Source organism: Brevundimonas sp. (assembly GCF_013912065.1).
GTDB lineage: Bacteria > Pseudomonadota > Alphaproteobacteria > Caulobacterales > Caulobacteraceae > Brevundimonas.
In genome coordinates this window covers 54928-95726 of record NZ_JACESA010000014.1, presented here as the reverse complement: position 1 = coordinate 95726, position 40799 = coordinate 54928, and the positions used below count along the sequence as shown (strand labels likewise).

Genomic DNA, 40799 nt, shown 5'->3' with positions numbered 1-40799 from the left:
GGGGCGTGGGCCTTGATGCCCTCGCCGACGGCCTTCATGACCTTCAGATTGATGCCGATCAGGTCGTCGCGGCTCATGCCCGGCTTGCGCGGCACGCCGGCGGTGACGATGCAGACGTCGGCGCCCGCGATGTCGGCATAGTCGTTGGCGCCCTTCAGGGCCACGTCCGAGCCGAAGACGGCGGTGGCCTCGGCGATGTCCAGCGCCTTGCCCTGGGGGGTGCCTTCGGCGATGTCGAACAGGATCACGTCGCCCAGCGCTTCGCGGGCGGCCACGTGGGCCAGGGTGCCGCCGATCATGCCGGCGCCGATAAGGGCGATCTTCGCGCGAGCCATGGATGTCTCCGGTTATTGCGTGTGCGAAAGGGGATTAATCGTGCGGGCGGTCTAGACCCGCAAAGGCGGCGCTGCAAGGCTGGCTGACGCGCCTTGAGGAGCCCTGATGACCGACTTTCGTCCAGACCCCGCCTTCGCCGCCGGCTCGGTCGCCGCCGCCGAATGGCCGCTGTGCCATGTGCGGCTTCAGGACGACGCGCGCTTCCCGTGGCTGATCCTGATTCCGCGCGTCGAGGGGGCGGTGGAGCTGGCGGACCTGAGCGTCGAACAGCGGGCCGTTCTGATGGAGGAGACGGTGCGGGCGGGGGCTCTGGTGCGGCGGTTGGGCGTCGTCGAGAAGCTGAACATCGGGGCGATCGGCAATGTGACGGCCCAACTGCATGTGCATGTCGTGGGCCGCCGTCGCGTCGACGGCCTGTGGCCCGATCCGGTCTGGGGGCGTGGGCCGGCGGTTCCCTATGCGGCGGAGGAGCGTGCGCGGCTGCTGGCGGTGATCGCGGGGGCGTAGGGGCTTCCTGTAATCCCCACCATATGCCGTCATCCTCGCCCTTGTGGCGAGGATCCATACTCCCGGTGTGTCGAACAGAGCGCACCCTACGGACGCACCGGGCGTATGGATCCTAGGGACAAGCCCTAGGATGACGGTTCTAAAAGGGGGTTCTTTAACGGAGCGTCGGCCTTTCCTCGACCGAGCTTCTCCCTCAAATAATATCCAGCGGCGTCTCGCGCGTGGGCGGGGGGAAGGCCTCGTCGAGGCGTTCCAGGTCCTCGAGGTCGAACTGGATCTCCAGGGCGTCGGCGTTGGCCTCGACGTGTTCGACGGAGCTGGCCTTGGGGATGGCGATGACGCCGTCGTGGCGCAGGACGGCGGCCAGGGCGACCTGGGCCGGATCGGCGTCGTGGCGGTTGGCGATGTCGCGGATCAGCGGCTGTTCCAGCAACTCGCCGCGCCCCAGGGGCGAATAGGCCATCATCGGCATGTCGCGGGCCTGCATCCAGGGCAGCAGATCGAACTCCACACCGCGCGAGCCCAGATTATAGAGCAGCTGGTTGACGGCGCAGTCCTCGCCGCCCTCGATCTCCTCCAGCCGCCGCATGGCCCGCAGGTCGAGGTTGGACACGCCCCAGCGGGCGATCATCCCCTCGTCCACCAGCTCCTGGAAGGCGGCGATGGTCTCTTCCAGCGGAACCCGGCCTTCCCAGTGCAGCAGATAGAGGTCCAGCCGGTCGGTCCCCAGCCGTTCCAGCGACTTTTCGCAGGACAGCATCATCTTCATTTCCGAGGCGTTCTCGGGCCGGACCTTGGAGACCAGAAATATCTCGTCGCGCCGCCCGGCGATGACCTCGCCCACCAGCCGTTCGGAACGGCCGTCGCCGTAGAGCTCGGCCGTGTCGATCAGGGTCAGGCCCAGGTCGATTCCCCGCGCCAGAGCCTGCTGCTCCTCATCGCGCCAGGCGGGGTCGTCGCCCAATTCCCAGGTGCCTTGGCCCAGGGCGGGAACGGTCGTACCGTCTGCGAATGTGACGAGGCGGGTCATTTCCGTCCTGTTCTGTGAGCGGCGAAAGCCGCCGGAGAGGTTAGAATGCGCACCCGGCTTATCAAGACCGACGGCCTTGTCCAACAGGTGCTGGAGGCCGGGCATGAAGACCCGAACGCGCCCCTGGTCCTGTTGATCCACGGTTTTCCCGAACTGGGGCTCAGTTGGCGCGCCCAGGTCGAGGCCCTGTCGCAGGGGGGCTATCACGTCTTGGCCCCCGACATGCGAGGCTATGGCGGGACGGACAAGCCTCGGGGTGTCGAGGCCTATTCGATTCTGCACCTGGTCGGGGACATGGTCGATCTGGTCCGGGCGCTGGAGAAGCCGTCCTGTATTGTCGTCGGTCACGACTGGGGCGGGCCGGTCGCCTGGCACTGCGCCCTTCTGAGGCCCGATCTGTTCACCGCCGTGGCGGGCCTGTCGGTCCCGTTCCAGCCGCGTCGCCCCAAGGGGCCGCCGACCCAGGCCATGGCGGCGATCTCGGAACGGGCCGGACTGGGCGACCTCTATATCAACCGCTTCCAGGCGCCGGACGCCCATCTGGCGCTGGAGGCCGATCCGGTCACGACGCTGAGGAAGCTGTTCTGGGCCTTTGACGGCGCGACGCCGGCCGCGAAACGCTCGACCGGCTTCATGCCCAGGGGCGTCAGCCTGTTGGACAGCGTCGACGACGCGGCGACCCTGCCGCCCTGGATGAGCGAGGCGCATTTCGCCGAATATGTCGAGGCCTTTGCGGCCGGGGGTTTCGACGGGCCGTTGAACTGGTATCGGGCGCTTGACCTGAACTGGTCGCTGACGGCTTTCGCCCAGAACCAGCGCATCCTTCAACCGGCCCTGTTCATCGTCGGCGAGGACGACCCGGTGCGCCATTATGCTGGCGCGGCCGAGGCGGGGCTGAAGGACTGGGTTCCGAACCTGACCCGGTCAGTGGTCGTGCCCGGCGCGGGACACTGGATCCAGCAGGAACGGGCGGACACGGTGAATGACCTGCTGCTGGAGTTTCTCGCGCAAATTGCGAAGGCGCGTTAGGGCTAAAGGAAGGTTCGGCCCTTAGAGTAGGGCTCTCCCCAGCGAGTTCAGCTCGCCACCCCAAGCGTTCCGGAGACCGGGCGTCCGTGTTCAAGTCGTTGCTTTCAGATCGTCCCGGCACGGAGCCGCTTGCCGCCGCCTTCCGCGCTTGCCGCACCCATTTCGTCTGGGCTGCGGTGTTCAGCGCCCTGGTCAATCTGCTGTATCTGGCCCCCACACTATACATGCTGCAGGTCTATGACCGGGTCGTTCCGACCGGAGGTCTGACGACCCTGGGCCTGATCACGGCGGTCGCGGTCTTCGCACTGGCCTGTCTGGCGATCCTGGACTGGCTGCGGGGTCGGCTGCTGCTGCGCGCCGGACTGCGGCTGGATCGGATGCTGTCGAGCCGGATCCTGGCGCGCGTGGTCGATATCCAAGCCAGGTCAGTGGGCCAGGCGCCGGGCAGTCAGGCCTTGAGGGAGTTCGACAATGTGCGAACCGCCGTCTCCGGGCCGGGGGCCCTGGCCCTGTTCGACGCGCCGTGGACGCCGCTCTATCTCGGCTGCTGCTTTCTGCTGCACCCGGCGATCGGCCTTCTGACCCTGGTCGGCGGCCTGATCCTGTTCACCCTGGCGTGGCGCAACGAACGCGACAGCCGCCCTCGTCTGGCCAAGGCCATACAGTCCAACGCCGCTGCCTACGCCGCCCAGGAAAGCGTGGCGGGCCAGGCCGAGGTCGTCCGCGCCCTGGGCATGCGCGGCTCCAGCATCGCGCGCCAGATCGACCAGAGACGCGGCGCGGTGGCTCAACAGGCCGACGCCCAGCTGACCGGCGGCAAATATTCCGGGGCCATAAAGTTCGTGCGGCTTGTGCTGCAATCGGCGGCTCTGGGGCTGGCCGCCTATCTGGTCGTAAAGGGCGAGATGTCCGCCGGTTCGATCATCGCCGCCTCTGTGCTGTTGAGCCGGGCCGTGGCGCCGGTGGAGCTTCTGGTCGGGGCTTGGCCGGGACTGGTCCAGGCGCGCTCCAGCTGGAACACACTGGTTGAACTGTTCGCCAAGACCGCGGCCCAGGACCGGTCGCGCACAGCTCTTCCGCCGCCCGCCGGACGGCTGAGGCTGGAAGGTGTCACGGTGCGGCTGCCCGACACCGAAACCGCTCAACTGCGCCACGCCGTTCTGGGGCTGGAACCGGGTCAGACCCTCGGCGTCATCGGCGCCAGCGGATCGGGCAAGACCACACTGGCGCGGGTCATCGCCGGCGCCCTGGTCCCTACGGCGGGCGACGTCCGTCTGGACGGGGCCGAGTACGGCGCGCGCGACGGCGACGAACTGGCGCGTTTCATCGGCTATATGCCTCAGTCGCCAAGCCTTTTCGCCGGGTCGATCAAGGACAATATCTCGCGCTTCTCGTCCGCCACGGGTCTGGAAGCGGCCGAGGTCGACCGGACAGCCGTCGCCGCCGCCATCGCCGCGGGCGCACATGAGATGATCTTGCGGTTGCCGCACGGCTATGACACCGCGCTCGGCCCCTATGGCGCCGGCGTGTCGGCCGGGCAGGCGCAACGTATCGCCCTGGCGCGCGCGCTTTATGGCGACCCCTGCCTGCTGGTGCTGGACGAGCCGAACTCGAACCTAGACCAGGAAGGCGAGACGGCCCTGATGGCCGCCATACTGGGCGCCGCGACGCGGGGCGCGGCCGTGGTCGTGGTCGCCCACCGCGCCGGGGTTCTGGCGCGGGTCGATCGGCTGTTGGTGATGCGTGACGGAGCCGTGCAGCTGGAAGGGCCCAGGGAAGAAGTTCTGGCCCGGCTGAGAGAGGCGCCGCCCGCCATGGTCGCCGCGGGGAGAGCCTGACATGACCGATTTGAGCCTTGTCGCCGGTGAATCGGAGCAGCCGGATTCGCCGCGACGCGAACTGATCCTGGGCGGCGTGGTGATCGTGGCCTTCTTCGTGATCTTCCTGGGGTGGGCGGCCTTCGCGCCCCTGGACGCCGGCGCCTTCGCCCAGGGCCAGGTGACGGTGTCGGGCAATCGCCAGGCGGTCCAGCATCGCGATGGCGGCGTGGTCAGCGCGCTGAAGGTCGCGGAGGGGGACCGGGTCCGTCAGGGACAGGTTCTGGTCGAATTGAACGCCGGCGAGTTGCACGCCAGCGAGCGGGGCGCGGCCGGACAGGTTTTCGCCCTTCTGGCCCAACGATCGCGACTGATCGCCGAGCGCGACCGTCTTCCCGTCCTGCCCGTTCCGGCGGAGTTCACCGATCTGTCCGAGGCGGATCGGGCGTTGGCCGACGAGGCCATGCGCCTGCAGCGGTTGCAGTATTCGGCCCGGGGCGCCGGCCGTTCCACCGAAACTGGCGTGCTGAACCAGCGCGTTGGACAGCTGCGCGACCAGATGGACGGCTATGAACGTCAGATCGAGGCCAACGCCATCCAGCAACGTCTTATCGGAGAGGAACTGGAGGGTTTGAGATCGCTCGCCGCCCAGGGCTATGCGCCGCTGACGCGGGTCCGAGCGCTAGAACGCACCGCCGCCGCTCTCGAGGGCGAACAGGGCGCGCTGCGGGCTCAGGTGGCCAGCACGCGCGAGCAGATCGGGGAAACCCGGCTGCAGACCCTGGGCGTGTCCACCAGGCTGAACGAGGATGTCGCCGAACAATTGCGCCAGGTCGAGGTGCAGTTGAACGAGCTGCGACCAAAGATGATCGAACTGCGCGAGCAACTGGCGCGGGCCGAGATACGCAGCCCCGCGACGGGCCAGGTCGTGGGCCTGACCGTCTTTACTCAGGGCGGGGTGGTTCAGCCCGGACAGACCTTGATGGAAGTGGTGCCGGACCAGGCATCCCAGATCATCGTCGCCCAGGTCGATCCGGCGGATATCGACAATCTGCGGGTCGGCCTGGATACCGAGGTCAAATTCCCGGGCTTGCGGGAGCGGAATCCGCCGATCGTGCGCGGGATGGTCACGCGGATATCGGCTGACAGTTTCACCGACGAGGCGACCGGACGCAGTTATTTCCGCGCCGAGGTGGTCGTTTCACCCCAGCAACTGGAGAAGCTCGGGGCCGCCGCGCGCAGCATCCGCTCCGGCATGCCGGTGCAGGTGGTCATTCTCACGCGCAAAAGGACAGCCCTCGCCTATCTGTTCGAACCGATGGCGCAGAACCTATGGCGCTCCGGCGCTCAACAGTAGGGCTGGGCCGGGTTTAGACAGCCTGCTTCTAAGCCGCCGCCGCTTCGCTCAGCCGGATGCGGGCTTCGGCGACGATCTCGAGGCTGTGGATGCGGGCGGCGTTGTCGAAGGCCATGCCGGTGATCATCAGTTCGTCCACCCCGGTCAGGGCGATGAAGTCGGCGATCTGTTTCCGCACCGTCTCTGGTCCGCCGACGGCGGAGTAGAGCAGACGGCTGCGCGCGCCCTCGATCTGCTGCGGGGTCAGGACGGCGGTGATGTCGTCGACGGGCGGGGGCAGTTTGCCGGGCTTGCCGGTCGAAAGACGGGCGAAGCTCTGTTGCATCGAGGTAGACAGGCGCACGCCGTCCTCGTCGGTCTCGGCGGCGAAGACGTTGATCGCGGCCATGGCGTGGGGCTGGGCCATTCGGTCCGACGGGGTGAAGCTGCGGCGATAGAGGGCCAGGGCCTCCAGCAGAAGCTCGGGCGCGAAATGGCTGGCGAAGGCGTAGGGCAGGCCCAGCTGCCCGGCCAGTTGGGCGCTGAAAAGGCTGGAGCCCAGAAGCCAGATCGGCACCCGCAGGCCGGCGCCGGGAACGGCGCGGACGGGCTGGTTCTCTGAGGCCGGCTCGAACCACTGGATAAGTTCGACCACGTCGCGCGGGAACTGGTCGGCGCCCTCGAAATAGCGGCGCAGGGCGCGGGCGGTGGCGCCGTCCGTGCCGGGCGCCCGGCCCAGACCGAGATCGATCCGGCCGGGGAACAGGGTCTCCAGCGTTCCGAACTGTTCGGCGACGACCAGGGGGGCGTGGTTGGGCAGCATGACCCCGCCGGAGCCGACGCGGATACGCTCGGTTCCCGCCGCCACATGGCCGATGACGAGGGCGGTGGCCGCGCTGGCGATGCCCGGCATGTTGTGATGCTCGGCCAGCCAGAAGCGGTTGTAGCCCAGCCGGTCGGCGGCCTGGGCCAGGGCAAGGGTCTCGTCGAGGGCGCGGCGAGCGTCGCCGCCTTCGACGATGGGGGACAGGTCGAGCACTGAGAACGGGATCATTGCCGTTAGATCGGGGCTGCGGGCTCCGGTTCAAGGGGACGGGTCGGGAACCCGAGCGGGTCGGATGCTTTGACTCCGCGAACAGGAGACCTGGGCCATGACGGACGCCAATCCCGAACATATCCCGACGGAAGAAGGCCGCGAGGGCGAAGACGCGCGCGAGGCGGCCGACATGGGCGAAAAGCCCGATCTGGGCCACAGGGCCGACGCCTTGATCGAGGCGTTGGACGGGACCGATTCCGGCTCCGACACCCGCGCAGGGTCGCTGCGCGGCGGATCGGCCAGCGGATCGGACGACGACCCTGATTCGCAGGCGATCAACGCGAGGCTGGCCGAGGAGGGACGGGCCTGGGCCGATCCGGATTCGCCGTCGGACGCGGAACCGGACGCCGTGGGCTCGGGTCGTCGTTTCGGCGGCGCGGGCGGCGATCCGGCCGAAGGCGCGCGAGACGACTGAACACGCCTTGCCGCCGCCTCATCCATGCTCCACGGTGGAGCCTTGACCATGGGTTCAAGGGAAGAATCCCAGATGATACGCCGTCTGGCGGCTTCGGCCGCCTTAGTCTTATTCTGCCTTGCGGGTTGCGACGACCGGTCGAAGACCGAAGGGGCCCGAGCCGAGGTTCCCACCGCCACACCTCGCGAAAAGACCGCCGCGGCGATCGTGGAGGCCCCGCCTTCGGCGGAGGCGGCCTTGCCGTCTAAGGCTGAGATTCTCGCGGCGCCCGGCGCTCCTGTCTTCGCGACCCTTTATCCGGGCGCGGCGCTGGACGAGCCCGCGACGACCGCGACGGGTCCGGACGGAGAAGGCGGGCTGGTGACCTTCCACACCGACGCAACGCCCGACGAGGTGGTGGCCTTTTATCGTGCCCGCGCCGAAGAGGCCGGCCTGATCTCGGTCATGGGCATGAACCAGGGCGACGCTCGGGCCTACGGGGCGGCGGGCGGCTCGGACGGGGCGACCAATATCCAGGTGGTGGCGGCGCCCGGCGAAAACGACCAGACCTCGGTGCAACTGAGTTGGAGCGCGGGCCGGTGAGACCCGTCGCCGCCCCGCGTGCGGCGACGCTGCTGACGCCTCTAGCTCTGATTATGTCCGGGCTGGCGGCCTGCGCTCCGGCCGAACGACCCTCGGCCCAGCCGATCTTCATCGCCGCCGACTCCGGATATCTGCAGCCCGGCGCCCTGGCGCGCCTGGCCCAGGCCGCGCCCTCGGCCCCCGTCGCGGACTCGCCCCAGGACCGGGCCGACAAGGCCGGATCGGCCGGGTTCGCAGCGCTGGAGGATACGGACCGCTGGCTGTTGGCCACCACCCACGCCGAACTGCGCCCGCCGCTGGCCTTGCAGCATTTCGACTGCGCCCTGGGGGTGAGGCTGGGCTCGGCGGAGACGCCGGCGCTGGACCGGATGGCCGCCAAGGCTTTTCACGACGTCCAGGCGGTGGTCGCACAGGTGGCGGCGAGCGCCGCTCGCGGACGGCCGGTCGCCGACGAAGCGGCGCGTCGGGCCTGCCAGACCCTGACGCCGGCCGCGCGCCGCAGCGCCTCCTATCCGTCCGCAGGCGCCGCGACCGGGACGGCCTATGCCGAGGCCCTGGCCGCCGTCGAGCCTGAACGGGCGGCCGAGACGCGTCGCATCGGCCATGAGATCGGCGTCAGCCGTTTGGTCTGCGCGATGAACTATCCGAGCGACGTGGCGGCGGGCGAGGCCATCGGTCGGGCCGTCATGGCCGAGATCGTCGCGACGCCGGAGTTCCAGTCGGAGGCCGAAACCGCGCGGCGCGAACTGACGGCGGCGCGGGCGACGGGGCGGACCAACCCCGGTTGCGCGGCGGAACGGGCCGCCCTGGCCCAGACTGTTTCAACGGCTCGGCCCTGATCATGTGGGAGGCGCTGGCCCTGGCGGCGGCGGTCGATCTGGCGGCGGCGCGCCCCTGCACGCAGCAGGAGACGCGCGACCTGACCACGCCGGCGGACCAGCCTTATCGCCTGACCTGCCGCGCCACCCTGGCGGGGGCGACCGTGGCGCGACCGATCCTGATCGAGGGGGCCGAGGCCTCGGGCGCGGGGATCGACTGCGGCGGCGGTACGATCCGGCGCCCGGGCGAGGCGACCGCCCAGGCGCCGACGGTGGCGATCTGGTCGCGGCATGACGACGGCGGCTGGAGCCGGCCGGTCGAGACCTATGTGCGGAACTGCACCGTGGTCGGCAATGTGCGGATCTGGGGCATGGGGGCGGGCGGCTCGATGCGCGACCTTTTGGATTCGTCGCGGACTGCGGATCATACGACGGCGGCCCAGAGCGCGGCGCCTGTGGGGACCCTGCTGGAGCGGGTGCGGTTCGAGGCGACAGGGACCATCCCCCTCTATGTCGGGCCGGGCGTGACGCGGACGACGGTGGTCCGGTCGCGCTTTTCGGGCCGGTCGGTCTCGACCGCCGTCTATCTGGACGCCGAGAGCGCCGGGGCGCTGATCCAGGACAACGACTTCTCCATCCGTACGGGCCGTGAGCAGATCGCCGTGGACGGATCGGGCGCCAACCGGATCCTGGGCAACCGGTTCGCCCTTGGCGGCCGGGGCGGGATCTTCCTGTACCGCAACTGCGGCGAGGACGGGGTGATCCGGCATCAGACGCCGTCCTATAATCTGATCACGGACAATGTGTTTTCAGGAACGAACTGGCTGAGGCCCCGGACGGTGGTGGTCGGCGCGCGCGAGGGGAACCGGCGCTATTGCGGCGACGACGCCGGTTATCCGTTCGGTTCCAGCGCCGATGACGGCGACGAGGCGGCCGGCAATCGGGTCGAGCGGAACCGTACGGTTCGCTAGGCCCTCGCACTTGCGAAAAGCCGCAGTCTCGGCCCTATTGGCGCCATGACGCCTCGGGGGATGCATCTAATGCGGTTGGCCTTGCTTCTGACGTCCCTGGCGGCCGCCCTGGGGTTGGCCGTCCTGACGACCCAGACGCCCCGACCCGCCCCCGCCGACGCCCCGGCCGAGCGGTTCTCAGCCGAGCGGGCCATGACCGACGTGCGAAGGATGTCGCAGGCGCCGCGTCCCGTCGGCTCGACCGACCACGCCCTGGTCCAGGCCTATTTGCATGGGCGGATGATGCAGCTGGGTCTGGCGCCGACCTTCCAGGGGGGCGCGCTTTCGCCGGCGGCCGTACGCCGGATCGAAGATCGAGGAGACTCGGTCGAGGGGGTGTCGGTGGTCAATCTGGTGGGCGTCCTGCCCGGCCGCGATCCCAGCCTGCCCCTGGTCGTGTTGATGGCCCATTACGACAGCGTGCCGGGCTCGCCGGGCGCGGCCGATGACGCCAGCGGCGTCGCCGCCGTGCTGGAGGCCGTGAGGGCGATCAAGGCGCGCGGACCGGCGGATCGCGGCCTGGTGGTCCTGTTGACCGACGGCGAGGAACTGAACCTGGACGGGGCGCGAACCTTCTTCAGCGATCATCCGCTGCGCCACCGGGTGGGGGCGGTGGTCAACCTGGAGGCGCGGGGTGGAGGCGGCCGGGCCCTGATGTTCGAGACCGGCCCCGGCAACGCCCAGACCATAGACCTGTACGCCCGCGCCGCCCGCCGCGCCGAGGGGGGCCCGTCTAGCAACGCCCTGGCCGTGTTCGTCTATCGGCTGATGTCGAACGACACCGACTTCACCCTGGCGCGGGATCGGGGGCTGACGGGGTTGAACCTGGCCTTCATCGGCCGTCCGGATCAGTATCATTCGCCGCGCTCGACGCCGGAGGCGCTGGACCAGGGCAGTCTGCAGCATATCGGCGCCCAGGCGCTGGAGAGCGCCGACGCCCTGCTGCGCGCGCCGGTTCTGCCGGTCGCGACGCGGAACGCCGTCTATTCCGACGTCTTCGGCCTGGGGGTGCTGAGGCACGGGCTGGATACCGGGTGGTGGCTGCTGGGCGTGGCCGGATTACTGACCGTCTTCGCGGCCTGGGGGGCGCGGCACGCGACGGGCCTGACGTGGCGTCAAGGCGTCAAGGGTCTGACGGGCGGACTATGGCTCCTGACGGCAGGGGGTGTTCTGGCCCAGGCCGCGCGGTTGCTGGGCGGGCCGATCTGGGACCGGAGCCAGTCGGTCGAGACCTATTATGTGATGTTGCGCCGCCTGCCGTGGATGGAGGCGGGCGTCGGCCTGGTGCTGCTGGGCGCCGTGTTCGCCCTGACGGCCGGGCGGGCTACGATCGGGCGCCGACTACTGGCCGGGGTGATCGGCGCGGCGGCCGTGCTGGCGACAGCCTTGGGCGGGTTCGATCCCGTCGTGCTCGGCGCGGCCCTGGTCGCCGTGGGGCTCAGTCTATGGCCGGGCGGGGAGGACGAGACGGTCTGGGGCGGCTGGCTGGGGGCCATCGTCCTGGTGCTGATGCTCGGGGTCCTGGTCCAGGCCGCAGCGCCGGAGGCGGCTCTACTGTTCGTCTGGACCGGTCTTGCGGCCTCGGTCGCGGCGGCCCTGGCGGCGGCGATCGGCGCGCGGCTGGAGCGATGGGCGGCGCTGGTTCCGGCGGCCGTGGCGACCGTGGTCGTCGGCGGCTGGCTGGCGGGGCTGGGCCATTTCATCTTCCTGGGCGTCGGCATGGACCAGCCTGGCGCCCTGGGCCTGATCGCCCTGCTGATCCTGATTTTGGCGCGACCGCTGGCGCCGGCCGCGACTTCGAGCGATCCGGCCTCGGCGAAGCTGGCGATCCATACACTGGCCGCCATGGGGGCTGCGGCCCTGGTCCTGGGGGCTGGTCTGTCCCTGGCGGCCCGTCACGCGGAACCGGCCGTGGCGGTGGAAATTCAGGCTCCCTGATACGTCAGAATTGGACGTAGGGTTCGGATGTTCTCATTTGTTCCAAAGAGAACATCTTGTGAACCAGAACAAACCGTGCACATAGTCGGTCTCACGAAACGGGGGCGGGTCCATGGCGGGTCTCTCCCAGGCTAAATGACGGGAATCATGGCAAGGGAGACGAAGGCAATGGCACAGGCGGCTTTGAAACTGGTGGGCAAGGAAGACGGCGACAAACAACGGGCTCTAGAGGCGGCGATCGCGCAGATCGATCGCGCCTTCGGCAAGGGCTCGGTGATGAAATTGGGCAAGGCCGGGGTGGTGGCCGAGATCGAGAGCGTCTCGACCGGTTCGCTGGGCCTGGACATGGCGCTGGGCATCGGCGGCCTGCCGATCGGCCGGGTGATCGAGGTCTTCGGGCCTGAATCCTCGGGCAAGACGACCCTGGCCCTGCACACGGTTGCGGAAGTCCAGAAGAAGGGCGGCGTCGCCGCCTTCGTCGACGCCGAACACGCCCTGGATCCGGTCTATGCGCAAAAGCTGGGCGTCAATCTGGACGACCTGCTGGTGTCCCAGCCCGACACGGGCGAACAGGCGCTGGAGATCGTCGACACCCTGGTGCGTTCGGGCGCCGTCGACATCGTGGTCATCGACTCGGTCGCGGCGCTGACGCCGCGGGCCGAAATCGAGGGCGAGATGGGCGACAGCCTGCCGGGTCTTCAGGCCCGCCTGATGAGCCAGGCGCTGCGCAAGCTGACGGCCTCGATCTCCAAGTCCAAATGCATCGTCCTGTTCATCAACCAGATCCGCCACAAGATCGGCGTCATGTATGGCTCGCCCGAGACGACCACGGGCGGAAACGCACTGAAATTCTACGCCTCGGTGCGCCTGGACATCCGCCGCACCGGCGCGATCAAGAACCGCGACGAGGTGGTCGGCAACACCACCCGGGTCAAGGTGGTCAAGAACAAGGTCGCCCCGCCGTTCCGCGAGGTCATCTTCGACATCATGTACGGCGAGGGCATCTCCAAACTGGGCGAGGTCATCGACTTGGGCGTCAAGGCCGGGGTGATCGAGAAGTCGGGCAGCTGGTTCAGCTATGACTCGACCCGGATCGGCCAAGGCCGCGAGAACGTCCGCGAATTCCTGAAACAGAACCCCGACATCGCCGTCTCGATCGAGAAGGCGGTGCGGGCCTCGACCAACAAGATCGCCGACGAACTGCTGGGCACGCCCGAGCCGGACGAAGGCCAGGACCTGGAAGGCTGACGCCGACCCGTCCCTAAGACACTCCGTCGCTCCAAGCGACCCGCCACCGACCCCGCGAGGGGCGGCGGAGCGACCCGTCCGACCTCGTGTCGGGCGGGTCTTTTTTTGCTTTCGTCATTCCGGGCGAAGGGCCGCTTGGCCCGCAGACCCGGAACCCAGCGGCGCGCGCGAGCGAGAACCTGTCGCGCACCCCGCGCTCAGACATCGTGCGGCTGAACCATTTCGCCTTCGGCGCCGCTGGGTTCCGGGTCTCCGCTGCGCTGCGCCCGGAATGACGAAAGGGGTGAGGCGGACCCCAAACCAAAACGGGCGACCCGAAGGCCGCCCGTTCCGTCGTTCAGATTGTCGTCGCCGATCAGGCGGCGGCCTTCTCCGGGGCGAACTTGCCGTAGAAGGTTTCGTTATTGGCGGCCATGTCTCGCAGCAGCTGCGGAACCTTGAACCGATCGCCATAGGTCGCGGCCAGGCGATCCGCCGTCTCGACGAACTTGGCCAGGCCGATGCCGTCGATCATGCTGATCGGGCCGCCGGTCCAAGGGGCGAAGCCCCAGCCCAGGATGGCGCCCAGGTCTGCTTCGCGCGGGTCGTCGATGACGCCTTCTTCCCAGCAACGGGCGACTTCGACCGCCTGGCGATACAGCAGACGCGTCTTCAGCTCGTCGATCTGGGCGAAGGCGGTCGGCTCCTCGGGCTGGTCGACGCCCTTGGTGGTTGGGGCCAGTTCGCTCAGGCCCGGCCAGATGGTCTTGGGCTTGGAATCGTAGTCGTAGAAGCCCTTGCCGTTCTTGCGGCCGAAGCGTCCGCCCTCGACCATTGTCGCGACGATCTGCTCACCCTCGTTGGCGACGTATTTGTCGCCCAGGTCGGCCTTGGTCTGTTTAGCGATCTTGTAGGACAGGTCCAGGGCGACGTCGTCGTGCATTTCCAGCGGGCCGCGCGGCATGCCGGTCATGCGGCCGACATTGTCGATCAGGGCCGGGCCGTAACCCTCTTCCAGCATCGCCATGCCTTCCATCAGGAAGGTGGAGAAGCAGCGCGAGGTGTAGAAGCCGCGGCTGTCATTGACGACGATCGGCGTCTTCTTGATCTTCAGCACATAGTCCAGCGCCTTGGCGATCGCGGCCTGACCCGTCTTTTCGCCCAGGATGATCTCGACCAGCATCATCTTGTCGACGGGCGAGAAGAAGTGGATGCCGATGAAGTCCTCGGGCCGGATGCTGGCCTCGGCCAGGCCGGTGATCGGCAGGGTCGAGGTATTGGAGCCGAAGACGGCGCCCTCGGCCAGCTGGGCCTCGGCGCGCTTGGTGACGTCGGCCTTGATCTCGCGGCTTTCGAACACGGCCTCGACCACCAGGTCCGAGCCCTTGATGTGGTCATAGTCGGTCGTGGCCGTGACCAGGGCCAGGGTGGCGTCGAACTTCTCTTGCGTCATCTGACCGCGCGACAGACGCTTCTTCAGCAGGTCCTCGACATGGGCCTTGCCCTTGTCGGCGGCTTCCTGGGTCTGGTCGATCAGCACGGTCTCGATGCCGGCCATGACCTGAACATAGGCGATGCCCGCGCCCATCATGCCGGCGCCGATGACGGTGACCTTCTTCGGATCGGATTTCGGCACGTCGGCCGGACGCACGGCGCCCTTGTCCAGCTCCTGCTTGGACAGGAACAGCGAACGGATCATGGCCTGGGCCTGCGGCGTCATCAGGGTCTTGATGAAATAGCGGGTCTCGATCCGCAGGGCTGCGTCCATCGGCACCTGCGTGCCCTCGTAGACGGCCTTCATCAGGTTCACCACGGCCGGATAGTTGCCGTAGGACTGTTTGCGCAGCATGGCGTTGCCGACCATGAAGTTCTGGATGCCGGCCGGGTGATAGGGGCCGCCGCCGGGCAGTTTGAACGACTTGTCGTCCCACGGCTGGACGGCCTTGCCGCCATTCTTGATCCAGGTCTTGGCGGCCTCGACGGCCTGACCCTTTGCGACGACTTCATGGACGATGCCGGCGCCCTTGGCGTCGTTCGGGCGATAGGACTTGCCCTCGCTCATGGCCATCATGGCGTTCTGCACGCCGACCAGGCGGGTCAGGCGCTGCGTGCCGCCGCCGCCGGGGAACAGGCCGACCTTGATCTCGGGCAGGCCCAGCTGGATCTTGTTGTCGTCCTCGACCACGCGATAGTGGCAGGCCAGGGTGAACTCCAGCCCACCGCCCAGAGCCAGGCCGTTGATGGCGGCCGCAACCGGCTTGCCGCAGGTCTCCAGCGCGCGGAAGGCGCCGTTCAGTTTCCAGCCAGCGTCGAACGCCTTCTGCAGGTCGCCCGCGCCCGCCAGCAGGCCCGAAGCCATGTCGCCCAGGTCCGCTCCGGCGCAGAAGCCCGAAGCCTTGCCCGAGGTGATGACCGCGCCCTTTATGGCGTCGTCGGTCTTGATCCGTTCGACCAGGGCAGGAATTTCCGCCATGACCGAGGCGGTCAGGGTGTTCATCGAACGGCCCGGCACGTCGAAGGCGATGACCGCGATGCCGTCCGCGTCGACGTCGATCTTGAAGTTTTCCATGTTCATTGCTCCCGGATCAGACGCGTTCGATGACGGTGGCGGTGCCCATGCCGCCGCCGATGCAGAGGGTGACCAGGGCGGTCGACTTGTTCGAGCGTTCCAGCTCGTCAAGCGCGATGCCGGTGATCATGGCGCCGGTGGCGCCGAGGGGGTGGCCCATCGAGATGCCGCCGCCGTTCACGTTCATCTTGGCGTGGTCGATGTTCAGGGCCTGCATATAGCGCAGCACGACGGCCGCGAAGGCCTCGTTCAGCTCCCACAGGTCGATGTCGTCGGGCGTCATGCCCAGCTTGCCCAGCAGCTTGCGGGTCACATATTCCGGACCGGTCAGCATGATCGACGGCTCCGAGCCGATCGAGGCGCCGCCCAGGATCTTGGCGCGCGGCTTCAGGCCCAGAGCCTGGCCGGCTTTCAGCGAACCGATCAGCACCCCGGCCGAACCGTCGACGATGCCGGAGGAGTTGCCGGGGGTGTGCACGTGGTTGACGCGCTCGACCTCGGGGTAGCGCTGGTTGATCACGGAATCGAATGCAAGCTCGCCCAGCATGGCGAAGGAGGGGTTCAGGCCGCCCAAGGCTTGCATGTCCGTGTTCGGACGAATGGTCTCGTCATGGTCGAGGATGGTCAGGCCCAGCTGATCCTTGACCCCGATGACCGAGTTCTTGAACCGGCCCTCGGCCCAGGCCTTGGCGGCGCGCTTGTGGCTCTCGACCGAATAGGCGTCGACGTCGTCGCGGCTGAAGCCATATTTGGTGGCGATCATGTCCGCCGACACGCCCTGGGGCACGAAATAGGTCGGGAAGGCCGCGGCCGGATCGGTGGGCCAGGCGCCCATGTCGGAGCCCATGGGCACGCGGCTCATGACCTCGACGCCGCCGCCGACGGCGAAATCGGCTTCACCGGACTTCACCTTGGCGGTGGCCATGTTCACGGCTTCCAGGCCCGAGGCGCAGAAGCGGTTGACCTGAACGCCCGCCGTATATTGCGACCAGCCGGCCGACAGCACTGCGGTGCGGGCGATGTCGGCGCCCAGCTCGCCCACGGGGGTGACGCAGCCCAGGATGACGTCGTCGACCTTGGACGTGTCCAGGTCGTTGCGATCGCGCAGGGCCTCCAGCACCTGGGTCGCCAGGCTGAGGCCGGTGATCTCGTGCAGCGAGCCGTCCTTCTTGCCCTTGCCGCGCGGCGTGCGGACGGCGTCGTAGATATAGGCGTCAGCCATGGCGTGAGTCTCCAGTTTTTGGTCCCTGCGCTCGACGCGCGGCGTCTCGCGACTTGAGGAAAGGACGGTTCCAAGCTCGGAGGCCAAGAACCCTACGTTTACGTCAACGTCAAGTAATAAGCCGCGTGAGCAAGGGCCAGTCGCCGGCTCATTCTATCGCGTGACAGACCGCCTCGACATTGATTCCGTCCGGATCGAACACGAAGGCGGCGTAGTAGTTCGGGCCGTACTCCGGGCGCAGGCCCGGTTTGCCGTTGTCACGGCCTCCTGCGGCGATGGCCGTGGCGTGGAAGGCTTCGACCTGGGCGCGGGTTGAGGCGCGGAAGGCGACGTGCGTTCCTTCGCCGGGGCGTTCGTTGTCGGCGATGACGAAATCGGGCTCGCCGTCGACCCCGAACATCACCGCCCTCCCGCCTGATTCCATCTGTTCGGGAGGAATGACGGCGACGACGCCATAGCCGAGGGCGGCAAGCGCCTGTTCATAGAAGGCGCGCGAGGCGTCGATGTCGCGGACCGCGAGGCCGATGTGATCGAGCATGGGCGTTCTCCGAGAGGGAGGAACGCCCCAACCGCCTTTGGGTGGCGCCGATCAGATCGCCGGAATACGGCTGGCGCCGCCGGTGATGCGACAGGCGTATTCGGTTTGCGGCCGGCCGGTCTGGGCGCCAGTCGGCGTCAGGATGCCGCCCCGCGCGGTGCAGTCGGCGTCCAGTCGATCATAGTCGGTCTTATAGGTGCTGTTCTGGCCATTGGAGGCGCAGGCGGCCAGCAGGGGCAGGGCGATCAGGGTGGAAAGAACAACGATACGCATGGGCGTCTCCCGATATCCGGAACGCTCGGCGTTCCAGTCATGCCCCCCGGCGCGGCCAGCTTACCGCGCGACCGACAACCTGACCAGTTTGCCGTCGTCCTGATCGGTGATGGCCCAGACCGCGCCGTCCGGGCCGACGGCGACGTCACGGATCCGTTCGCCCAGGTCCGTCAGCAGCCGCTCCTCGCCGACGACCCGGTCGTTCTCAATCACCAGCCGGGCGATGTGTTTTTCCTTCAGGCCCGCGACCAGCAGATCGCCGTCCCAGCCGGGGAACATGGCGCCCTGATAGAAGGTCGCCCCGCCCGGCGCGATGACCGGGTCCCAGTAATAGACGGGCTGTTCCGTGCCCGGCGCGCGCGTATTGCCGCCGGTGATCGCCCCGCCGGCGTATTCGACGCCGTAAGCCGCGTCGGGCCAGCCGTAGTTCAGTCCGGGCTTGTCCAGATTGACCTCGTCGCCGCCGCGCGTGCCGTGCTCGATGGTCCAGATCGCGCCCGTGCCAGGCTGGACAGCTATGCCCTGGACGTTGCGGTGACCCAGGCTCCAGATCTCGGGCAGGGCGCCCTCCCGCCCGACGAAGGGATTGTCCTGCGGGACCGAGCCGTCGGCGTTGATGCGGATGGTCTTGCCCATGTGCGAGCCCAGGTCCTGGGCCTGCGCCCGCATCGGCCGGTCGGAGCGTTCGCCCAGGGTGATGAACAGCTTGCCGTCGGGCGCGAAGGCCAGGGAGGAGCCGAAATGCTTGTCGCCGTCATAGACGGGCAGGGCGCGGAAGATGACCTGGACATTCTCTACTCGCGCGCCGTCGTCGGACAGGCGACCTCGTGCGACCGAGGTGGCGTTTCCGCCCCCGTTTCCAGCATTTGGACGAGGCTCGGCATAGCTCCAGTAGATCATCCGATCCTGGGCGAAGTCCGGACCGGTCACGACATCGAGCAGACCGCCCTGACCCCGCGCGTCGACGGTCGGCAGGCCCTGGACCGGTTCGCTGATCTGGCCCTGGGCGGTGACGATGCGCAGCCGACCCGGCTTCTCCGTCACCAGCCAACGCCCATCGGGCATCAGGGCCAGGCCCCAGGGGTGGACCAGGCCGGAGGCGACCACGGTGTGGGTCAGGGCCTGTTCAGTGGTCACGCCCGGTGCGCGGGTCTGTCCGGGAAAGGCAGGGGTCTGATCCGGATTGTTGGCCGGGCGGGTTTCCAGAGGCTGGCCTGCCATTTGGTCGGGCGCCTTCGCGGACTCGCTGTTGGCGCCGCAAGCGGCGGCGAGCACGAGCAGGGAGGTGGAGGCGGCGAGGACGATCATGCGCATGTCGAAAAACGCTCCGGTCGGGTCTGGGATGCTGGCGTTGGAAACGGAACATCCAGCGTTACCGTTCCCGTTAGAGCCTGTCGTGCGCCCTATCGCCGCACGATGTGCATTGAGACGACTTGAACCGCGCGCCCGACGGCGATATAGGCACGCCTCTTTCGCGCAGACCTATGGTCGCGCGGACGCCCGGAGACGGGATGCGACTGGGTAGCTCAGATGGTTAGAGCGGTGGATTCATAACCCACAGGTCGGCGGTTCGATCCCGCCTCCAGTCACCACTCCTTAAAAGGGCCAGGGCTCCCCGCCTAGTTGGGATCAGAGATACCGACAATTCCGCGGTCATTCTGAATGTTGCCTCTGCCTTAGATTTCTTCAGCTTCTTTCCGCTTGGCTTCAAAAAGAGCAGCATACTGTTCGGGCGTGTAGCATATGCGTCGGTCGAGCCGGCTTCCGGTCGGGGCGCGGCGCTCGCAGATGCGACCCGCGCGGTTCGGTGTCTGCTGCTGTTCAGTCGCGCCCATCTAAGGTGATGGCGCCGCCGGGACGGAGGGAGTTTGGGCCGACGCTTGAAACGAAAGCGCGACTGCGAAAATGACCGGCGTAGAGAACCTAGTTTCCTCCCTGGTCGCTCAAGCTCTCACGATTACAGCTTGCTGACAATGAAGGGCCGCGCTGGCGGGTTTATGGTTGAGTTGTCGTGGTGGTCACGACGGCGTCCTCACTTCCGCTGGGTCGGATTACCGTTTGACGTTCGACCACCACCGGATCTGCACGCGCCTCTGCTTCACGCGCTTGCTGGATTGCGCGCGCCGCATCTGCACGTGCCGCCATCGTCTGCGCTTGAGCGAGGGCGATGCTGTCTCGCGCGTCCGCGACGCGGTTCTGTACGATAGCGGTTTGCGCCGTCGCCTGGGCGTCCGCAGCCGCCGCCTCGGCTTGAGCAATACGAAGCTCGGCTGACAGATCCTGTTCGGAGGGGCGGGTGAACAGCCAGACTGCGACCCCAATCACCAGGGCGCTGACCACGCCGACGACCCACCAGCCCGCGCTGCTCTCGCGTTCAATGATGATGGTCTCCTCGACCCGAGGCTGGGTGCTGGCCAGCGGTATGATGACGTTCGGGTCATCGCGTCTGAACTCGTCCATTGGTCGTCCTCCTCCAAGTCTGCATGAACTGCGCGCTTAAGATTATGGTTCCGCTTGTGGTTCCGCCCGTTGCAACCTGCCCCTTTCGTGCTGCGTTTCCTGTCGAGATTGCAAACCTTGACCGGAGAGAATTTATGACCGTCCGCACCAAGACCCTGCTGGCCACCGCCGCTGCCGTTTTGTCCCTAGGCGCCGCCGCCTGCACCGAGGCCGAGCAGGAAAACACCGAAGCCCATGCCGAGGCCGCCGCCGACAACACCGCCGACGCGGCCGCCCAGGCCGGCGAAGTTATCGAGTCCGGGGCCATGAAGGCGGCCCAGGCGATTGAGACCGGCGCAGGCAATGTCGCCGACGAGCTTGAGGAAAATCAGGCTGAAGCGGCTGCCAAGGGCAAGCCCGGCGCCATCGATCCGGCGACGGGGGAGCGGGTGCCGTCCGACCACTGATCCCGGGGCTCAGGCGGCTGGCGCCGTCCCCGGCGCCGGCGCGCCTTCGGCCAGCAGGGCGTCGATCAGGGCGTGGGCCTGCGGGCTGTCCCAGTCCGCTTCGCCCGAGAAGGTGGCGCGGATCCGGCCCTCGCGATCCAGGAATATGGTCTGGGGCATCTTGCCCTTGCCAGGAAACTCGAACGGCAGCTGGAACTTGATGTCGCTGTACAGCGGCAGGGGTTCGTGCACGTCGATGAAGCTCTTGGCGTCGGCCAGGGCGTCGGCCGAGGCGTCGACATTGATCGGCAGGACGATCAGATCCTCGTTCCGCTGATAGGACCGGGCCAGCTTGGCCAGGGTCGGCATTTCGGTGCGGCAGGGCGCGCACCACATGGCCCACAGATTGACCACGACCACCTTGCCCTCGAAGGTCGAGAACCGCACCGCCGTGCCGTTACGGTCGCGGAACATGTATTCCGGCGCGGTCTTCAGCTCGGTCGGGGTCTCCAGCGAGGCCAGAGGTCCGACGGCGAAGCGCGCCAGGTCGCTTTCGGCCGCCGTCGTCTTCGGGGCTTGCGTCTCACGGGCATGATTGGCGTATAGCGACATCGCCAGGCCGCCGGCGCCCGCCAGGGTGCTGATCAGCACGAGCGCGCCGACGACCGCCCAGATCGCCTTTCTCGAGCCACTCATGACAGACGCCGCCTCCCCAACCGCCGAAGCCAATATGTCTAAGGCCCCGACCACGCCCGCAGGTCAAGACATGTGGGGCGGTCGCTTTTCGTCGCGGCCCGCCGAAATCATGCAGGCGATCAATGTCTCCATCGGCGTGGACCAGCGTCTTTGGCGGCATGATCTGGCCGGTTCGCGCGCCCATTGCCGCATGCTGGCCAGGCAAGGGATCATCGAACAGGCCGACGCCGAGGCCATTCTGGGCGGGCTGGACGCCATCGAGGCCGAGATCGTCGGCGGGACCTTCCCGTTCCGCGACCAATTTGAGGACATCCACATGAATGTGGAGGCCCGGCTGTCGGAACTGATCGGCGAACCGTCGGGCCGGCTGCATACGGCGCGCAGCCGCAATGACCAGGTGGCCGTCGATTTTCGCCTGTGGGTCCGCGCCGCCACCGACCGCAGCATCCATCAGCTAAAGGCGCTGCAAGCCGCCCTGCTGGACCGGGCCGAACAGCATGCCGATGACCTGATGCCCGGCTTCACCCATCTGCAGACCGCCCAGCCGGTGACCCTGGGCCACCATCTGATGGCCTATGTCGAGATGTTCGGCCGCGACGCCGGCCGGTTCGCCGACGCGCGGACACGGATGAACGAAAGCCCGTTGGGCGCCGCGGCCTTGGCCGGTTCGCCCTTCCCGATCGACCGCCACATGACGGCGGCGGAACTGGGTTTCGACCGGCCGATGGCCAATTCTCTGGACGCCGTTTCGGACCGCGATTTCGCCTTGGAGAGCCTGGCGGCCGCCTCGATCACGGCGGGTCACCTGTCGCGTCTGGCCGAGGAGATCGTGGTATGGATGACGCCGATGTTCGGCTTCGCGACCCTGCCCGACGATCTGACGACCGGCTCGTCGATCATGCCGCAGAAGCGCAATCCCGACGCCGCGGAACTGGTGCGGGCCAAGACAGGTCGGATCCTGGGCTCGCTGGTCGCCCTGTCGACCGTGATGAAGGGCCTGCCGCTGGCCTATTCCAAGGACATGCAGGAGGACAAGCCGCCGGTGTTCGAGGCCTTCGACGCCCTGGACCTGGCCCTGGTCGCCATGACCGCCATGGTTTCGGCCCTGCGGCCCAATACCGAACGGATGGCGGCGGCGGCGGGGGCCGGCTTCTCGACCGCGACCGACCTGGCCGACTGGCTGGTGCGCGAACTGAACCTGCCCTTCCGCAAGGCGCACCACGTGACGGGCGCGGCGGTGAAACGGGCCGAGGCGATAGGCGTGGACCTGTCGCAACTGCCTTTGGAAGAAATGCAGAAACTCGAGCCGGGGATCACGGAAGCGGTTTACAAGGTGCTGACCGCCGAGGCTTCGTGCCGAAGCCGTCAAAGCTTTGGCGGAACCGCGCCGGAACAGGTCCGTGCGCGTATCGCCGACTGGAGAACCCGCCTGTGAACAAGACCCTGATCGTCGCGGGCGTCCTCGCCCTTCTGACAGCGGGCTGCGGCCGCATGGCCGATCTGGAATCGCCGGTGCGCGAGACCGAGCGCGCGCCGCGCGGCAGCCGCGCCCCCGGCCTGCCCGAGCCGGCGACCATCAACCGCCCGTCCAGCAGCGTGCCGATCGACGGCGGGCCGTCCAATCCCATCGGCGCCGGCGCCGCCCAGAACGATCCGCGTTAGGCTGTCTTGCATCATTTCGACCTGAAGGGCGGGGCTCTCCATGCCGAGGGCGTGCCGCTGGAAATCATCGCCGACGAGGTGGGTACGCCCGTCTATGTCTATTCCACCGCGACGCTGAAGCGGCACTACGGCCTGTTGCGCGCCGCCGCCGACGCGCATCGCGACGCCCTGGGCGAGGCCCTGATCGCCTTCGCAGTCAAGGCCAACTCCAATCTGTCGGTGCTGGCGACCCTGGCCAAACTGGGTTCGGGCGCCGACACCGTATCCGAAGGCGAGATCCGCCGCGCCCTGGCGGCGGGGATCCCGGCCGACCGGATCATCTTTTCGGGCGTCGGCAAGACCGATGTGGAGATGGCCTTCGCCGTCAGCGTCGGCGTGCGCCAGATCAATATCGAATCCGGCGCCGAACTGGACCGTCTGACGGCGGTCGCGGCCCTGATGAACGCCGCGCCCGCCGTGGCCGTGCGCGTCAATCCCAATATCGGCGCCGGCGGTCACGCCAAGATCACCACTGGCGGAAAGGGCGACAAGTTCGGCGTTCCGGTCGAGGAGGCGATGGAACTGTATGCCCGCGCCTCGGCCTCGCCCCATGCGACACCCGTAGGCCTGGCCTGCCATATCGGCAGCCAAATCACCGACCTGGCGCCGCTGGAAGCCGCCTTCGAGGTGCTGGCCCAGATGACGCGCGACCTGAGAAGCCAGGGCCACGCTGTGACGCGGCTGGATCTGGGCGGCGGCCTGGGCGTGCCCTATTCGGGCGGGGTCGAACCGCCGTCGCCGGCCGACTATGTGGCCATGGCCGCGCGGGTCCTGGCCGGGCTTGAGGTCGAGGCGGCGTTCGAGCCGGGGCGGCTGCTGGCGGCCAACGCCGGGGTGCTGCTCAGTCAGGTGATCCAGGTCAACGAACGGTCGGACGGACGCCGGTTCCTGGTGCTGGACGCAGCGATGAACGACCTGATGCGGCCGGCGCTGTACGACGCCTTCCATGACATCCAGCCGGTCAATCCGCGCGTCGGGGCGGCCCTGCCCTATGATGTGGTCGGGCCGGTCTGCGAGACCGGCGACACCTTCGCCAGGGACCGCGGCTTGCCGCCGCTGGAGGCCGAGGATCTGGTCGTCCTGACCGGCGCCGGCGCCTATGGAGCGGTCATGGCCAGTGAATACAACAGCCGCCCCCTGGTCCCCGAGGTTCTGGTCGATGGCGATGAGTGGGCCGTCATCCGGCCCCGTCCCACCTATGAGGAAATGCTGGACCGCGAACCCTTCGCCGACTGGCTGTGACGGCGAATTTCTCTCGACCGTTATAAAGTAACAGGCTATAGGGCCGCCCATGTCGCCCGTGTCCGAACCGTCCGTGCTGTTGCCCCTGCTGGGGGGCGGCTTCGTCGCCGCCTTTCTGCACGCGGCCCTGCCGACCCACTGGCTGCCCTTCACCCTGGTTGGGCGGGCGCAAGGCTGGCGGGCGTCGCGCGTTCTGCTGGCGGTGACGACGGCGGGCCTGGCCCATATCGCCTCTACGGCGGTGGTCGGCGGGCTGATCGTCGCGGCGGGTCTGGCGCTGGACCGGTGGATTGACGGTTTGCTGCCCCATCTGGCGGCGGTGCTTCTTTTCCTGTTCGGCGCCTTCTATCTGGCTCGCGCCATGCTGAGACGACCGGCGACCGCTGGCGGCCCCGTCATGGACGCTACCGAACCAGCTGTGTCCGACAAGGCCGCTTTCCTGGGTCTGGTGGCCATGATGGCGGTGTCGCCGGGCGAGGTGCTGCTGCCCATCTATCTGTCCTCGGCGTCGGAGGGTTTATTGGCCCTGGCCCTGCTGACCCTGGTCTTCGCGGTCGGCACCATCGCCGGGATGGCGGTCTTCACGGCCCTGGCCAGTGCGGGCGCCTCGATCCTGCGGCTGGAACGCTGGGCGCGGTACGAGGGGGCGGTGCTGGGCGCGGCCCTGATCGCCCTGGGGCTGTTAGTCGCCCTGCATCCGCACTGACTGGATATTACATGATAACATTCAACGCGTTATCATGTAGCGGCTTGGCCTTGGGCGGAAATGGCGTATAGGCGAAGCATGAGCCATTCGCACGGACATGACCACGCCGACCATGATCATCCGCATGATCATAACCACGGCCATCATGGGCATGGTCACGGGCACGGTCGCGGGCACGGCGGTCATCACCCCGGGCACGGTCATTCCCATGGACCGGTGGATACCGGCGACTGGCGGTACGCCGTCGGTCTGGTGGTCAATCTGGCCTTCGTCGCCTGCGAGTTCGGCGCCGGTCTGATCGCAGATTCCACCGCCCTTATGGCCGACGCCGGGCACAATCTTTCGGATGTCCTGGGCCTGGCCATGGCGGGCGGCGCCGCCTGGCTGGCGCGGCGGGGCGGTCATGGCGCGGCGGCGGCCGGCCGGCGCACCTACGGCTTCGGCAAGGCGACGGTGTTGGCGGCTCTGGGCAACGCCCTGCTGCTGATCTTCGCTTGCGGCGCCATCGCCTTCGAGGCCGTGCGCCGTTTCGCCGAGCCGGCGCCGGTCGGGTCGGGCGTGATCATGACAGTGGCGGCCATCGGCTTCGTCATAAATCTGGGCACGGCCATGCTGTTCATGAAGTCCCAGCACGATCTGAATGCGCGCGGCGCCTATCTTCACATGATGGCCGACGCGGGCGTGTCGCTGGGGGTGGTGGCGGCGGGAGGCTTGATCATGCTGACCGGCTGGTCCCTGATCGACCCGATCGTCAGCCTGGTCATCGTCGTCGTGATCCTGTGGTCCACCTGGGGCCTGCTGAAGGACTCGGTTCATCTGGCGATGGACGGGGCTCCGGGCGGCGTGGACATGGCGGGACTGGAGGCGGCGCTGACCAGCCTGCCGGGCGTGCGCGCCGTCCATGACCTGCACGTCTGGGGCCTGTCCACGACCGAGACAGCCCTGACCGTCCATCTGGTGCACGACCGGTCGGACGGGGACGCCCTGTTGATGGAAGCCCAGGCCGTGGCGAAACGCCATGCGATCAGCCACACGACGGTTCAGCTGGAAAGCGAGCCCCTGCCGGATTGTCCGGGGTGTTGAGCTTCTGATCTCCGTCACCCTCGGGCTTGACCCGAGGGCCAGATGCGGATCGGGCGGTGCGTCTGAAGTCGAGGCGGAGGGGCGGAAGGTCCGGCCCTCGGGTCAAGCCCGAGGGTGACGGGTCATCAGGTCACGCCCTGTCGAACGTCAGCGGCGCGCCCCAGAAGCGGGCCACAAGCTCCGACTGGGGCCCGGCCTGACCCGTGGTCAGGAAGTCGCGACGGCCGCTGTCGCCCAGCGCATATTCGGGATGGCGGGCGAAATACCGGTCCAGGGCGTCAGCCACGGCTGTCGGCTGTTCGATCAGCACGGTGCCCGCCGGCAGGGCCGAGGCGAACAGTTCGGCGATGATCTCATAATGGGTGCAGCCCAGTATGGCCTTGTCCGGATGACGGCCGATGCGGCGACGCAGGGCGTCGACGTGGTCGTCCACCACCACCTTCAGCTCTTCGGCCGGGGCGCCCAGCTCGATCAGACCCGCCAGACCGGGGCAGGGCTCGGAGAAGACGGCGATGTCCTCGCGGCGCTTGTCGATCTCGATCTCGAACACGCGGCTGATAGCGGTGGCGGCGGTGCAGAAGACGCCGGTGACAGCGATCGCCTCGACTTTATCCCCTTCTGCGGCGCGATCCGCCTCGAAGCTCCAGGGCAGGCCGGTGGCGGCCTCGATCGTCGGGACGATGATGCCCAGCACATTGACAGGGCGTCCCAGCCGCTCGCGCAGACCGGGGATCCAGGTCTGCTGCAGCCGGCGCAGGGCGATGGCGCTGGCGGTGTTGCAGGCCAGGACGACGACGGAGGCGCCCGCCTCGAACAGCCTCTCGCAGCCCGCCTTGGTCAGTTCGACGATCTCCTCGCCGCCGCGCCCGCCATAGGGGGCGTGGGCCTGGTCGGCCAGATAGACGAAGTCGCGCTGCGGAAAGCGCCGGGTCAGTTCGCGATGGACGGTCAGGCCGCCCACGCCGGAGTCGAAAACGCCAATAGCCATGACCGCGCTTTAGAACAGTGCGACGACGCATCCAACAAGATTACAGCTCCGTCAGGTGACGATCCCGCCCGGTGCGCCTAAGTGTGGGGTCGACATGATTTTCCCACGGAGCATTCCATGCATAGACGCCAGCTTCTCATCGCGGGCGGCAGCCTGATGGCCCTTTCGGCCTGCGCCTCGACGGGCGTGACCGGACCGGTCGCCGCCGCGCCGATGGACGTGGTCGAGGAAGCCCGCGTCGCGCGCGCCGTCCTGCCCGCCGCAAGCCCGAAGGCCGAACTGCTTCAGCCCTGGACGGGCGCCTATGACGGCGTTCCGCCGTTCGACAAGGTGACCCCGGCCAAGCTGCGCGAAGCCATGCTGGAAGGCATCGAGCTGCAGCGCGCCGACATCGCCGCCATCGCCAATAATCCGGAAGCCCCGACCTTCGCCAACACCATGGCGGCGCTGGAACTGGCCGGCGAGCCGCTGGACCGCGCCTCGAACCTGTACGGCGTCATGACGTCCAACATCGGCGGCGAAGCCTATGACGCCGTCGACACCCAACTGTCGCCGCTGCTGTCGGCCGCCTCGGACGAGATCACCTTCAACGAGAAACTGTTCCAGCGCATCAAGACCGTCGCTGACAACGCCGACGCCATGGGCCTGAACGCCCAGCAGAAGCGTCTGGCCGAACGTCGCCGCGACGCCTTCGTCCGTTCGGGCGCCAATCTGGACGCCGCCGGCAAGGCCGAGCTGGGCCGCATCAACACCGCCCTGTCCAACGCCTTCACCCGCTTCGGCCAGAAGGTGGTGGCCGACGAGAACAGCTGGACCCTGATCGCGAACGAAGCCGGGGTCGCGGGCCTGCCCGCCTCGAACAAGGCGGCCGCCGCCTCGGCCGCGCGCAGCCGCAATCTGCAGGGCTGGGCCATTCTGAACACCCGTTCGGCGGTGGACCCCTTCCTGACCTTCGCCGACGATCGCGCCCTGCGCGAGCAGGTCTGGAAGAAGTTCGTCAATCGCGGCGACAACGGCGACGCCAACGACACCAATGCGACCATCGCCGAGATCGTGAAGCTGCGCGATCAGCGGGCCAAGCTGCTGGGCTACCGCAACCATGCCGAACTGCGGATGCAGGACACCATGGCCAAGACTCCGGCCAACGCCCAAGCCCTGATGGATCGCGTCTGGGCGCCGGCCAAGGCCCGCGTCGCCGAGGAGGTCGCTGACATGAAGGCGATCGCCGGATTCGACATCGAGCCGTGGGATTACCTCTACTTCGCCGAGAAGGTCCGTAAGGCCAAGTACGACCTCGATCAGAACCAGCTGAAGCCCTACTTCGAACTGAACGCGGTGCGCGCCGGATCCTTCGCCATGGCCGAGCGTCTGTACGGGTTCCAGTTCAAGCAACTGCCCAAGGGCACGATTCCGACCTTCGAGCCGGACGTCGAGGTCTATGAGGTCTACGACAAGACCCGGGACGGTCGCCTGATCGGCATCTATTACACCGACGACTACGCCCGGCCGGGCAAGCGCTCGGGCGCCTGGATGACCACCTACCGCTCCTTCTCGACCCTGGACGGTTCGAAGGTGATCCTGGCCTCGAACAACAACAACTTCACCAAGCCCGAGCCCGGCGAGCCGGTGCTGATCTCGCTGGACGACGCCGAGACCCTGTTCCACGAGTTCGGCCACGCCCTGCACTATCTGTCGTCGGTGGTGACCTATCCGTCGTTCGGCAATACGCCGCGCGACTTCGTCGAATATCCGTCGCAGGTGCACGAGCATTGGGTGCTGAGCCGGCCGATCCTGGACGGCTATCTGAAACACTATCAGACCGGCGAGGCCATGCCCCAGTCCCTGGTCGACAAGATCCAGGCCTCGTCCACCTTCAACCAGGGCTATGCGACGGTCAGCTATCTGTCCTCGGCCATCGTCGACATGGACCTGCACACCCAGGCCGTGCCCCCGACCGACATCGACGCATTCGAGAAGGCCAGCCTGGCGCGGATCGGCATGCCCGAAGAGATCGTGATGCGGCACCGCCTGCCGCAGTTCAATCACCTGTTCACCTCGGACGCCTATTCGGCCGGCTATTACAGCTATCTGTGGTCCGAGACGATGGACGCCGACACCTGGGCCTATTTCGAGGACTCGGGCGACGTCTTCAATCCGGACATCGCCGGCCGCTTCCGGTCCATCATGCTGGCGCCCGGCAACACCACGGACCGCGCGGACGCCTATCGCGCCTTCCGCGGCCGTGATCCCGACGTGGCGGCCCTGCTGAAGGTGCGGGGCTTCCCCGTTTCCTGAGGCAACCGCTTAGGAGCGTGACTACGACGGCCGGCGGAGCGATCCGCCGGCCGTTTCGTTTGGGTGCGACCTGGCCTAAGTCTGGTTCAGATCCGATAAGAAAGCGCCCCATGCCTGTCGTCGCCTCCTACGTCTATTCGGGCGGTCATCGTCTTCGGGCGGCGCCCCTGACCGAGGCGGGACTGAAACTGGGGAGGGAAGAGTTCGTCTGGATCGGCCTGCACGACCCGACGGACGCCGAGTTCGACATTCTGGTGGAGCGGTTTCATCTGCACCCGTTGGCGGTCGAGGACGCCCTGTCGGCGCACCAGATGCCCAAGGTCGAGGTCTATGGTCACGAACTGTTCGTCGTGGCCCGTACGGCCGAGAAGGTCGATGATCGGATCGAATACGGCGAGACCCATGTCTTCGTCGGCGACGACCATGTCATCACCATCCGCCACGGCTCGGGCCGATCACATACGGCCCTGCGCGCCCAGTTGGAGGCATCGCCTGAGCAACTGCGGGCCGGTCCCGATTTTGTCCTGCACGGGGTGCTGGACTTCATCGTCGACGCCTATGGCCCGATCGTGGACAAGTCCGAGGACGCCGTTCTGGAGATGGAACAGCGGGCCCTGGACGCCTTCTTGTCCCGTGTCGAAATCCGGCGCCTGTTCACGCTGCGTCGCGAACTGCTGAAGTTTCGTCGCATCCTGGGGCCGATGGAGGAGGCGGCGGGGCGGCTGCAGTCGCTGGACCTGCCTTGTATCGATCCCGAAGTCCGTCCCTATTTCCGCGACATCGGCGACCATGTGCGACGGGTGAACAGCCGGTTGAACGGACTGACGGAAATCCTGTCCTCGGTCTTCGAGGTCGCCAATCTGCTGGAACAGCAGCGGCAGGGCGTCATCACCCGAAAACTGGCGTCCTGGGCGGCGCTGCTGGCCGTGCCGACGGCGATCGCCGGCATCTATGGGATGAATTTCGACTTCATGCCGGAGCTGCATTGGCGCTACGGCTACGCCTATGTGATGGCGTTGATCGCGGTCGTCTGCGCGGGCCTCTACGTCACGTTCAAGCGGACGAAGTGGCTGTAGACAGGCGAAGGGCGAGCGCCCTTCGCCTGTTGCAGGATCAGCTGTTGGCGAACAGGCCGACGACCTGGGCGACCTGACGGGCGCCGCGCGGGGCGCGGGCGTATTCGACCTGACGCTGGGTCGGCAGTTGGCGCATGGCCTCGGCGCGGACGGCGGCGCGGCAGGATTCGCGGTTGACGATCCGGCTTCCGGTGACGGTGAAGTTGCGGCAGATCTGGTGGGCGGCCTGATCGACACGGTTGTCGAAGGCGGCGGCGCCGGCGGCGGACGACAGGTCCAGGTCGCCGATGGCGATCCGGGCGTCGTTGTTCTGGGCCAGGGCGGAGGACGCGGACAGGACGGCGACGGCGAAGAGAACGGGGGACAGAACCTTCATCGCTTTGCTCCTAAGAGAAAAATAATCGCTCGAGACGGCGACGAAGGCGCAATACGCGTGTTGTGTAACAGCTCAATGAGGGTTCGACCGCCGATCCACGACAAGCGGGTTAAATCGTCGTTAGGGTTGTGCCGCAAATCAGCCGCTGTTGCGCAGGCCCGCCGCGACCCCGTTGATCGCCAGCAATATGCCTTCGCGAACGCGGGGATCCTCGTCGCCGGCGCGACGGCGGCGGATCAGTTCGATCTGGACGTGGTTCAGCGGCTCGACATAGGGCATCCGCAGCCGGATCAGCCGGTCCAGTTCGGGCTGCCCCCCAAGCAGCTTGTCATGGCCGGTAATGGCCAGGACGGCGTCATGGGTCCTCTGCCACTCGTCGCGGATCTCGCCATAGATGCGCGCCGCCAGCGAAGGGTCGGGCACCAGGGTGGCGTAGCGGCGGGCGATGGTCATGTCCGACTTGGCCATGACCATCTCCATGTTCTGGACCAGGGTGCGGAAGAAGGGCCAGGCCTCGGCCATCGCCTTCAGCTCGCCCATGTCATGGCCCTGGACCGCCGAGCCGAAGCCGAACCAGCCGGGCAGCATCACTCGGCTCTGGGACCAGCTGAACACCCAGGGAATGGCGCGCAAATCCTCGATCCGGGTCGAAGCCGTGCGTGAAGACGGGCGCGAGCCGATCTTCAGATCGGCGATCTCAGCGATGGGGGTGGCGGCGCGGTAATAGTCGACGAAGCCGTCGGTCTCGTAGACCAGCTTGCGATAAGCGGCCATCGACCGGGCCGACAGGTCCGACAGGGTGGCGCCGTGGTCGGCCGTGAAGACATGGTCCTTGCCCTTGCCGAGCGAGGCCAGGACGGCGCCGCAGGTCAGGGCGTCCAGATTGCGCAGGGCGATTTCCGGCTCGCCGTATTTGTTGGCGATGACCTCGCCCTGTTCTGTGGTGCGTATCCGGCCCTGGACCGTGCCCTCCGGCTGGGCCAGCACCCCGGCGAAGGACGAGCCGCCGCCGCGACCGACCGTGCCGCCGCGCCCGTGGAACAGTTGCAGCTTCAACCCGGCGGCCTGGGTCACCTCGACCAGGGCGCGCGAGGCCTCGTGCAACTCCCAGCCGGACGTCAGATAGGAGCCGTCCTTGTTGGAGTCCGAATAGCCGATCATCACTTCCTGCACGCCTCGGGTCTTGGCGACGGCGAGGGCGGACGGTTCCTTCAGCAGCCGCTCCAGGGTGGGGCGCGAGGCGCGAAGGTCTTCGATGGTCTCGAATAGCGGCGCCGCCTGGATCGGACAGGCGCCAGGCTCCTCGGGGCGATAGAGACCGACCTCCTTGAGCAGCAGATAGACTTCCAGCAGGTCCGAGGCCGCGTCGGTCTTGGACACGATATGGGTGCGGATGGCCTGAGGCCCGAAGGCGGCCAGGGCGGCGGCCGCCGCCTGGAGAATGCCGCGCTCCTTCAGGGTCTCGGCGGCGTAGTCGGCGTAAGGGCTGAACAACAGGCGGGGCGAGGCCAGTTCGGCGGCGAGGACGGCCAGCCGGCCCTCCTCGTCCAGACCGCTGTAGTCGGGGCAGACGTCGGCGACTTTCAGCAGGTCGCCGACCACACGTTCATGGACATCGGAGTTCTGGCGCAGGTCCAGTGTGGCCATGTGGAAGCCGAAGATCTCGACCGCCGTGACCAGGTCGCCCAGCCGGTCGTCGGCGAATACGCCGCCGTGATGCGACACCAGACTGTCACGCAGGATCTTCAGATCCGCCTCGAAAGCGTCCGGGCCGGGATAGGCTTCGGCCGCGACGGCGGCCCGACGCGGCGGAGGCGTTCCGCCCCGAGCCTCGTAGGTGGCGGCGAGACGCGCATAGATTCCGGTCAGGGCGCGGCGATAGGGCTCGTCGGCGCGCTGGGGCGACGGGTCGTGGGCCGCATCGGCCAGGTCGGCCAGTTCAGGCGAGACCTCGGCCAGTTCGGCGGCCAGGCTGAGCTCGGCGCCCAGGGCATGGACCTCTTCCAGATAGAAGCCGAGCACGGCGCGCGATTGAGTGCGGAAGGCGGCGGCCAGGACGGTTCCGTCCACATTCGGATTGCCGTCGCGGTCGCCGCCGACCCAGGTGCCGACCCGCATGAAGGGCTGAAGATCCGGCGCATCGAGCAGGCGACGCCAGGCCGAAAGCTGTTCCGGCGCGACATGCAGGAAGATGCGGTCGAGGAAGGAGACGACGGTGTCGATCTCGTCCTGCACCACCAGACCCTGGGTGCGGACCAGGCGGGTGGCCCACAGGATGACGATCTGACGGCGCAGAGGCGCATTGATCAGGGCGGGGGAACAGGCGTCGCCGGCCTTGTCGCAGGCGTCCAGCATGTCGGAAATGGCGGCGATCCGGTCGATCACACTCTTGCGCCGCACCTCGGACGGGTGGGCGGTCAGGACAGGCGACACCAGGGCCTCGTCCAGCAGCGCGCGGACAGCGGTCTTGTCGATCTTCTGCTCGGCCAGCCGTTGCAGGGCGCCCTCGGGCGTGTCGGCGCGGGCCCCCGCCTCGACCTGATCCTGGGCGCGACGACGGGTGGCGCGATCCTCGGCGATATTGGCCAGCAGCGAAAACAGGGCGAAGCCGTGGGCCAGACCCGCGGCCTGATCGACCGACATGGCGGCCAGCAGCTTTTCCAGACGCTTGGCCGGATGGGAGGCCGGGTCGCGGTGGTAGGCGATAGAGGCCTGACGCACCGCCTCGACATGGTCGAACAGGGCCTCGCCGCCCTCGTCGCGAATGACCTCGCCGAGAATGCCGCCCAGCAGTCGGACTTCTTCACGCAGGGCGTCGTCGGCGGCGGGGGTCATCATGAGCGCATCCTGAGCGAGCGGGGGAGATCGGCATCTGAAAGCGGCCCGCCATGCGCGTCAACGCACGATCCGTGACAAGGACCACCGGCTCTCTTCATGGTGAACGGCCGTTAGGCTTTCTTAACCGGCCGGATGCGAGGATGGCGGTGAAGGATTCCGCCCAGTGTCCATGTTCGCCAAACGCCAGTCCGCCCTCGCCGCCGCCGCCGGTTCCCCGCCCGCCGCGCGTGGAAAGCCGAGCCTGAAGCCCGTCGTCGCCGTGCTGAAGAAGCCGCCGGTGATCGCGGGTCTCGCCGGTCTGTTTCTGTTGTCCACGACCGCCCTGTTCCTGACCGTTCTGGGCGATCCCCGCGCCGGCACGCCCTCGGCTCGCGTCGCCCTGCATCGCGAAGAGGCGGCGCCTCCGCCAGCGCCGACGGGGTTCGAAGCCTTCTCCATGGGGGCCATGGGCCTGTATCAGGATCTGACCGGGACCGGCGAACCGTCGGGCGCGGAAGGCGGGGAGGCCGTGATCACCCTGCCGGACGGCGCCACGGTCGCGGGGGGCGCCAGCTATAGCGCGCCGGTCCACGCCGCCTCGCCCCTGGCCAAGGCGCCGCTCGCCGGTCTGTCGCAGCCCGGCCCCAGCGGTCCCCTGCCGATCATCGCGCCGGACGGCCGGGTCCCGGCCCAGGCCTACGCCCGCCCGTTCCGTTCGAACGGCAAGCCGCGCGTGGCCCTGATCGTCGGCGGTCTGGGCCTGAACGCAACCACCACCCGCGCGGCCATCGAGCGCCTGCCGGCCGAGGTGACGCTGAGCTTCGTGCCCTATGCCGACAATCTCCAGTCCTGGATCGACCAGGCCCGCGCCCAGGGCCATGAGGTCATGCTGGAAATGCCGATGGAGCCGTCCGGCTATCCGGACAACGACCCCGGCCCCTACACCCTTCTGGCCAGCGGCGGTCCCGATGACGTCCAGGCCAAGATGGACTGGCTGCTGGGCCGGGCGACCGGCTATTTCGGCGTCACCAACTATCTGGGCGACCGGTTCGCGACCTCCGACGCGGGGATGAACGCCTTCCTGTCGGCCCTGCGTCAGCGCGGGATCGCCTTCGTGGACGACGGCTCGTTCCAGCGTCGACCCGGCGCCTGGGCCCGCGCCAGCGCCGACAAGGTCATCGACCAGACCCAGTCGCCCGCCGCCATCATCGCCGCCCTGAACAGCCTTGAGGCCCAGGCCAAGCTGCGCGGCTCGGCCCTGGGGACCGGCTTCTCCTATCCGGTGACGGTCGAGGCCGCCGCCCGCTGGACCGCCGGCCTGGAACAGCGCGGCCTGCAGCTGGCGCCGGCCTCGGCCATGACCCTGCGGCCGGGCCGTTAGAAGTGGCGAGTGGCGGCTGCGTCCATCCTGTCGATTACGTCCACCTTCGCCGCAGTGAAAGGTCTGGCGGGATCGGGCCGAGCGAACTCGCCACTCGCCGCTCGCCACTCGCCACTCGATGACCGACCTCGCCCTGTATCGCCCCAATGTCGGGGTCGTGCTGTTCAATCGCGACGGCCTGGTCTGGTACGGCCAGCGTCACGCCACGCCGGGGCCGCACAACTGGCAATTTCCGCAAGGGGGCGTGGACGAGGGCGAGGATCTGCTGGCCGCGGCCCTGCGCGAGTTGCGCGAGGAGACGGGGGTGAGCTCGGTCGAATTTCTGGCCCGGACCGAGGACTGGATCCTGTACGACTTCCCGCCCGAGGCGATGAACAACCCCAAGGCCTGGCGCGGCTTCGTGGGCCAGAAGCAGCAGTGGTTCGCCTTCCGTTTCACCGGCGAAGACAGCGAGATCGATCTGGCGGCCGACGACGAGGTGGAGTTCGACGCCTGGCGCTGGGGACCGCTGTCGGACGCCTGCGAGCTGATCGTGCCGTTCAAACGGCCGGCCTACGAACAGGTCGTCGCCGCGTTTTCGCATCTGGCCGCCCAATAGGCGCATAGAAAAAGGGCGGCGCGAACGCCGCCCTTTCCAGTTTCGCCTGAAGACGGCTCAGGCCGCCTTGGCCTTGTCCGTCTTGCCTTCGATCAGCGGCTGGCCGGCGCCGATCTCGATCCGGCGGGGCTTCAGGGCCTCCGGCAGTTCGCGCTTCAGCGAAATCGACAGCAGGCCGTTGACCAGATCGGCATCGGTCACGACCACATAGTCGGCCAGCTGGAAGCGGCGCTCGAAGTCGCGCTCGGCCAGGCCACGATGCAGATAGGTCTTCTGCGCCGAGGCGTCGTCGTTGGCGGTCTTGCGGCCGGTGACGGTCAGCAGGTTTTCCTTCACCTCGATGTTCAGCTCGTCGGGCGTGAAGCCGGCGACGGCGATCTCGATGCGATAGGCGTTCTCGCCCGTGGTCTCGATATTATAGGGCGGATAGCCGCCGTCCTGACTGGTCCGCGCGGCGGTCTCCAGCAGATTGGCCAGACGGTCGAAGCCGACGGCCGAACGGTACAGGGGTGTAAAATCATAGGTACGCATCAGCATCCTCCTGAGGATCAGCAAGGTTGAGCCGCCCGGCGGTTTGCCCGGACGGTTGGAGTTCAGGCCGGCGACCCGGAATCGGCGCCGTCGGTCTGGAGAGCCCGTGACCGGCGCTCTCGGACACTGAGATGGGATGCGGCGAACGGGCGTCAAGGGGCGTCGCCGCGCGACGAATCGTCTGTGTCTCAGGATCGTCATTTGCGTGGGACGTCATGCTCCTTAAGGAAGATCGAACCGGATCAAGGAAACTCCCTCATGCGTCTGACCGCCCTCCGCCTCGCCGCCGTGATTTCGAGCCTCATCCCCGTCGCCGCTCTGGTCGCGCCGACCGCCGTAATGGCCCAAAGCCAGACCGAAGGCGCCTGGACGCCGCCGCGCTCGGCCCTGTCCAGCGCCATGCCGACCCTCGCCGAGGATACGGCGCTTCAGGCCGCCATCGCCGCCGACAGCCGCCCCGCCGCCGACCGCGCCCGTGACGCCGCCCGTCATCCCTATGAAGCCCTGACCTTCTGGGGCCTGACGCCGGGCATGACGATCGTCGAGATCGAACCGGGCGGCGCCAGCTGGTGGCGCCATATCCTCGAACCCTATGCGGCGGCGACCGGCGGCCGCTATGTCGGCGTCAATCGTCCGCTGGAGAGCATGGGCGTCGAGCCGGGCTCGGCCGACTTCATCCTGGTGGCCCGCGCCTTCCACAACTGGTCGCGCGACGGCCGGACCGAACCCTATCTGAAGGCCTTCTACGCGGCGCTTAAGCCGGGCGGAATCCTGGCCGTCGAACAACATCGCAGCGCCGAGGGACTGAACGTCGCCGACGTCGCCTCGACCGGCTATGTGCCCGAAAGCTATGTCATCCACGCCGCCCGGGACGCGGGTTTCGTGCTGGAGGCGCGCAGCGAGCTGAACGCCAATCCCAAGGACGATCACGATCATCCGTTCGGCGTCTGGACCTTGCCGCCGGTCCGTCAGTCGCAGGCCCGGGACGGAAGCGGCGCCCTTACGGCCGAACAGCGCGCGGCCTTCGACGCCGTCGGCGAGAGCGACCGCATGACCCTGCGTTTCCGCAAGCCCGAATAGTCCGGTTTTGACCCGCGCGACGAACCTGCTTATGCCCGTTTCACCAAGGTCTGCCGGACGTGGGGCCCGGCGTTCCGAGGGGGTGTTTTGATGGTTGATCTTTCTGCGATTTCCAGCGGCCCGTCCCGCCGATCCCTGCTGTCCGGCGCGACCGCGCTGGCTCTCACGGGGCTCGCGGCCGGCCTGACCGCCTGCGATCGCAAGAAAGACGCCGCGTCCGAAGCCCCGCCCGCGCCGGCCGGCCCGCCCGAGGGCTCTCTGGAATGGGCCGTCGCCGGCCCTTGGCGCGCACAGGATCGAGGGCGCGACGCCTTCCGCCATCCAATGGAGACCCTGCGCTTCTTCGGCCTGCAACCGGCGATGACGGTGGTCGAGTTCTGGCCCGGCAGCGGTTGGTACACGGAAATCCTTGCGCCCTATCTGGCGCGGGGCAAGGGCGTCTATGTCGCCGCCGTGTTCCCGGAAGGCCCGATGGCCGACCCGGCCCAGGCCGCCCTGAACGCCGCCTTCCAGACCCGGTTCAGCGCCGACAAGCGACTGTACGGCGAGCCCCAGTTCACCACCTTCGGCGCCGCCTCCGGCCCCGTGACGCCGGCGGGCACGGCGGACCTGTGTCTGTTCATGCGCACCCTGCACGGCTGGATGGCCGCCGGGATCGCCGAGAAAGCCTTTTCCGACGCCTTCGCCGCCTTGAAACCCGGCGGGGTCCTGGGCATCGAACAGCACCGTCTGGCGCCCGAAGAGGACCAGGATCCGGTGGCGGCCAACGGATATGTCCAGGAGGCCTTCGTGCGCCAGCTGGCGGCCGAGGCCGGCTTCGTCTTCGTCGCCGCCTCCGAGGTCAACGCCAACGAGAAGGACACCAAGGACCATCCGTTCGGGGTCGACACCCTGCCGCCGATGCGCCTGACCGCACCCAGGGGCGAGCCCGCCGACCCCGCATTCGACCGATCAAAGTTCGATGAGATCGGCGAGAGCGATCGCATGACCTTGAAGTTCAGGAAGCCCGAGTGAACCGCGCCCAAGCCTTCGCCGCCAATGCGCCCCTGATGGGGGTTCCGGGCGCGTCCTCGCCGCCGGGCGGCAAGGGCGACTGGTATCGCGGCGCCGGCGGCATGCGCCTGCGCGCCGCCGTCTGGACCCCGTCGCACCTGACCGCCGAAAAGCCGCGCGGCACCGTGGTGCTCAGCCCCGGCCGCACCGAGCCGATCGAGAAATATTTCGAGGTCATCGGCAATTTCCTGGCGCGCGGCTGGTGCGTCCTGGCCCACGACTGGCGCGGCCAGGGCCTGTCCGCCCGCCTGCTGCCCGACCGGCTGAAGGGCCATGCTCGCGCGGTCGAGGAATTCCTGGACGACTACGGCCGCCTGCTGGACGCCTTCGAGGACCGCTGCCCCAAGCCGTGGATCATGGTCGGCCATTCGATGGGCGCCTGCCTGAACCTGCTGACGCTTGAGGCCGGCGAGGACCGGTTCTCCGGCGCCCTCCTGTCCAGCCCCATGCTGCGCATCAAGACCGGCAAACGGTCGATGTGGTCGGTCAAACTGGCGGTGCGCTGGAACATCCGCCACGGCCATGCCGGCGACTATATCCTGGGCGACCCCGACGATCCGTTCGACCATACGTTCGCCGAGGACGCCCTGACCTCGGACGAGACCCGTTACGAGATGTGGCGCCAGCAACTGTACGCCTGCCCCCACCTGGCCGTCGGCGGCCCCACCTACGGCTGGCTGGCCTTCGCGCTCGACGCCGGTGAACGGGCGCTGAAGCCCAAGGCGCTGAAAACCGTGCGTATTCCGGTCTCCATCGTCCAGGCCGACAATGACGACGTGGTGTGGAAACAGACCTGCCGCTGGGCCGCCAAACGCCTGGGCCGCGGCCGCTATGTCGAGGTTCCCGGCGCCAAGCACGAGGTGATCATGGAGGCCGACGACATGCGCGCCGTCTTCCTGGACGAGTTCGACGCCATGGCCGACTATGTCTCCCCGATCCAGGACCTGTCCGCCATCCCCGACCCCTCCGCCCAGACCAACGACGTGACGCAGGAGACGCCGTCGGTGGCGTGAGGGTGGCGGAAGATGACCGCTTTCGTCGCCTAGTCCGCTACCCCGCCGCGCGCTTCAACGTCACCAGAGCCTGGTCGATCAGGCGAGGGTCGCCAACGGCGAGGATCTGGCCGCTGTCGTCCGGCGTGTCGCCGCGCCAGTTGACGACCTGGCCTCCGGCGGCCTCGATCACGGGAACCAGGGCGGACCAGTCCCAGGACTTCAGGCTGGCCTCCGCGACCAGATCCATCTTGCCGGCCGCGACCATGGCGTAGGCGTAGGCGTCGCAGCCCAGACGGGCCAGGCGGGCGGCGGCGCGCACCTGGGTCCAGGCGCCCCGTTCGGCACCGTTGAAGATGTCGGGGTCCGTGGTCGAGATGACGGCGTCGGTCAGATGCGCGCACGCCCGGACGGCCAGGGGCGTCTCGGTCTCGCCGCGCAGCAGGCGGGCGCCGTTCGGACCGCCGAGGAAGATCTCGTCCAGATAGGGTTGGGCGATGACGCCGACGCTCGGTCGGCCTTCCGCGCGCAGGGCGATCAGGGTGGTCCACAGCGGCAGGCCGGAGATGAAGGCGCGGGTGCCGTCGATGGGGTCCAGCACCCAGACGTGTTCGGCGTCCGGCCGGTCCTCGCCATATTCCTCGCCGATCACGCCGTGATCGGGATAGCGGGCGGCGATCAGACGACGGATCGCGGCCTCGGCCTGGCGGTCGGCCTCGGTGACGGGATCAAAGCCCGCCGCTCCGCCCTTGTCCTCATGCCTGAGATCCGAGCGGAAGAAGGGAAGGGTGACGCGCGCAGCCTCGCGCGCCAGTTCCACGGCGAAGGATTCGAATTCAGTCATGCACGGCTCTTAGCGCGGATCACCGCGCCGCGAGAACCCCGCGCATGACCCGAGGCTCAGGCCGCGACGTCGTTGGCGTCGTGCAGGGACTTGGCCAGGTCCAGCAGTCGCCGCCGCGGCCGTTCACCGAGCTGGTAATAGGCCTGGATCAGATCCAGGGTTTCCTTGCGCGAGAACATTTCGCCGCTAGCCGGGGCCGCGTCCTTGCGTTCCAGCGCCTCGTTCACGCCGTCGTAGAAATAGCTGACGGGCGTTTCCAGGGCCTCGGCCAGCTGCCACAGGCGGGCGGCCGAGATGCGGTTGGCGCCGCATTCGTATTTCTGGATCTGCTGGAAGCGGATGCCGACCTGAACGGCCAACTGCTGCTGGGTCAGACCCAGCAGGCGACGGCGACGACGCAGGCGGCGGCCCAGGTGGAGATCGATGTCGGTGGCCATGGCCCCCAGTTCCTCATCTTGCGACCTGTCCCGACGCGGGACGGTTCGCCTGCCACGTCGCAATCCGCGTGCCGCAGGTCGCGCGTCAGGGGAGTTCCGGGGTTCTTCGAACGCGGGATACGCTCCGGCCGCAACCCAATGAGGCCGGGCGCATTTAGTCCGCAGCTAGGCTTATACAGGAAGGGAATACCATGGGCATTATCGCCTGGATCATCATCGGCATCGTCGCGGGCTGGCTCGCGGAACAGATCATGGGTCGTAACCACGGCCTGATC

40 protein-coding genes, 1 tRNA gene and 1 pseudogene (1 of these 42 running past the window's edge) are annotated in these 40799 nt (G+C 67.8%); 26 read left to right on the top strand and 16 right to left on the bottom strand.

Going from position 1 to position 40799, the window contains the following annotated elements; translation table 11 throughout:
- Window positions 1–335: pseudogene (locus H2037_RS12905) on the bottom strand (malate dehydrogenase); the annotation flags it as partial.
- A 106-nt stretch (window positions 336–441) separates the two neighbouring features.
- Here H2037_RS12905 and H2037_RS12900 point away from each other — a divergent pair.
- The gene (locus tag H2037_RS12900; RefSeq protein ID WP_292122658.1) at window positions 442–843 is read left to right on the top strand and encodes an HIT family protein; all 402 of its coding nucleotides are present in this window, start codon (window positions 442–444) and stop codon (window positions 841–843) included.
- Between the two features lie 193 nt (window positions 844–1036).
- Here H2037_RS12900 and H2037_RS12895 read toward each other — a convergent pair whose 3' ends face one another.
- Window positions 1037–1873 (bottom strand): aldo/keto reductase, encoded by an 837-nt coding sequence (locus H2037_RS12895; protein WP_292122655.1) that lies wholly within the window; start codon window positions 1871–1873, stop codon window positions 1037–1039.
- Window positions 1874–1918: 45 nt separating this feature from the next.
- Between H2037_RS12895 and H2037_RS12890 the strand changes: the two genes are divergently transcribed.
- The 3 genes from H2037_RS12890 (at window position 1919) to H2037_RS12880 (ending at window position 6076) form a co-directional block, all read left to right on the top strand.
- On the top strand, window positions 1919–2902 hold the full coding sequence (locus H2037_RS12890; protein WP_292122651.1) for an alpha/beta hydrolase: 984 nt from the start codon (window positions 1919–1921) through the stop codon (window positions 2900–2902).
- 86 nt (window positions 2903–2988) lie between these two features.
- A complete protein-coding gene (locus H2037_RS12885) occupies window positions 2989–4740 on the top strand; it encodes a type I secretion system permease/ATPase (RefSeq protein ID WP_292122649.1) in 1752 nt (583 codons plus the stop codon).
- 1 nt (window position 4741) lies between these two features.
- Window positions 4742–6076, top strand: a complete 1335-nt coding sequence (locus tag H2037_RS12880) for an HlyD family type I secretion periplasmic adaptor subunit (protein WP_292122647.1) — start codon at window positions 4742–4744, stop codon at window positions 6074–6076.
- Window positions 6077–6104: 28 nt separating this feature from the next.
- On the opposite strand, the gene H2037_RS12875 is transcribed toward H2037_RS12880, so the two are convergent.
- Window positions 6105–7109: an LLM class flavin-dependent oxidoreductase gene (locus H2037_RS12875; protein WP_292122643.1), complete on the bottom strand. Its 1005-nt coding sequence runs from the start codon at window positions 7107–7109 to the stop codon at window positions 6105–6107.
- Window positions 7110–7206: 97 nt separating this feature from the next.
- Between H2037_RS12875 and H2037_RS12870 the strand changes: the two genes are divergently transcribed.
- The 6 genes from H2037_RS12870 to recA all read left to right on the top strand — a co-directional run bounded on the left by H2037_RS12870 (window position 7207) and on the right by recA (window position 13162).
- Window positions 7207–7566 (top strand): ribonuclease, encoded by a 360-nt coding sequence (locus H2037_RS12870; RefSeq protein WP_292122641.1) that lies wholly within the window; start codon window positions 7207–7209, stop codon window positions 7564–7566.
- A gap of 237 nt (window positions 7567–7803) precedes the next feature.
- On the top strand, window positions 7804–8148 hold the full coding sequence (locus tag H2037_RS12865) for a hypothetical protein (RefSeq protein WP_292122638.1): 345 nt from the start codon (window positions 7804–7806) through the stop codon (window positions 8146–8148).
- Window positions 8145–8987: a phosphatase PAP2 family protein gene (locus H2037_RS12860; RefSeq protein ID WP_292122636.1), complete on the top strand. Its 843-nt coding sequence runs from the start codon at window positions 8145–8147 to the stop codon at window positions 8985–8987. Before H2037_RS12865 ends, H2037_RS12860 begins: the two co-directional genes overlap by 4 nt.
- Window positions 8933–9937 (top strand): right-handed parallel beta-helix repeat-containing protein, encoded by a 1005-nt coding sequence (locus tag H2037_RS12855; RefSeq protein WP_292122633.1) that lies wholly within the window; start codon window positions 8933–8935, stop codon window positions 9935–9937. Before H2037_RS12860 ends, H2037_RS12855 begins: the two co-directional genes overlap by 55 nt.
- A gap of 81 nt (window positions 9938–10018) precedes the next feature.
- Window positions 10019–11914 carry a M20/M25/M40 family metallo-hydrolase gene (locus tag H2037_RS12850; RefSeq protein ID WP_292122631.1) on the top strand — a complete coding sequence of 632 codons (1896 nt, stop codon included), beginning with the start codon at window positions 10019–10021 and terminating at the stop codon, window positions 11912–11914.
- A gap of 168 nt (window positions 11915–12082) precedes the next feature.
- Window positions 12083–13162, top strand: coding sequence for a recombinase RecA (recA, locus tag H2037_RS12845; protein WP_292122628.1), 1080 nt, complete (start codon window positions 12083–12085; stop codon window positions 13160–13162).
- A 355-nt stretch (window positions 13163–13517) separates the two neighbouring features.
- Here the strand turns inward: recA and H2037_RS12840 are convergent, their stop codons facing one another.
- The 5 genes from H2037_RS12840 to H2037_RS12820 form a co-directional block, all read right to left on the bottom strand.
- Window positions 13518–15710: a 3-hydroxyacyl-CoA dehydrogenase NAD-binding domain-containing protein gene (locus H2037_RS12840; RefSeq protein ID WP_292122625.1), complete on the bottom strand. Its 2193-nt coding sequence runs from the start codon at window positions 15708–15710 to the stop codon at window positions 13518–13520.
- A 16-nt stretch (window positions 15711–15726) separates the two neighbouring features.
- Window positions 15727–16932, bottom strand: coding sequence for an acetyl-CoA C-acetyltransferase (locus H2037_RS12835; protein ID WP_292122623.1), 1206 nt, complete (start codon window positions 16930–16932; stop codon window positions 15727–15729).
- A gap of 148 nt (window positions 16933–17080) precedes the next feature.
- Window positions 17081–17470 carry a VOC family protein gene (locus H2037_RS12830; RefSeq protein ID WP_292122620.1) on the bottom strand — a complete coding sequence of 130 codons (390 nt, stop codon included), beginning with the start codon at window positions 17468–17470 and terminating at the stop codon, window positions 17081–17083.
- 51 nt (window positions 17471–17521) lie between these two features.
- A complete protein-coding gene (locus tag H2037_RS12825) occupies window positions 17522–17743 on the bottom strand; it encodes a hypothetical protein (protein ID WP_292122617.1) in 222 nt (73 codons plus the stop codon).
- 60 nt (window positions 17744–17803) lie between these two features.
- Window positions 17804–19057 (bottom strand): PQQ-dependent sugar dehydrogenase, encoded by a 1254-nt coding sequence (locus H2037_RS12820; RefSeq protein WP_292122615.1) that lies wholly within the window; start codon window positions 19055–19057, stop codon window positions 17804–17806.
- A 201-nt stretch (window positions 19058–19258) separates the two neighbouring features.
- On the opposite strand from H2037_RS12820, the gene H2037_RS12815 reads away from it, so the two are divergent.
- Window positions 19259–19335, top strand: a tRNA-Met gene (locus tag H2037_RS12815).
- Between the two features lie 403 nt (window positions 19336–19738).
- Here H2037_RS12815 and H2037_RS12810 read toward each other — a convergent pair.
- Window positions 19739–20203 carry a hypothetical protein gene (locus H2037_RS12810; protein ID WP_292122612.1) on the bottom strand — a complete coding sequence of 155 codons (465 nt, stop codon included), beginning with the start codon at window positions 20201–20203 and terminating at the stop codon, window positions 19739–19741.
- A gap of 134 nt (window positions 20204–20337) precedes the next feature.
- Between H2037_RS12810 and H2037_RS12805 the strand changes: the two genes are divergently transcribed.
- On the top strand, window positions 20338–20649 hold the full coding sequence (locus H2037_RS12805; protein WP_292122610.1) for a hypothetical protein: 312 nt from the start codon (window positions 20338–20340) through the stop codon (window positions 20647–20649).
- A gap of 9 nt (window positions 20650–20658) precedes the next feature.
- Here H2037_RS12805 and H2037_RS12800 read toward each other — a convergent pair whose 3' ends face one another.
- Window positions 20659–21324, bottom strand: coding sequence for a TlpA disulfide reductase family protein (locus H2037_RS12800; RefSeq protein WP_292122607.1), 666 nt, complete (start codon window positions 21322–21324; stop codon window positions 20659–20661).
- A 70-nt stretch (window positions 21325–21394) separates the two neighbouring features.
- Between H2037_RS12800 and argH the strand changes: the two genes are divergently transcribed.
- The 6 genes from argH (at window position 21395) to H2037_RS12770 (ending at window position 26056) form a co-directional block, all read left to right on the top strand.
- Window positions 21395–22759 (top strand): argininosuccinate lyase, encoded by a 1365-nt coding sequence (gene argH, locus H2037_RS12795; protein ID WP_292122672.1) that lies wholly within the window; start codon window positions 21395–21397, stop codon window positions 22757–22759.
- Window positions 22756–22986, top strand: coding sequence for a hypothetical protein (locus H2037_RS12790; RefSeq protein ID WP_292122604.1), 231 nt, complete (start codon window positions 22756–22758; stop codon window positions 22984–22986). The genes argH and H2037_RS12790 overlap by 4 nt, the downstream gene beginning before the upstream one ends.
- Before the next feature lie 6 nt (window positions 22987–22992).
- Window positions 22993–24267 (top strand): diaminopimelate decarboxylase, encoded by a 1275-nt coding sequence (gene lysA / locus H2037_RS12785; protein ID WP_292122600.1) that lies wholly within the window; start codon window positions 22993–22995, stop codon window positions 24265–24267.
- Between the two features lie 49 nt (window positions 24268–24316).
- Window positions 24317–24973, top strand: a complete 657-nt coding sequence (locus H2037_RS12780; protein ID WP_292122596.1) for a hypothetical protein — start codon at window positions 24317–24319, stop codon at window positions 24971–24973.
- Between the two features lie 97 nt (window positions 24974–25070).
- On the top strand, window positions 25071–25271 hold the full coding sequence (locus tag H2037_RS12775) for a hypothetical protein (RefSeq protein WP_292122593.1): 201 nt from the start codon (window positions 25071–25073) through the stop codon (window positions 25269–25271).
- Window positions 25190–26056, top strand: a complete 867-nt coding sequence (locus H2037_RS12770) for a cation diffusion facilitator family transporter (RefSeq protein ID WP_292122591.1) — start codon at window positions 25190–25192, stop codon at window positions 26054–26056. Before H2037_RS12775 ends, H2037_RS12770 begins: the two co-directional genes overlap by 82 nt.
- A 130-nt stretch (window positions 26057–26186) precedes the next feature.
- Here the strand turns inward: H2037_RS12770 and H2037_RS12765 are convergent, their stop codons facing one another.
- A complete protein-coding gene (locus H2037_RS12765) occupies window positions 26187–27044 on the bottom strand; it encodes an aspartate/glutamate racemase family protein (protein ID WP_292122589.1) in 858 nt (285 codons plus the stop codon).
- A 117-nt stretch (window positions 27045–27161) separates the two neighbouring features.
- Between H2037_RS12765 and H2037_RS12760 the strand changes: the two genes are divergently transcribed.
- Window positions 27162–29339, top strand: a complete 2178-nt coding sequence (locus tag H2037_RS12760; protein WP_292122588.1) for a M3 family metallopeptidase — start codon at window positions 27162–27164, stop codon at window positions 29337–29339.
- A gap of 110 nt (window positions 29340–29449) precedes the next feature.
- The gene (locus H2037_RS12755; protein ID WP_292122585.1) at window positions 29450–30415 is read left to right on the top strand and encodes a magnesium and cobalt transport protein CorA; all 966 of its coding nucleotides are present in this window, start codon (window positions 29450–29452) and stop codon (window positions 30413–30415) included.
- Between the two features lie 37 nt (window positions 30416–30452).
- On the opposite strand, the gene H2037_RS12750 is transcribed toward H2037_RS12755, so the two are convergent.
- Together H2037_RS12750 and ppc are read right to left on the bottom strand one after the other, a co-directional pair.
- The gene (locus H2037_RS12750; RefSeq protein ID WP_292122582.1) at window positions 30453–30791 is read right to left on the bottom strand and encodes a UrcA family protein; all 339 of its coding nucleotides are present in this window, start codon (window positions 30789–30791) and stop codon (window positions 30453–30455) included.
- Between the two features lie 138 nt (window positions 30792–30929).
- The gene (ppc, locus tag H2037_RS12745; protein ID WP_365833746.1) at window positions 30930–33629 is read right to left on the bottom strand and encodes a phosphoenolpyruvate carboxylase; all 2700 of its coding nucleotides are present in this window, start codon (window positions 33627–33629) and stop codon (window positions 30930–30932) included.
- A gap of 169 nt (window positions 33630–33798) precedes the next feature.
- On the opposite strand from ppc, the gene H2037_RS12740 reads away from it, so the two are divergent.
- Both H2037_RS12740 and H2037_RS12735 read left to right on the top strand, forming a co-directional pair.
- Entirely contained in the window at window positions 33799–34989 is a 1191-nt protein-coding gene (locus H2037_RS12740; RefSeq protein WP_292122578.1) for a divergent polysaccharide deacetylase family protein, read from the top strand.
- Window positions 34990–35107: 118 nt separating this feature from the next.
- The gene (locus H2037_RS12735) at window positions 35108–35587 is read left to right on the top strand and encodes an RNA pyrophosphohydrolase (RefSeq protein ID WP_292122575.1); all 480 of its coding nucleotides are present in this window, start codon (window positions 35108–35110) and stop codon (window positions 35585–35587) included.
- 57 nt (window positions 35588–35644) lie between these two features.
- On the opposite strand, the gene H2037_RS12730 is transcribed toward H2037_RS12735, so the two are convergent.
- Window positions 35645–36118 (bottom strand): Hsp20 family protein, encoded by a 474-nt coding sequence (locus H2037_RS12730; RefSeq protein ID WP_292122573.1) that lies wholly within the window; start codon window positions 36116–36118, stop codon window positions 35645–35647.
- A gap of 258 nt (window positions 36119–36376) precedes the next feature.
- On the opposite strand from H2037_RS12730, the gene H2037_RS12725 reads away from it, so the two are divergent.
- The 3 genes from H2037_RS12725 (at window position 36377) to H2037_RS12715 (ending at window position 39264) form a co-directional block, all read left to right on the top strand.
- The gene (locus tag H2037_RS12725; RefSeq protein WP_292122570.1) at window positions 36377–37198 is read left to right on the top strand and encodes a methyltransferase; all 822 of its coding nucleotides are present in this window, start codon (window positions 36377–36379) and stop codon (window positions 37196–37198) included.
- A gap of 90 nt (window positions 37199–37288) precedes the next feature.
- The gene (locus H2037_RS12720) at window positions 37289–38212 is read left to right on the top strand and encodes a methyltransferase (protein ID WP_292122567.1); all 924 of its coding nucleotides are present in this window, start codon (window positions 37289–37291) and stop codon (window positions 38210–38212) included.
- Window positions 38209–39264, top strand: a complete 1056-nt coding sequence (locus tag H2037_RS12715; protein WP_292122564.1) for an alpha/beta hydrolase — start codon at window positions 38209–38211, stop codon at window positions 39262–39264. Before H2037_RS12720 ends, H2037_RS12715 begins: the two co-directional genes overlap by 4 nt.
- Before the next feature lie 37 nt (window positions 39265–39301).
- On the opposite strand, the gene hisN is transcribed toward H2037_RS12715, so the two are convergent.
- Window positions 39302–40087: a histidinol-phosphatase gene (hisN, locus tag H2037_RS12710; protein ID WP_292122562.1), complete on the bottom strand. Its 786-nt coding sequence runs from the start codon at window positions 40085–40087 to the stop codon at window positions 39302–39304.
- Between the two features lie 56 nt (window positions 40088–40143).
- The gene (locus tag H2037_RS12705) at window positions 40144–40533 is read right to left on the bottom strand and encodes a helix-turn-helix transcriptional regulator (RefSeq protein ID WP_292122666.1); all 390 of its coding nucleotides are present in this window, start codon (window positions 40531–40533) and stop codon (window positions 40144–40146) included.
- 182 nt (window positions 40534–40715) lie between these two features.
- Between H2037_RS12705 and H2037_RS12700 the strand changes: the two genes are divergently transcribed.
- Window positions 40716–40799 carry the 5' portion of a GlsB/YeaQ/YmgE family stress response membrane protein gene (locus tag H2037_RS12700; RefSeq protein ID WP_271165335.1) on the top strand. Its footprint extends 159 nt past the window's final position, so 84 of the gene's 243 nt are visible here — the first part of the coding sequence; it begins with the start codon at window positions 40716–40718; its stop codon lies off the right edge, out of view.

Bases quoted from the DNA above. Each gene is read 5' to 3' on its own strand.
- H2037_RS12900 (WP_292122658.1), top strand. From the start codon at position 442: ATGACCGACTTTCGTCCAGACCCCGCCTTCGCCGCCGGCTCGGTCGCC.
- H2037_RS12895 (WP_292122655.1), bottom strand. From the start codon at position 1,873: ATGACCCGCCTCGTCACATTCGCAGACGGTACGACCGTTCCCGCCCTG.
- H2037_RS12890 (WP_292122651.1), top strand. From the start codon at position 1,919: ATGCGCACCCGGCTTATCAAGACCGACGGCCTTGTCCAACAGGTGCTG.
- H2037_RS12880 (WP_292122647.1), top strand. From the start codon at position 4,742: ATGACCGATTTGAGCCTTGTCGCCGGTGAATCGGAGCAGCCGGATTCG.
- H2037_RS12875 (WP_292122643.1), bottom strand. From the start codon at position 7,109: ATGATCCCGTTCTCAGTGCTCGACCTGTCCCCCATCGTCGAAGGCGGC.
- H2037_RS12870 (WP_292122641.1), top strand. From the start codon at position 7,207: ATGACGGACGCCAATCCCGAACATATCCCGACGGAAGAAGGCCGCGAG.
- recA (WP_292122628.1), top strand. From the start codon at position 12,083: ATGGCACAGGCGGCTTTGAAACTGGTGGGCAAGGAAGACGGCGACAAA.
- H2037_RS12840 (WP_292122625.1), bottom strand. From the start codon at position 15,710: ATGGAAAACTTCAAGATCGACGTCGACGCGGACGGCATCGCGGTCATC.
- H2037_RS12835 (WP_292122623.1), bottom strand. From the start codon at position 16,932: ATGGCTGACGCCTATATCTACGACGCCGTCCGCACGCCGCGCGGCAAG.
- H2037_RS12830 (WP_292122620.1), bottom strand. From the start codon at position 17,470: ATGCTCGATCACATCGGCCTCGCGGTCCGCGACATCGACGCCTCGCGC.
- H2037_RS12825 (WP_292122617.1), bottom strand. From the start codon at position 17,743: ATGCGTATCGTTGTTCTTTCCACCCTGATCGCCCTGCCCCTGCTGGCC.
- H2037_RS12820 (WP_292122615.1), bottom strand. From the start codon at position 19,057: ATGCGCATGATCGTCCTCGCCGCCTCCACCTCCCTGCTCGTGCTCGCC.
- H2037_RS12810 (WP_292122612.1), bottom strand. From the start codon at position 20,203: ATGGACGAGTTCAGACGCGATGACCCGAACGTCATCATACCGCTGGCC.
- H2037_RS12805 (WP_292122610.1), top strand. From the start codon at position 20,338: ATGACCGTCCGCACCAAGACCCTGCTGGCCACCGCCGCTGCCGTTTTG.
- H2037_RS12800 (WP_292122607.1), bottom strand. From the start codon at position 21,324: ATGAGTGGCTCGAGAAAGGCGATCTGGGCGGTCGTCGGCGCGCTCGTG.
- argH (WP_292122672.1), top strand. From the start codon at position 21,395: ATGTGGGGCGGTCGCTTTTCGTCGCGGCCCGCCGAAATCATGCAGGCG.
- H2037_RS12780 (WP_292122596.1), top strand. From the start codon at position 24,317: ATGTCGCCCGTGTCCGAACCGTCCGTGCTGTTGCCCCTGCTGGGGGGC.
- H2037_RS12775 (WP_292122593.1), top strand. From the start codon at position 25,071: ATGACCACGCCGACCATGATCATCCGCATGATCATAACCACGGCCATC.
- H2037_RS12765 (WP_292122589.1), bottom strand. From the start codon at position 27,044: ATGGCTATTGGCGTTTTCGACTCCGGCGTGGGCGGCCTGACCGTCCAT.
- H2037_RS12760 (WP_292122588.1), top strand. From the start codon at position 27,162: ATGCATAGACGCCAGCTTCTCATCGCGGGCGGCAGCCTGATGGCCCTT.
- H2037_RS12755 (WP_292122585.1), top strand. From the start codon at position 29,450: ATGCCTGTCGTCGCCTCCTACGTCTATTCGGGCGGTCATCGTCTTCGG.
- H2037_RS12750 (WP_292122582.1), bottom strand. From the start codon at position 30,791: ATGAAGGTTCTGTCCCCCGTTCTCTTCGCCGTCGCCGTCCTGTCCGCG.
- ppc (WP_365833746.1), bottom strand. From the start codon at position 33,629: ATGATGACCCCCGCCGCCGACGACGCCCTGCGTGAAGAAGTCCGACTG.
- H2037_RS12740 (WP_292122578.1), top strand. From the start codon at position 33,799: ATGTTCGCCAAACGCCAGTCCGCCCTCGCCGCCGCCGCCGGTTCCCCG.
- H2037_RS12735 (WP_292122575.1), top strand. From the start codon at position 35,108: ATGACCGACCTCGCCCTGTATCGCCCCAATGTCGGGGTCGTGCTGTTC.
- H2037_RS12730 (WP_292122573.1), bottom strand. From the start codon at position 36,118: ATGCGTACCTATGATTTTACACCCCTGTACCGTTCGGCCGTCGGCTTC.
- H2037_RS12725 (WP_292122570.1), top strand. From the start codon at position 36,377: ATGCGTCTGACCGCCCTCCGCCTCGCCGCCGTGATTTCGAGCCTCATC.
- H2037_RS12720 (WP_292122567.1), top strand. From the start codon at position 37,289: ATGGTTGATCTTTCTGCGATTTCCAGCGGCCCGTCCCGCCGATCCCTG.
- hisN (WP_292122562.1), bottom strand. From the start codon at position 40,087: ATGACTGAATTCGAATCCTTCGCCGTGGAACTGGCGCGCGAGGCTGCG.